The following is a 57,023-nucleotide window of genomic DNA, read 5'->3' as shown; positions in this document are numbered from 1 at the left end:
TTGCTGAAATTCGTGGTGGTGCGCAGTCCCGCGCTGGCCCGGCGCATCCTGGTGACCAATCAGGACGCCTACGCCAAGAGCGCCGAATACGACATGATGGCGGTGACGTTCGGTCAGGGTCTGGTCACCGACCCCGACGATCGCCGCTACCACCGCAATCGCCGCCTGGTGCAGCCGATATTCTCGCGCGCGAACATCGACCGTTTCGCCGTCCCGATCACCGAGGCCGCCGCCGACGCCGCCGAGCGCATCCTGGTGCTCGGCGCCCACGGCCCGGTCGACATCGGCGCGGAGATGAACCGGCTGACCCTCGACATCGTCGCGCGCACCATGTTCGGCACCGACCTGTCGGGGCCGATCTCCCAGATCCGGTTGACGAATCTGCTGAGATTCTTCGGCATCGGCTTCATGACCAACATCAGCCGCCCGTTGCGCGCTGTGTCGACGCTGGTCGTCCGGGTGACCACCCCGCCCGCGCGGCGAGCGGGTTCCCGGATTCCGATTCGCGCGATGCGGTGGGTCACGTGGCTGTCCTCGCCGACGATGATGCTCGAGCTGCGCCGGATCGAGCGCGCCGTGGATGCGGTGATCGACGATCACCGTCAGGGCCGCATCACGCGCACCGACAATCTGCTCGGCCTGCTGACCGCCGCGCGCGATCCCGAGACCGGGCACGCCTACAGCGACACCGAGATCCACGACGAGCTGATGACCTTCATCGGCGCGGGCATGGAGACCTCGGCGACCGCGCTGACCTGGACGTGGACGCTGCTGGCCGCGCATCCGCAGGCGCGTGAGCGCATGCACGAGGAACTGCGCCGGGTGTTGGGCGGGCGCACCCCGACCGCCGACGATGTCGACGAGCTCGAGTGGACGAAGGCGGTGCTGACCGAGTCGATGCGGCTGTATCCGCCGATCATCGGGTTGACCCGGGTGGCGAAGAAACCCGACGTGCTCGGTGGCTACCGGATCGCGGCGGGCACGACGATCGTGATCAGCCTGCACGGAGTGCACCACAATCCGTCGGTGTGGCCCGAGCCGGAGCGCTTCGATCCGCAGCGGCATCTGGATCCGGCGACGGCGGCCGAGCGCAGGCACGGGATGCTGGCGTTCAGCGCGGGCAAACGGATCTGCGTGGCACAGAATTTCGCGATGATGGAGATGACGCTGGCGTTGGCGGTGCTGGCCCAGCGGATGGATCTCGAACCCGCCTACGAGGGCCCGGTGCGGCGTGCGTTGTCGTTCACCGGCGGACCGGACACGGCGGTGCCGATGCGGCCGCGGGCGCGGGACCGATAGGGCATCGACTCACCACGATCACCATCGGCGCGCCGCTTCCGGAGAAGATGGTAGGAAAGGAGCGTGTCCGCAACTGGTCGAGAATCCGATTCGAAGAACTCACGCGCGGTCGCCGAAGTGGTGGACCTGGTCAGCAAGCTGATCAGGTTCGATACATCCAATACCGGCGACCTGGCCACCACCAAGGGGGAGCAGGAGTGTGCCGAGTGGGTGGGTGATCGGCTGCGTGAGGTCGGCTACACCACCGAGTACGTGGAGTCGGGCGCTCCGGGCCGCGGAAATCTCTTCGCCCGTCTGCACGGCGCCGATCCCAGCCGGGGGGCGCTGATGATCCACGGTCATCTGGATGTGGTTCCAGCGCAGGCCTCGGACTGGAGTGTGCATCCGTTCTCCGGCGCGGTACACGACGGATACGTGTGGGGTCGCGGCGCGGTCGACATGAAGGACATGGTCGGCATGATGCTGGCCGTGGCGCGCCAGTTCAAGGCCGAGGGCACGGTCCCGCCGCGTGATCTGGTGTTCGCGTTCCTGGCCGACGAGGAGAACGGCGGCCGGTGGGGCTCGCAGTGGCTGGTCGACAACCGGCCCGATGTGTTCGCCGGGATCACCGAGGCGGTCGGCGAGGTGGGTGGCTTCTCGCTGACGCTGCCGCGCCGCGACGGCACCGACCGCCGGTTCTACCTGGTGGAGACCGCGGAGAAGAGCCTGGGGTGGATGCGTCTTCGCGCCAGGGCGCGCGCCGGACACGGCTCGTTCCTGCACGAGGACAACGCGGTGACGATGCTGGCCCAGGCGGTGGCGCGGCTGGGCACGCACACCTTCCCGCTGGTGCTGTCGGATTCGGTGGCCGAGTTCCTGGCAGCGGTCGCCGAGGAGACCGGGCTGCCGTTCGATCCGCACGGCCCCGATATCGAAGGTCAGCTGGCCAAGCTGGGCACGATCTCACGCATCATCGGCGCGACGCTGCGCGATACCGCCAATCCGACGATGCTGCAGGCCGGATACAAGGCGAACGTGATCCCGCAGACCGCCGAAGCGGTGGTCGACTGCCGGGTGTTGCCGGGGCGGCAGGCCGCCTTCGAGCGCGAGGTCGACGAATTGATCGGCCCGGACGTGGAGCGGGAGTGGATCACCAAGCTCGACTCCTACGAGACGACCTTCGACGGGCATCTGGTGGACGCGATGAACGACGCGATCCTGGCGCACGATCCCGACGGGCGCACGGTGCCCTACATGCTTTCCGGCGGCACGGACGCGAAGGCGTTCGCCCGCTTGGGGATTCGCTGCTTCGGCTTCGCGCCGCTGCGGCTTCCGCCGGAACTGGATTTCAGTGCGCTGTTCCACGGTGTCGACGAGCGGGTTCCGGTGGAATCGCTCGAATTCGGTACCAAGGTGCTGGAACATTTCCTGTTGAACAGTTGATCTGGACGTACGCAATTTCCGCTCAGGAAGGAACCATGGCTCACAACCCTTACGACGCGCTTCCGAAGGTCCCCTCGTTCACGCTGACCTCCGAGGATGTCACCGACGGTCGGCCGCTGGGCAACGATCAGGTCAGTGGCGTGATGGGCGCAGGCGGCAAGGACATCTCCCCGCAGCTGTCCTGGTCGGGGTTCCCGCCGCAGACCAAGAGCTTCGCGGTCACCGTCTACGACCCGGACGCTCCGACGGCGTCGGGTTTCTGGCACTGGGCCGTGGCCGACATCCCGGCCTCGGTGACCTCGCTGGCCTCCGGCGCCGCCGACGGTGGACTGCCCGAGGGCGCGATCACCCTGCGCCATGACGCCGGTGGCGCGGGCTACGTGGGCGCGGCCCCGCCGGCCGGGCACGGCCCGCACCGGTACTTCATCGTGGTGCACGCGGTGGATGTGGATCACCTGGGCATCGACGAGAACACCACTCCGGCGGTACTGGGGTTCAACCTGTTCTCCCACACCCTGGCACGCGCCACCCTGGTGGGCACCTACGAGCAGAAGTAGCGTTCGAACGAGCGAGAAGGCCCAGGGCGTTTCGCGCCCTGGGCCTTCTCATGTGCGGCGTCAGACGTTGACGATGTGCTCGGCCGGGGTCTCGGCGTAGAGCTCTTCGATGGTGGCGGCGTACTTCTCGGCGATCGGCTTGCGCTTGAGCGACATCTTCGGGGTCAGTTCGTCACCGCCGGGCTCCCACACCGAGTCCACGATGGTGAAGCGCTTGATCTGCTCGACGCGGGAGAGCTTGGTGTTGCCCGCCTTGACCGCGGCGTGCACCTCGTCGATGATCTCCCGGCGCGCGGTGAGGGCCGCGAAGTCGGCGTCGGTGGCGCCCAGATCCTTGGCCCGCAGGGCGAGAATGTCGGGGTCGAGGACGACCAGCGCGGTGATGTAGGGCTTGGCCTCACCGATCGCGACGACCTGACCGACCAGCGAGGACACCGCCTTGACGGCATTCTCGATATTGCTGGGGGCGATGTTCTTGCCCGCCTCGTTGATGATCAGTTCCTTCTTGCGGTCGATGATCGTCAGGTAGCCGTCGTCGTCGATGGTGCCGACATCACCGGTGTGCAGCCAGCCCTCGGCGTCGATCGCCTCGGCGGTCTTGTCGGGCATGCCGCGGTAGCCGGGAGTGACGATGGGGCCGCGGATGAGGACCTCGCCGTCGTCGGCCAGCTTGATCTCCACACCGTCGACGACGCGGCCGACGGTGCCGGGCCGCGGCTTGTCCAGTTCGGTGAAGGTGCCCACGCCGGTGGTCTCCGACATGCCCCACACCTCGCTGACGGTGAAGCCCAACCCCAGGTAGAACTCCAGGGTCTCGGCGGGGATGGGCGCGGCGCCGGAGGCGGCGACCTTGAGTTCGTCGAAGCCCAGAGCGGCGCGCAGCTTGGACAGCACCAGCTTCTCGGCCAGCTTGTGCTGCAACGACAGCAGCGCGGGGCGGCCCTTGCCCGCGAGGTCGGCGCGGGCGGCGGCGACGCCGGTGTCCACGGCCCACAGGGCGAGCTTCTTCTTGACCGGGCTGGCCTCGGCGGCGAGCTTGGCCTCCACACCGCCCTTGATCTTCTGCCATACGCGCGGCACGCCGAAGAAGGTGGTGGGGCGGGCGTCGGGCAGGGCCGCGGCGATCTCGCGCGGGTCGGGCACGGTGGTGATCTGGATGCCGGTGACCAGGTTGATGGTGTGCCCGGAGATGCGGTCGGCGACGTGCGCGGCGGGCAGGTAGGACACCGCCCGGTCGTCGAGGCCGACCCGCAGCGGGCCGCTGACCAGCGCGGTGATCTGAGCGAGGGCGTTGGCGTGGGTGATCTCCACGCCCTTGGACGGACCGGTGGTGCCGGAGGTGTAGATCAGGGTGGCCAGGTCGGTGTTGGCGACCGCGCGCCAGGCGGCGTCGAAGTCGAAGTCGGCGGCGGGGTTGGCCTCGAGGTCGGCCAGGGTCGACGTGCCTTCGGCCGGTCCGTCGACGACGACGATGTGCTCGAGGTCGACGCCGGTGGCCTTGATGACGTCGAGGAAGGCCTGCTCGGTGACGACGACCTTGTTGCCGGCGTTGCCGAACTGGTGGGTGATCTGCTCGGGGGAACTGGTGTTGTACACCGAGAACGGGGTGGCGCCGACGTGCAGCGCGGCGGTGTCGACGAGGTTGAACTCGGGACGGTTGGTGAGCATGATGCCGACGGTGTCGCCGTGCTTCAGACCGAGCCCGGCCAGGCCGGCGGCCAGGGCCCGCACCCGTTCACCGTATTCGCGCCAGGTGATCTCGGTGGTGCCGCCGACCGTGCGCAGCGCGACCTGATCGGGTCGCAGCGTGAGAGTCTCCTGGAAAGCCTCGGGAACGGTGTAGACCGTCTTGCCCGTCTCATGCGCGAAACCGATTGCTGAAGTGCTCATATTTCCCTGTTCCCGATGTCGTTCGTGAACGCGACTCGACCTGCTTCGAACCCTTCCCGGGGCCGCCCGGACCTCGGCAAGGACCCGAAATGATGATTCGATCGCCACCGCACTATCTCACACAGCGGATGTGTTCGAGTGGCGTAGCTCACTCATCGTAGCCATACGTCCACCATTGTGGAGTCCGTTACGTCCGGAATCCGGCGATGCGGTCGATGCGCTCGACCACCGGCATGGCGTCGGGGATGTCGCCGAAGGATTGCGCGGCGGCCATCGCCGCGCTCGCCCATGAGAAATCTTCGGGGGCCGCGACCCAATCGTGACCCGCCAGACGATAGGCCAACGCCGCGGTGAACGCGGCGGCCGCGCCGGGAGAATCCTGCACGCGCACCGCCAGGGCGGGGGCGATGTCGAGGCGAACGCGCGCCGAACGCACCTGACAGTGGAAGTGCTCGATGACGCAGACGCAGCCGACCCCGAGCGCACGCAGCCGGGCGATCACCTGAGCATCGAAGACGCCGGGGTCGTCGTAACCTTCGCCGGTGAAGTCGACGCCGGGCGACAGCAGCCGCGCCAGTTCGCACCTGCTGCCGATGAGATAGTCGATGCGGTCGAAGAATTCGTAGTAGTACTGCGGCGCCGGGACCGGCGGCGCGGCGTGCACGAACAGCCGCGGACGCGGTGCGGCGCGTACGGTGCGCAGGACGTGTTCGAGCACCGAGGTGGGGTGTTCGAGGGTGAGGAAGACCGCGTCACTGACGGTGAGCGCATCCATCACCTCGGCGGTGGAGAGGTCTTCGACGGTCAACCGCACACTGTCGGCGTCGTGTTCGATGGTGGCGAACGAGCCGGTGGCGGTGACGATCACGGCGCCGACGGGTGTGGGTTCACCGGGGACGGTCTCGAGGTGGCGGGCACCGACGCGGTGACGGCGCAGATAGCCGACGATGCGGCGGCCCGCCGGATCGTCGCCGACGCCGGCGATCAATTCGGTGTGGAAGCCGAGCCGGGCGGCGGCGACGGCGCGGTTGAGCCCTTTGCCGCCGATCCTCTCGGTGAAACTGCCTCGGGCGGGCGCGTTTTCGCCGGGCAGGTGATCGGTGCGGTAGATGTGGTCGATGACCGCGTCGCCGACGACGGTGACCGTTCCGCGCGAGGGCGGCACGGCTGCGACGCCGGTGCGGGCATCGCTGTCCGGATCGTCGGATCCGGTTGCCCGATCCGGGCTTCGGCCGTAGCCAGGATCGGAATCCAGCAGGGCCGCCAGGTCGGTGAAGGCGCGGTGTTCGGGGCTGGTGCGCAGATAGCGGGCGGTGAGTTCGGGGGGATCGGGTGTGGCGCCGACGATCTCGTGCAGTCGGGTCCAGTGTTCGGCGAGGTAGGCGCGGCGTTCGCCGAGGTCGGCGGCGTAGAGGCGGTCGAGGTCGATCTCGCCGCGCGCCCGGTCGCGCCACCAGCCGAGGGCCAGCGCGGCGTCGACGATGAATCGTCTACTGGGATCGAGCCTTTCGGCGTATTCCCGCACCACGGGCGAGACCACGAGGCGTAGATCGACGACGCCGTCGCGGTGGGCCCGGCGCCGGATGACCGGCAGATCGAGCAGGGGGGAGATGTCGATCTCGGTGGTGCGCAAGCGATCCGCGCTCAGCCCGGAGCGTTTGCAGAGTCTGGTGAGGATGTTCCGGACGGCGACGGTCCCCGGTTGCTGCGCCGTCATCGACGATCGCCCCTCCACTGATGCCCGCGTAAAGCCCTGCGGCGTTCAACCACTGTTGTTACGGTGAATTCTGCCAGTGTCACGGCAAATGCCACGTCTGAATCGGCAACTGCCGAAAATGTTATGGCGGGGACCGGTGCGACCGGTCACACTGGGAACCAGGTGACGCATCGCCCCCCAGGGGAGGCAGCCCATGAACAGCTTGTTCGCGCATATCCCGGCCACGCGCATCCGGATCGACAGAACGTCGATGACCAGCGAGGTGAGCCCGGAACGGGCGGCGCGCGAATCACGAGCGGGGCCACGCTGCTGGCGATTGAGCTGGCTGCCGGATCGGTGGCTCTCGCGCAGCCAGGCGTTGGCGGGTATGGAACTGGATGTGCTGGTCAGTGAGCCGGACCTGGTCGACGATCGGATCGTGTTCGCGATGATGGAAACGCGCGCGGATCTGCTCGGCATCACCATTCAGGACGCGCTGATACGGATCTGGGAGCGGATCGTGCAGCGCCACCACGAGCGAAACGGTCCTCCGGGCCCCGATGTGCGGGAATGGCTGGAGTTGCCGCCGGATTTCGACACCGGCAGCAACCGGCGGGTGTTCCCCGAGCACGCATGATCCCGCGCCGGTGAGTCCGGCCCGGTGGATCGACCTTTCAAGGCGCAGCATCCCCGCGAATGCTGCGCCTTCGTCGTCGGAAGGACCGGACTCCTTCGTCGTCGGAAGGACCGGACTCCTTCGTCGGCGGCGTAGGCCGGACTCCTTCGTCGTCAGCGAAGATCGGACTCCTTCGTCGTCAGCGGGAGTCGGACTCCTTGCGCCCGAGCGCGGCGCGATCACCCGCGCCGACGGCTTCGGCGATCGAGGTGTATCCGTCGCGGCGCAGCCGCTCGGCGATGCCGCGATGGATGCGGCGGGTCCAGAACGGGCCGCCGTAGATGAATCCGGTGTAGCCCTGCAGCAGGCTCGCGCCGGCGAGGATCCGTTCGTAGGCCTGGTCGGGGGTTTCGATGCCGCCGACGGAGATGAGTGCGAGCCGGTCGCCGACGCGGCGGTGCAGGCGGCGCAGCACTTCCAGGGAGCGGTCGGCGACGGGCGCGCCGGAGAGTCCACCGACGCCGATCTCGGCCACGGTGGCGGCGTCGGTGCGCAGACCGGCGCGGCCGATGGTGGTGTTGGTGGCCACGATGCCGGCCAGCCCGAGCTCGAGGGCGAGGTCGGCGACGGCGTCGATGTCCTCGTCGGACAGGTCGGGGGCGATCTTGACCAGCACCGGCACCGGGCGTCCGCTCTCGGCGACGGTGTCGAGCACGGTGCGCAGCAGCGGGCGCAGCGATTCGACCGCCTGCAGGTCGCGCAGGCCGGGGGTGTTGGGGGAGCTGACATTGACGACCACGAAGTCGGCCAGCGGGCCGAGCAGGGCGGCGCTGGTGGCGTAGTCGGCGGGCGCCTCGGCGGCGGGGGTGACTTTCGTCTTGCCGATATTGGCCCCGAGGGGGACGGTGGCGGTGCGGGCGCGCAACTGGCCGGCGGCCGCGGCGGCGCCGTGGTTGTTGAAGCCCATCCGGTTGATCAGCGCGCGGTCGGCGGGCAGCCGGAACAGGCGCGGAGCGGGGTTGCCGGGCTGGGGCTGGGCGGTGACCGTGCCGATCTCGGCGAATCCCCAGCCGAAGGGGCCCCACACGTCGACGCCTTCGGCGTTCTTGTCGAATCCGGCGGCCAGACCCAGCGGCGCCCGGAACCGGACGCCGAAGACGGTGTTGTGCAGGATCTCGTCGTCGACGACGGCGATCCGGCTGATCAGGACCCGCAGCGGCGCGAACCGGGCGGCCAGGCGCATCGCCGCGAACGCGAGGTGGTGGGCGCGTTCGGGCGGCAGCAGGAACATCAGTCGTAGGAGCAGCGCATACATCCGGCCCATCACATCCCCGGTTCGGGCGTGGGTAGTAGCGCGCTCTTACGACGGCGCAGCAGCACTTTGCGGCTGCCGTCGGTGTAGGCGCGCACCCGCGACAGCTCCCAGCCGCCGAATTCGGCTTGGATGGCCAGGCGCATCGAGGCGGTCACCCGGGTGACCTCCCGGGGCAGCCGCAGCGGCACGTATTCGTAATCGTCGCCTTCGCCGCCGGTCTCCCAACCGGCGGGGAACGCGCGGGAACTACTGGACGCCATCACTGCCCTTCCTTCAGCTCGTCCGCCGGGATCCGCTGCAGGCCGTCGCCGGCGGCGGAGCCGACGAACAGGTCACCGGTACGTTCGTCGACGGTGACGGAGTCGGGCTGGCGCACCGTCGGATGACGCCCGACCTCCTGCCCGATCCCCGTCGACAGATCGAATCCGACGACCTCGTTGCTCTGCGTGCACGTCACCCACACCGTCTCCGACCGGCGATCGTAGGCGAGCGCGTAAGGCGATGATCTTACCGGGAATCGCTGGCGCAGGACGAGCGGTCCGGTGCTGTAGACCAACAGCTCGGATCCGGCGGTGTCGGCGACGAGGACCCGGCCGAAATGGTCGGCGATCATGTTCACCGCGCCGTCCCCGGCCCGCAGCGACAGCCCGAGACGGTCCTGACCAGGGGTGATCTCGGTCAGCGAGGTCTGGCGACGGTCGAGGACGGCCAGGCGGTCGCCCGCGCGCACGACGACGTCGGCGGTGACCAGTCCGGACACGGTGGTCTGCACCTGTCCGTCGGCGGTGACGGTGCGCACCCGGCCCTCGGCGTCGCCGACGACCAGGCCGCCGTCGACGGCCGGCGCCGCTGTACGCAGGTCCCCGGCCAGCGCGATCTCGGTGACGGCGCCGGTGGCGGCGTCCACCCGCAGCACCCGGTCGCGGGCGGGGACCAGGATTTCGCCGTCGACGCCCTGGGACAGCGCGGCGCCGGGCGCGGGCAGGGTCACGGTGCGAACCACCCGGGCGTCGGCGGGGTCGACGATCAGCAGGGCGGTGCCGGGGTCGGTGTCGAGTCCGGCGAGCAGGCCGGTGCCCGATTCGGCGAGCAGGACATCGATGGGACCGGGCAGGGCGAAACGTTCACCGGCGGGGGTGACGGTGGTCGCCGGGGCGGGGGCCGCGGTGGCCGGTTCCCTGGTCGGGACCTGCGTGCCGGGATCGTCGGAACCGCAGCCGGTGAGTACCAGCAGCGAGGCCACCACCACCAGGATCGGGGAAACCGGACCGCCTGGGCGCATCCACCGAACTCCTTCACCACCGGAAAAAACGACACTCCATCTGACCACGCCGCCCCGACACACCGGCCGACCGGGGTCCGGCGGGTCGCGGTGTCGGTGACCAGCGTTACGGTGAACACCCCAGCGTCCGACCCAGGGAGATCCGTGTGACCGCCGAGCAACGATCGGGGTTCGCCGTCGACGATGTGACTCTCGGCCGGTTCGCGCACGGCTTCGGTACCGCCGAGGACGGCAGGCCGTTCGCTTTCCGCACCGTGCGCGCCGTGCTGAGCCTCGAGATCTATCGCGCCGACCTCGACGCGGGCGCCGTTCCCGGACCCGAGGACATCGTCGCGGTCGCGCAGGCCCGGGTGACCGATGTCGACCTCGACGACGAACGCAGCGTGGTCGCGCTGGTCCGTGATCTGATCCCGGCGGCCGAGGCGGTGCAGCACGACCCGACCCCGCGCGGGGTGACGGTGCGGGCACTGCTGGGGCGGCTGGGATCTGTCCTAGATGGTAAGTAGGTAGTGATGCACACCACTCGTTCGTTGCGGACCCGCCCGATCACGGCCGGCCGGCTCTTTCTCGGCACTGCCGCGCTGGCCCTCGTCCTGGGCACGGTGACAGCCTGCGGCTCGGACACCGCCGACGACGCCGCCGTCGACGCGGCCCGTTCCAAAGCGGTGGCCGCGTTGTCGTCCTCGTCGGCGGCGACGTCCAGTTCGATCGCCGCGCGCCCGATCCCGACCGCCGCCGAACTCGACGCCCAGATCAAGCGGGCGCTGGATCCCTCGCTGCCCGACAGCGAACGCACCGCCCTCATCGAGGACGGTGACGCCTTCCGCGACGCCATCCCCGACATGTACAAGGCGTTGCAGGACAATCCGCGCGCGGTCTACGGAGTCACCGACCCGGTGTTCGACAACCGCGACGGCACTCTGACCGCGACGATGCGACTGGACAAGGACGGCACCGGCGCCGCGGTGCGCACCACGATCGTGCATTTCGTGTACCTCGACGACCGCTGGAAGATCTCCCGCGACGATCTGTGCGGCATCCTGCGTTCGGCCGACTACCGCACCCCGGCCTGCGGATAGCGCCCCGATCCAGCCATGCTGCACTCCGGTTCCCTGCGGTGGGGACGGTTCGTCCACCGCCATCGTTTCCTCGTGCTCGCCGTCGTCGCGTTCGCTGTCCTGTTGTCCGGCTGGTACGGCCGTGACCTGGGCGACCGGTTCACCCAGGAGGGCTGGTTCGACGAGTCCAGCGAGTCGGTGGCCGCGGCGAAGCTGGCCGATTCCACCTTCGGCCGTGACACCGACTCCGATCTGATCCTGCTGTTCACCGCCCCCACCGGCGCCACCGTCGACGATCCGCCGGTGCGTGCGGCGGTCACCGGATATCTGTCGGCGCTGTTGCGCGACTACGACGAGCAGATCCTCAAGATCGACAGCTATTGGGACAGCCCGTTCGCCGGGCAGGCCACCGACGCTTCCCGCACCCACGCCTTCGCCAGCGTCGGCCTGCGTGGCGACGGCGGCACCGAGACCGTCGAGAACTATCTCGAGATCAAACCGGCCCTGGACGCGGGTACCGACGGCAGCGGTCCCGGCGGGACGACAGTGCAGCTGGCCGGGCTGCAACCGATCGTCGAGGGCATCAATATCGGCATGCAGAACGACATCAGGCGCGCGGAGCTGATCGCCCTGCCGTTGGTGGCGATCCTGCTGTATTTCGTGTTCGGCGGCGTGGTGGGCGCGCTGCTGCCGGTGCTGATCGGCGGCATGACGGTGCTGGGCACCCAGGGCATCCTGCGGGGCCTGACCGACCACATCGACGTCAACGTCTTCGCCAGCGCCGTGATGACGCTGGTCAGTCTCGGTCTGGCCATCGACTACGGGTTGTTCACGGTGACCCGGTTCCGGGAGGAGCTGGCGGCCGGGCGCAGCGTGGAAGAGGCCACCGCCCGCACGGTCGCCACGGCCGGGCGCACGGTGTTGTTCTCGGCGGCGATCATCGCGGTCAGTCTGGCGGCGCTGTTCATCTTCCCCAACGGCGTACTGCGTTCGGTGCCCTACGGCGGCATCAGTTCGGTGCTGCTGGCGGCGGTGCTGTCGGTGACGGCCTTGCCCGCGGCGTTGGCGATCGCGGGACACAACATCGATTTCCTGGGCTGGAAGCGGTTCTCCCGCACCAAGACCGAAGCCGAGATCGATGCCGGATTCTTCTCGAAGCTGGCGCAGTTCTCGATGCGGCGGCCGTGGACGGTGTCGCTGTCGATCGTGTTCGTGCTGCTGGCGCTGGCGGTGCCGTTGCGTCACATCGAATTCGGCGGGATCAGCGAACGCTATCTGGCCTCGGACAATCCGGCGCGGGTGGCGCAGGAGGATTTCGACGAGCTGTTCCCCAGTTTCCGCACCGAACCGCTGAAACTGGTGGTGGTGGGCGCGGATTCGGCCCAGCTCGGCGACATCCGTCATGCCGCCAACCAGATTCCCGGCTTGACCGGGCGTTTCGAACCGGCAGCGCCGACCACCGCGGGCATCAACGTTCTCGACGCAGGTCTGCTGGACAAACGCGACGCCGACGCGGTCATGTCGGCGTTGCGGGCGATCCCGGAACCGGAGGGGGTGCAGATCATGGTGGCCGGGGTCCCCGCGCTGGAACGCGACAGCATCAACGGCCTGCTCAACGGGTTGCCGCTGCTGTTGCTGATCCTGGTGTGCGCGGCGCTGGCGATCATGTACGCGGCGTTCCGGTCGGTGGTGCTGGCGGTCAAGGCGGTGGTGATGAGCGCGTTGAGCCTGCTCACCACGCTGGGCATCCTCACCTGGGTGTTCGTGCAGGGGCACGGGGCGGGAGTCTTCGATTTCACGCCCGGGCCGTTGATGTTCGCCGTGCTGGCGTTGATCGTGGCGGTGATCTTCGGGTTGTCCACCGACTACGAGGTGTTCCTGCTCTCGCGGGTCAGCGAGGCCCGCGCGAACGGTGCCGAACCACAGGAGGCGATCCGCTACGGCATCGCCCACACCGGCAGTGTGATCACCTCGGCGGCGGCGATCCTCATCGTGGTGACCGGCGCGTTCGGATTCTCGGATCTGGTGTTGATGAAATACATCGCCTACGGCATGATCGCGGCCCTGCTCATCGATGCCACCGTCATCCGCCTGATGTTGACCCCCGCGGTGCTCAAACTGATCTGGAGATGAGCGACCTGATCTGGAGATGAGCGTCGCGGCCGTCCCGACGCGCTGTGCATGATCACAGCACCGTGCGGCTACCTGCGTGTAAAGGATTTCCCGCCAATACTTCTGGCGGAATATCCTGCCAAACTCGCAGTCATGAGCGACTACATCGCATGGCTGCGCGGATACGTCGGCCACGCACCGATCCAACTGCACTACGCCGCCGCGGCCGTCATCGACAACGGCCGAGTGCTGCTGCGGCGACGCGCCGATGACCGACGATGGGGTTTACCGTGCGGCACGGTCGAATTGGGTGAGACGGTGCGTGACGCGGCGGTGCGTCAGGTGGCCGAGCAGACCGGTCTCGAGGTGAAGGTGAGCGCGCTGCACGGCGTGTACAGCGGGTACCGGCACGAGTTCGCCAACGGCGATGTGGCGCAGACGATCACGACGGTGCTGCGCTGCGGCATCGTCGGCACGCGGGCCCAGCCGCCCGCGACGCGGGTGTCGGATCTGCGGTTCTGCGCTCTGGACGAGGACCTGCCGGGGCCGCTGGTGGACGACCTGCACGCCGATGTGCTGGCCGACCTGCGCGCGGGCCGGGTCAACGTGCTGCGCTGACCGCCACAGACCGGTCGGCCTCGCTGTCGCGCCGACCCCGCCGCACGGGTGGGATGCGCGCCGTGGACGGGCGGTCCGTGTCAGCCGCGGGCGGGCAGGACGAGCTGGGCGCCGGTGACCGGGTGGTCGAAGACGTCGACGGGGTGCTGGTAGACGCGGCTGAGCAGTTCACCGGTGAGCACCTGTCGCGGTGGGCCGTCGGCGGCGATGCGCCCGCCTTCCAACACTGCCACCCGGTCGGCGTAGGCGGCGGCGATGCCGAGGTCGTGCAGGACGACCACGACCGCCGCCCCCGCGGCGGCCCGGCCGGCGGCGAGTTCGAGAACTTCTTCCTGGTGGCCGAGGTCCAGGGCGGCGGTGGGTTCGTCGAGCAACAGAGTGGAAGTGTCCTGGGCCAGGATGCGGGCCAGGGCGACGCGGGCACGTTCACCACCGGAGAGGGTGGGGAAGGAGCGTTCGGCCAGGTGTGTGACATCGGCGGCGGCGAGGGCTTCGGCGACGATCCGATCGTCGTCCAGCTCGCGGGGAGTGCGGGCCCAAGGGGCGCGGCCCATGGCGACGACTTCGCGGGCGGTGAACGGGAAGCCGACGGTGTGACTCTGCGGCAGGACCGCGCGGCGGCGGGCCATGTCCAGGGCCGACCAGTGCGTGAGCTGGTGGCCGTCGAGTTCGACGTGGCCTTCGCTCGGCGTGAGTTCGCCGGCGAGGGCGGCCAGGAGGGTGGATTTGCCCGCGCCGTTGGGGCCGACGAGGGCGACGATCTCACCGGCGGCGACCTGGAAGTCCACGCCGTCCAGCACGCGGCGGGCGGGTCCGGCGCCGCCGCGTCGCGACACGGTCAGGCCGATCGCGCGCACCGTGACCCGCCCTGGTTCGGGAGCGGCGGGCAGGTCGTGGCTGCGGGTGAGCGCGGTCAGGCGATGACGCAGGGACAGGGTTTCGGTGGTGGTCATCCCCAGCCTCCGGATCGGGCGCGGGTGCGGCGCAGCAGCCAGAAGAAGAACGGTCCGCCGACCAGCGAGGTGAGCATGCCCAGCGGCAGGTCGGCATTGTCGACCAGGGAGCGGGCACCCACGTCGGCGGCGAGCAGCACGACCGCGCCGACGACCGCGCTGAGCGGGATCAGCACCCGGTGTCCCGGGCCGACGACCATACGCACCAGATGCGGCACGATCAGGCCGACGAACATGATGATGCCGGTGAACGCGACACCGGCGGCGGCCAGCACCGCGACGATCACGATGACGGTGCGCCGCAGACTCTCCACGTCGACCCCGAGATGACGGGCCGCGGCGTCACCGAGAGCGAGCAGATCCAGCCTGGACGCGACCGCCACCGCGCCCAGGACCCCGCACGCGGTGAGCGTGGCCACGACGCCGACCGCGTCCCAGGTGGCGCCGTTGAGGCTGCCCAATTGCCAGAACACGATCTGGTCGCGGGCAGCGGGGGAGGCGACGAACAGCAGGAACGCGGTGATCCCGCCGGCGAAAGCGTTGATGGCGATGCCGGTGAGCACCAGGGTCACCACTTCGGTGCGGCCGTTGGCGCGCGCCAGCACATACACCAGCATGGTGGTGATCAGTCCGGCCACGAAAGCGGCCGACGCCACCGACCAGGCGGCGACGAACGCGCCGCCGAACACGATCACCGCGCCCGCGCCGACCGCCGCACCCGAGGACACCCCGATCACACCGGGTTCGGCCAGCGGGTTGGCGAACACGCCCTGCAGCAGCGCGCCCGCGGTGGCCAGTGCCGCGCCGACGAGGACGGCCAGCAGCACCCGCGGGAAACGCACCTCCCACAACGTCACATCACCGGCGGGGTGGGCGGGCATCGGCCCCCAGTCCAGGCCGATCCGATGGAAGATGCTGCCCGCCACTTCGGCGGGACTGGTGGGCACCTGCCCGATCGCCGCCGAGGCCGCCGCCAGCACCACCAACGCCACGACCGCGACAGCGAAGGCGACGAAGGCGCGGGAGCGGGTGTGCGGGCGCGGCGCCGGTGGGGTGGTCAGCTCGGGGCGGGAACCGGCGGTGTCGATCTCACCGGCCTCGCTGCGACCGCTCATGCCTGCGCGCCGTACACCGCGTCGGCGAGAGCTTGCACGACCCGGCCGGTGTTGGGGCCGAAGCTCAGCAGCACCGCGTCGGACATGTCCACGATGCGCCGGTCCGCGCCCGCGGGGGTCTGGGCGATGCCGGGCACCTGCAACAGTCCGTCCACACCGCCCAGAGAGTCCAGGCCGTCGGTCATCACCAGGATCACGTCGGGGGCGGCGCCGATCATGGCCTCACTGGTGATGGCGGTGAACGGTTCGGTGAGCCCGGCCGCGGTGCCCGCGTCCTCCCCGCCGATCGCGGTGATCAGCGAGTCCGCACCCGAACCCGGTCCGGCGAGCATGGTGATGGCACTGCTGCGCAGATACAGGAACGCGATGCGCGGCCGGTCCCGCTGCTCGGGAACCTCGGCGCCCGCGGCGGCGATCTCCTGACGGGTGCGCTCGGTCAGCGCCTGCCCCTGGGCGGGAACCCCGAGGGCGTCGGCGACGGCCTGGATCTGCGGACCCACCTTGTCCATGCCGCGTTCGGGGTCGAAATACACGACGGTGATGCCCACGGAACGCAACTGTTCCCGCACGGCCGGGGAAGCGCTGGTGGTGTCGGTGAGAAACACGGTGGGCCGCAGTGCGAGGACCGCTTCGACATTCAGCGTCCCGCTGCCGCCGGTCACGTTCGGCACGTCCCGCACGGCCGGGAACGACGCCGCGACGCTGCGCCCGACCAACCGGTCACCCAAGCCGAGGGCGTACACGGTCTGGGCCAGGGTGCCGAAGCGGTCGGCGGCGATGATGCGATCGGCGGAGGTGACGGTGACCTCGGCGCCGTCGAAGGAACGGACGGTCACCGGCAGGGCCGGTTGCGGAGCGGGGCCGATCGGGACAGGGTCCGGATCGGCGAGGGTCGCGGTGGTGGGACCGGTCCCACCGGCGGTACCGGAACCGCCGGAGCCACAGCCTGCCACCGCCGCGATCAGGGCGAGCGCCAGCGCCGCCAGCAGCAACCGCACCGAACCGGACCCGACACCGTCGCGCACCTTCATGAAGGCGAGCCTAATATGCGCGCCGCCGCGGGGCCCGCGCGCGGACCTCAGTCGGTGCGCGCGCTCACATCGTCGAGCGCGGCGGCGATGGCGCGCGGCAACTCCAGCGTTTCGGCGGCGAGCACACCGGTGAGCTGACCGATGTCGCGGGCGCCGACGATCATGCTCGACACCCCCGGCCGATCCCTGATCCAGGCCAGCGCCACCGCCAGCGGGGAGGTGCCCAGCCCGTCGGCGGCGGTGACCACGGCGTCGACCACGCGGGTGGCGCGTTCGTCGAGGCGGTGACGGATCTCGGCGGCGGTGGCCTCGTCCGCGCCCCGCGAGTCCGCGGGCACCCCGTCCCGGTACTTGCCGGTGAGGATGCCCCCGGCCAGCGGCGCCGAAGCGATCACCCCGACCCCGTGGTACATCGCGGCGGGCACGAAATCGGTTTCCGCGCCACGCGCGAGCAGCGAGTACGGGGCGTGCGCGGTGATGATCGGCGCGCACGCGGCCAGACTCGCCAGCTGCCACGCCGAGTACCCGCGCACCCCGGCGTAGCGGGTTTTACCCGCCCGGACCGCGTGCTCGAGGGTGTCGGCGATCTCCTCGAGCGGGGTGCGCGCGTCCCAGGCCGAGACATGCCAGAGATCGAGGTGGTCGGTGCCGAGTTCGATCAGGGTGCGATCCAGTTGCCGCAGCAACGCGCGCCGGGAGGTGTCGATCCAGGTGCGCGGCGCGGCGGGCAGATCGGCCTGTGCGGCGGCGGTGACCGGGTGCACACCCGCGCAGCCGCTGAGCACCAGCTCGTCGCGCGAGACCAGATCGCCGAGCAGCGCGGCGAGCATGTGCTGAGCCGCGCCGCCGGTGTAGGCGGGGGAGGTGTCCACCAGCGTGCCCCCCGCCTCCAGGAACGCCGACAGCTGTCCGGCCGCGTCGTCGGTGTCGGTGTGTGAGCCCCACGTGTGCGTGGCCAGGCCTATCCGCGACACCCGCAGTCCACTGCGTCCCACCGTGCGTTGTTCCATCACCTGATCCCCGTCTTCGTCACCCGGCAAGCCTAAGGTGTACCGGGCCCGGTCGAGCTCACCCGCGCCCGAGCGAACATGTACTGTCGCTGCGTGATCGCGCCGGGTTTTCCAGGGCGTCGGTCGCGCCGCGAAACCAATTGCCCAGCGGCGTAACGAGTTTTCGGGCGAGATATATGACGTTGGAGGTTGTGTGGTCGAGTCGATGACCTGGGTTCAAGCGCTGGTACTCGGGCTGGTCCAGGGATTGACCGAATTTCTGCCGATCTCCTCCTCGGCGCACCTGCGCATCGTGTCCTCGGTGTTCTTCGGCGCGGACGCGGGCGCGTCGTTCACCGCGGTCACCCAGCTGGGCACCGAAGCCGCGGTGCTGGTGTACTTCGCCAAGGACATCTGGCGCATCGCGATCACCTGGTGCACCACCGTGTGGGCGAAACTGAGGGTCGCGGTCGGTCCGAAGGTACCCGTGCACGACCAGCCCACCACCCGCCTGCCGGTCATGACCGCCGACAACCAGCACCACTTCGCGCTGGAGGCGCAACGCGAACTCGACTACCGCATCGGCTGGTACGTGATCATCGCGACCATCCCGATCGGCGTGCTCGGGCTGCTGTTCAAGGACGAGATCCGCACCGGCGCGCGCAACCTGTGGCTGGTGTCGTTCATGCTGATCGCGTTCGCGCTGGTGATCGCGGCCGCCGAGTACTACGGCACACAGAAGCGTCCCATGGACAAACTGACCACCCGCGACGGTCTCATCATGGGCTTCGCGCAGTGCCTGGCGCTGATCCCCGGCGTTTCCCGCTCGGGCGCGACGTCCTCGGCCGGTCTGTTCCTCGGCCTCGAGCGGGAGGCCGCGGTGCGGTTCTCGTTCCTGCTGGCCATCCCGGCGGTCACCGCCTCGGGCTTGTTCTCCCTGCCGGATGCCTTCGAACCCGCCGGTGAGGGACTCAACGCCTCGGGCGCGCAACTGCTGGTCGCCACGCTCGTGTCCTTCGTCGTCGGCTACATCTCGGTGGCGTGGCTGCTGAAGTTCGTGGCCAAGCATTCGCTGAACTGGTTCGTCGGCTACCGCATCGTGCTCGGCCTGATCATCATGGGTCTGCTCGCCGGCGGGGTGATCTCGGCGATATGATCTCCCGCCGCGCAACCCCGACCGGCCGCACACGGCCCCGTTAGGCTGATCGCATGACGGTGATCCTGCTGCGCCACGGCGTGTCCACGTCCAACACCGCGCGCACCCTCGCCGGCCGAAGCCAAGGCGTGGACCTCACCGAGTACGGCGACGAACAGGCGCGCTCGCTCGCCGACCGCTTGGCCGGGCTGCCGATCCGCCACATCGTCGCGTCACCGCTGCTGCGCTGCCGCCGCACCGTGGCGCCGCTGGCGGAGAAGCTGTCGCTGGATCCGCGCGAGGACGAACGGATCGTCGAGGTCGACTACGGCGAGTGGACCGGCAAGGTCATCGCCGACCTGGTTCGGGAGCCGTTGTGGAAAGTCGTGCAACGGCACGCCTCGGGCGCCGTGTTCCCCGGCGGCGAGGGGCTGGCGCAGGTGCAGCAGCGCGCGGTGGCCGCGATCCGCGAACACGACCGAGTCTTCGCCGAGCGGCACGGTCACGACGTGCTGTGGGTGGCGTGCACACACGGTGATGTCATCAAGTCGGTGCTGGCCGACGCGCTGGGCATCCACCTGGACGGATTCCAGCGCATCGTGGTCGAGCCTGCCTCGATCAGTGTCATCCGGTACACCCCGCACGCCCCCTACGTGTGGCGGATCAACGACACCGGCACCGACCTGGCCGCGCTGGCCGCGGTGCGGGAACCGGCCCCCGACGCCGGGCGTGAGCAGCCGTCCGGGCCGGTGCCCGGCGGCGAGATCGGCGGCACGGCCGGGGCGGATAATGGGAATGCGCAGCGGTAACGATCACCTGGCGTGGGTAGTCGAGCAGAGACATCGATCTGGAGGAGGTGCAGATGGCACGAGCGATCCATGTATTTCGCACTCCTGATCGGTTCGTCGCCGGGACCGTCGGTGAGCCTGGCGATCGCGCGTTCTACCTCCAAGCCGTCGAACAGCCCAGGGTGGTGAGCGTGCTGCTGGAAAAGCAGCAGGTCAAAGTGCTGGCCGATCGGATGGGTCTGCTGCTGGACGAGGTGGCGCGCCGCTTCGGCGCCGAGGTGCCTCCGCAGGCCGAGGACGTTTCCGACACCGATCCGCTGGTGACCCCGATCGACGCCGAGTTCCGGGTCGGCACGATGGGTTTGGGCTGGGACGCCGACGCGGGCGCGGTGGTCGTGGAATTGCTGGCGATCACCGAGACCGAGGTCGACGAGTCGGTGGTGCTCGACGACACCGAGGAAGGTCCCGACGCGGTGCGGGTGTTCCTGACTCCCGAGCAGGCGAGGGAGTTCGCGTTGCGTTCGGCGAAGGTGATCGCCGCCGGACGCCCGCCGTGCCCGTTGTGCGGGGAGCCGCTCTCGGCGCGCGGGCACATGTGCGTGCGCACCAACGGCTACAAACGCGGTGAGATCTTCGGCGCCGCCGATGCCGAGGACGAGGAGTGAGCGGTGAGCCAGCCCGACCGGTTGCGCACCGGTGAACTGAGCGTCATCGGCCGGGTCACCACTGCCAGCAACGTCACCCTGGTCTGCGAGATCGCCCCACCCGACCTCGGCGAGGAGTCCGCGCCGCTACGCGTGGTGTACAAGCCGGTGCGGGGGGAACGCCCGCTGTGGGATTTCCCCGACGGCACCCTCGCCGGCCGCGAAGTCGCCTCGTATCTGATCTCCGAGGCGATCGGCTGGGGTGTCATCCCCGAAACGATTCTGCGCGAGGGCCCTTACGGCCCGGGCATGGTGCAGCGCTGGGTGGAATCGGCCGACCACCACACCGACGTGCATCCCGGTCACACCCCGCGCCTGGACCTGGTCGACCTGTGCCCACCGGCCGCGGTGCCCGACGGGTTCCGGGAAGTGCTGCGCGCGCTGGACGACACCGGCGAGGAGGTGTCGCTCATCCACGCCGACGACCCGCGCCTGCACCGCGTCGCCGTGCTCGATCTGATCCTCAACAACGCCGACCGCAAGGGCGGGCACGCGCTCGAGGGTGTCGACGGTCAGGTCTACGGCGTCGATCACGGCATCTGCCTGCACCGGGAACACAAGCTGCGCACGGTGCTGTGGGGGTGGGCGGGCGCCCCGATCGACACCGCGCTGGTCGAGGACATCACCGCCTTCGCGCAGGCGCTGTCGGGGCCGCTGGCCGACGCGCTGGCCGAGCACATCACCGACACCGAGATCGACGCGCTGAGCGAACGCACCCGCGAATTGCTCGATGATCCGGTGATGCCGCGCCCGCGCACCGGTCGGCCGATCCCGTGGCCGGCGTTCTGACCCCGCGCTTCGCTACCCGTCGCCGCGGTTCCGCGGCTGTTGGATTCCGCCGGAACGCAACCGTTGACCGTCGCCGACGGTTTGCCGGTCACGGCAGGTAGCGGCCGTCACATTCGCGCGGCCGGGCACCGGCAGTGACGGGGTGTGCGGCGGCACCGCTGCCGCGACATCTACTCTCGACACCATGCAGTCCTGGTCCGACACCGCCCTACCGACCGTTCCCGGAGCAGGGCCGCCGTTGCGTTTGTACGACACCGCCGATCGTCAGGTGCGTCCGCTGGCTCCCGCGGCGACGGCCACCATGTACGTCTGCGGCATCACGCCCTACGACGCCACCCACCTCGGTCACGCCGCCACCTACCTGACCTTCGACCTCGTCAACCGGGTGCTGCGCGACAACGGCCACGACGTGCACTACGTGCAGAACGTCACCGACGTCGACGACCCGCTGTTCGAACGCGCCGAACGCGACGGCGTGGACTGGCGTGATCTGGGCGACCGTGAGATCGAACTGTTCCGCACCGACATGTCCGCGCTGCGGGTGCTGCCGCCGCGGGAGTATGTGGGCGCGATCGAATCCGTCGACGAGGTCGTCGAATTCGTGCAGAAGCTGCTCGCCAACGGCGCCGCCTACACCGTCGAGGATCCCGAGTTCCCCGACATCTACTTCCGCGCCGACGCCACCGAACAGTTCGGCTACGAATCCGGTTACGACCACGACACCATGAGTCGGCTGTTCGCCGAACGCGGCGGCGACCCCGACCGCGCCGGCAAGCACGACCCCTTGGACGCGTTGCTGTGGCGCGCCGCCCGACCGGGCGAACCGTCCTGGCCCGCCCCGTTCGGCCCCGGCCGTCCCGGCTGGCACATCGAGTGTTCGGCGATCGCGATGAACCGGCTCGGCCCGCAGCTCGACATCCAGGGGGGCGGCAGCGATCTGATCTATCCGCATCACGAATACTCCGCCGCGCACGCCGAATCGGTGGTCGCCGGGCGCCGCTTCGCCCGCCACTACGTGCACGCCGGGCTGATCGGCCTGGACGGCGAGAAGATGTCGAAGTCCAAGGGCAATCTGGTGCTGGTCTCCGCACTGCGTGAGGCCGGGGTGGATCCGGCCGCGATCCGGCTGGGCCTGCTGGCCGGGCACTACCGCCAGGACCGCATGTGGACCGACGCGATCCTCGACCAGGCCCTGCTGCGCCTGGCCCGCTGGCGGCACGCCGCCGCCTTGGCCTCCGGACCGTCCGCGGAGAACACGATCGCCCGGTTGCGTCAGCATCTGGCCGACGACCTGGATACGCCCAAAGCGCTCGCCGCGGTCGACAATTGGGTGCACGACGCCACCGAGTACGGCGGCTCGGACACCGCCGCACCGGCCGCGCTCGCCGCGGCGGTCGACGCGCTGCTCGGCGTGGATCTGTGAGCGGCGGTCGATGTCGACCTGGGCACCAGGCTTGCTCGCGAGGGATGCGGCGTGATGTGGTGCTGACGTGTGCAGTATCGATCCCCGTCATCTGATCGGACGCGTCGCCGCGCTCGGCGCCGGGCTGGTGGCCGCGCCACCGCCGTTGGCGGCTGTCGAGGCGGGCTCACCGCGCTGTGTGGCCGCGCGCACCCGGTTCTTCGGCGCCGATGTCGTCGACCAGATCACCGGCGCGGTGCGCACCGATCGGGTGGTGCTGTCGTGGGTGGGGTGCACCACCTACGCGGTCGCGATCGGCGGTGCGGTGCTGCTGCTGGACGCGTGGGTGCCGAGCCTGACCAGTTCCGGTTACGTGCCCGCCACCGTGCAGGACCTGGCCGATCTGCGCCCGGAGGCGATCTTCATCGGCCACGGCCATTTCGACCACGCCGCCGACGCGGGACCGATCGCCGCGGCGACGGGTGCGACGGTCTACGGCACCGCCGAGCACTGCGCGACGGTCCGCGCGCAGGTCCCCGGCGCCTGGTTCCCGACGGTGGGGCTGGGCGATGCCCGCACCCCGATCGGCCGTCGCGAGGACCGCACGGTCGGCCCGGTGCGCCTGACGGCGGTACGGCACCTGCATTCCGCGCGCACCCCCACCGACCCGGCCACCGCCTCACCACGCTTCTTCCCCCGCCCGGAACTGGGCCCGATCCTGCGGCATCCGCCGTCGCTGTCGGATCTGCGCCGCACCGTACCGCGCCTGTTCGACCCCGAGGGCGGGGTGCTGCTCTACCAGTTCCGTGTCCCCGGTTTCGCCCTCACCTGGCACGATTCCTCGGGCCCGCTGTGTGAGGTCGCCCCGCAGGTGCTCGATGTGCTGGCCGATCTGCCGCCCACCGATGTGCACATCGGCGCCGTGCAGGGCTACAACCAGATCAGCAACGGCCTGCGTGACCCCCGCACCTACATCGAGGCCCTGTCACCGACGGTGTTCGTGCCAGGTCACCACGACAACTGGCTCCCCGGCCTGACCGCCTCGGCCGCCACCTACGACCCGCCGCTGACCGCCGAGCTCGACCGCCTCTCTATCCCGTTGCGCCCGCAACTGCGCTCCCTGCACGACCCTCAGGACTATCTCGCCCCGCACCGGCTGACATTCTCGCTGTAGGCGGCAGGTCCGTCGACCCGAACCGCCTGAACCCGGCACATCACGCAGCGGGCCGTTCGGGTAGCGGCCTCGGTGCGGGCTCGCAGGCCGGTGAGCCGGCCGTGCCGCCAGGCGCGCTCGGCCGCGCGGGGAGATTCTCGCTCGCCGACCTCCGCGCGGACCTCGTCGGCTGCCGACGCCGACGGCGGAGTCCGGCGCGATGCTCGCCCCGAGGCCGGGGTCCGTGGCGAGGTCCGAACCGGGGCGGAGGCCGAGGCCGGGGCGGGTGCCGTCGACCGAGCCGACATCGTGGGCGTAGACAGCGCCCGTGGCGGCCGGTGGCGGCGGGCGCTGCCGCGGGCGTTCAGACGGCGGTGAGACGCACGAGCGGGTAGTGGCGGTCGGATTTGCGCTGGTACTTCTCGTAGCGCGGCTGCTCACGCACGACGCGACTCCACGCGTGGTCGCGGTCGGGGCCGTCGAGCCGGTGCGGGCGGACCGGGCGCGGTTCGCAGCCGCTGAATTCGATCGCGGCGTCGTGCGGGTTGGCCATCAGGTTCACATACCAGTCGGGATGCCGGTCGCCGCCGCCGGAGGCGATGATCAGCCAGGAGTTCTCGCCGTCGGCGAACCAGGCCAGCGGGGATTCACGATGGGCGCCGCTGCGGCGGCCGGTGGTGTGCAGGATGAGCACGTCCATGCCCATCATCCGTCCCCCCTTACGCCGGATACGGGTCACCGTGCGGGCGTTGGTCGTTCGCTGGAACCACAGCGACAGCCGTCGCAACGGTCCGGCCGCCCGCTCGTCACCGCTTGTCGTCCGCTGTTCTCCGGCCATGTCCGGCCACCTCCGGTTCGTGTCGTGTGAGTTCGTCCATCGGTCCGGGTCGTCGATCGGTGACCACATACCCGACCTCTCGACGATCACGCTAGAAGCGGCGAGCAGGGGAAGCTTCTCGATTCCTGACCGGTCCATCGCGTGTCGAGGTGCCGCTACAAACGCTGCCGACGGGATACCCGCATCTATCGGGCGCACGATCCGTGGATGCGGGAATATACTGCCGATCATGTCGAATCTGCGGATCAGCGAGGTGGCCGAGCTCGTCGGGGTCAGCGATGACACCGTGCGCCGCTGGATCGACCAGGGCCGTCTGGCGGCGATTCAGCTCGACTCCGGCCGCAAAGGTGTCAGCGGCCGCGATCTGGCCGAGTTCCTGCGCACGCACACCGAGGCTCCGGCGGTGGGCGCGACGGTGGCGGCCTCGGCGCGCAATCGGATGCGCGGGATCGTGACCCGGGTGGTCAAGGACACGGTGATGGCACAGGTGGAGATGCAGGCCGGGCCGTTTCGGCTGGTGTCACTGCTCAGCCGCGAGTCGGTGGACGAACTCGGGCTGGAGGTCGGCAGCGTCGCGGTGGCATCGGTGAAATCCACGCATGTCGTGGTGGAGATTCCCGAAGGGCTGCGAGGGTGAGGAATTCGGGAACGAGGGCTGTGGGGACGAAGACGACGCGCGGCGCGCATCCGGCGATCGCGGCAGTGCTGGCTGGTGCGGTCCTGGTCGGCTGCGGCTCCGAGGGCAGCACCGGATCCGGTGCCGGCTCGACGGTGTCGGGCACGGTGACGGTGTTCGCGGCGGCGTCGCTGACGGAGGTGTTCACCGAGCTGGGGCAGCGGTTCGAAGCCGCCAACCCCGGCGTGGACGTGGTGTTCGGGTTCGCGGGCAGCTCCGCGCTGGCCCAGCAGATCACGCAGGGCGCTCCCGCGGATGTGTTCACCTCGGCGGCCGAGAAGAACATGCAGCAGGTCCGCGACAGCGGGGAGGTCACCGCCGAACCGGTCGCCCTCGTGCGCAACCGTCTCGAAATCGCCGTTCCGCGGGGTAATCCGGGCGGCGTCACCGGTCTGCCCGATTTCGCCGAGCCGGGCAACACGATCGCGTTGTGCGCCGAGCAGGTGCCCTGCGGTGCGGCCGCGGCGACGGTGTTCCGAGCCGCGGGCATCACCCCCTCGCCCGACACCCGCGAGCAGGATGTGAAGGCGGCTCTGACCAAAGTCACCCTCGGTGAGGTCGACGCGGCACTGGTGTATCGCACCGACGTGCTGTCGGCGGGGGAGAAGGTCGAAGGCATCGACTTCCCCGAATCCGCGGCGGCCGTCAACGACTACCCGATCGCCCCGCTGGCCGAGGCGCCGAATCCGGCCACGGCAACGGCATTCGTCGCCTTCGTGACCTCCGAGCAGGCCGAACCGGTCTTCACCGCCGCGGGATTCGACCTCCCATGACCACTGCGGCGCGACGACGGGCGGCGCGCGGGCGGCGCCCGCTGATACTGATGCTGCCCGCGGTGTGCGGACTGGCGTTCCTGCTGATCCCGCTGATCGGGTTGTTCTCGCGCGCCCCGTGGACGACGGTGCCGAGCCGGTTGTTCAGCGCCGACGTCGGCCAGGCGCTGCGGCTTTCGCTGATCTGCGCGAGTACGGCCACGGTGATCTGCCTGGTGCTGGGGATTCCGCTGGCGTGGTTGCTGGCGCGCGCGCAGTTGCCGGGGCGCGGGCTGATCCGCGCCCTGGTCACGGTGCCGCTGGTCTTGCCGCCGGTGGTCGGCGGTGTGGCGCTGCTGCTGGCCTTGGGCAGGCGCGGATTCATCGGCCGCTATCTCGACGAGTGGTTCGGGGTGTCGCTGCCGTTCACCACCGCCGGGGTGATCGTCGCCGAGGCGTTCGTGGCCATGCCGTTCCTGGTGATCTCGGTCGAAGGCGCGCTGCGGGCCGCCGATCCCCGGTTCGAGGAAGCCGCCGCGACGCTGGGGGCCGGCCGTTGGTATGCCTTCCGCCGGGTGACGCTGCCCTCGGTCATGCCGGGGGTGATCGCGGGCGCGGTGTTGTGCTGGGCACGCGCGCTCGGCGAGTTCGGGGCGACCATCACCTTCGCGGGCAATTTCCCGGGCAAGACCACGACCATGCCCTTGGCGGTCTACCTCGCCCTCGAGTCCGATCCCGAGGCCGCGATCGTGTTGAGCCTGGTACTGCTGCTGGTGTCGGTCGCGGTGCTCGTCGCGCTGCGGGAACGCTGGATCCGGGGTGCGGTATGACCTCGAGGCGCGATACCTCGGCCGGGTGCGCACGCGGGGGCGCACGATGACCTTGACCGCACGATTGCAGGTGACCAGGGGCGAATTCGTGCTCGACCTGCCGCTCCGGGTGCACGCCGGTGAGGTGGTGGCCCTGCTCGGACCGAACGGCGCGGGCAAATCCAGCGCGCTGCGGGCGTTGGCCGGGCTGCTCGCGCTCACCGACGGACACATCCGCCTCGACGAGCACACCTGGGACGCGCCGCCGTCGGTGTTCGTGGCGGCCGAGCAGCGCCGGGTGGGCGTCGTCTTCCAGGACTATCTCCTCTTCGGACACCTGTCGGCGCTGGACAATGTCGCGTTCGGGCTGAGAGCGCGCGGCATGCGCCGCGCCCCGGCGCGCGCCCGCGCGCAGGAGTGGCTGACCCGCGTCGGCCTGACCGGGATCGCCGATCGCCGACCGGGCGAGCTCTCGGGCGGTCAGGCGCAACGGGTCGCGCTCGCCCGCGCCCTGGTCACCGATCCGCGGCTGTTGTTGCTAGACGAACCGCTCGCCGCGCTCGATGCCGCGACCCGACTGCAGGTGCGCACCGATCTGGGACGTCATCTGCGCGACTACCCCGGTCACACGGTGCTGGTGACCCACGATCCGCTCGATGCCATGATCCTGGCCGACCGGCTGATCATCGTGGAGAACGGCCGGATCGTGCAGCAGGGCGCTCCGGCCGAGGTCGCCGCCCGCCCCCGGTCGGATTACGTCGCCGACCTGATGGGGCTGAACCTGTATCGCGGTGTCGCCCGGGGCACCGTGGTCGATCTCGACGACGGCGGCCGCCTCATCCTCGCCGAGCCCGCCGACGGCCCGGTGTTCGTCACCTTCGCCCCGCACGCGGTCGGCCTGCATCCGCAACGCCCGACCGGCAGCCCCCGCAACAGCTGGCCGGTGACCGTCACCGGCATCGAGCAGCACGCCCACACCACCCGGGTGCGTCTCGACGGGACGCCCTCGGTCCTGGCCGACATCACCCCGGCCACCGTCGCCGAGTTGCGTCTGCGTCCGGGGCTGGAGATCTGGGCGGCGGTCAAGGCCACCGAAACCCGCTCGTACGCTGCCTGATCCACGGTGGTGCGCGCCGATGCGGCGTCGCCTACATTCGATTGCCATGCAGACCATCGACCTGCCCGCCCCCGACGGTGCGATCGAAGCCGTTCTCGCCCGCCCCGACGGCGAGGGCCCCTGGCCGGGGGTGGTGATCGTCCACGACGCCACCGACTTCGGCGCCGACGTGCGCAAGCACGTCACCATGCTCGCCGAGCACGGCTACCTGGCCATCGCGCCGAACCTGTTCTCGCGCGGGAAGGCGCGCTGCATGCGTTCGGTGATGCGTGCGCTGTGGTTCACCGGCGGGCGCAACGACGCCGAGGCGACCCCGGTGCGCGATATTCTCGCCACCCGCGACCATCTGCTGGCCGACCCGCGGTGCACCGGTCGCACCGCCGTCGTCGGTTTCTGCATGGGCGGCGGATTCGCCCTGCTCACCGCACCACACGGTTTCGATGCCGCGGCCCCCTTCTACCCGGGCCTCTACGGTGACTTCCGTTCCCTGCTCGACGGCGCCTGCCCGATCGTCGCCAGTTACGCGGGACTGGATCCCTCGCTCATCGGCGGCGCGGCCAAGCTGCGGCGCTCCCTGGTCGACCTCGGCGTCCCGCACGACATCAAGACCTACCCGCGCGTCACCCACGGTTTCGCCAACACCTTCGGCGCCGAGCCGCTGCTGCGCGTCACCGGCCTGGGCTACAACGAGGCCGCCACCGCCGACGCGTGGCAGCGCATCTTCGCCTTCTTCGACCAGCACCTCACCGAACAGCCCGCCGGCGATTGATCGGCGCGGGGAGGGGCCGCCGGATTCAGGCTGTCGCGTCGCGGTCGACATCCGAGTAGCCGACACCTCGTCGGAGCCGATCGCGACCGCCGCGGCGCGGCCTGCTGCGTTTCGCCGGGGTAGGTGATCAGCACGATCCGGTCTCCGGTCTCGGCGACCATGTCGCCGGTCTCGGCGAAGTGGGCTGTTCACCGACCCGCGCAGGTGTGCGGCGGGGCTCACGATCGCCTGCGGGTGGACAGATTGCGAGATACCCCCTAGGGTATGCACGGTACCCCCTGGGGTATACCGTGCTGGGCGGACTTACGGACTGCCAGGGGCCGATTCGTCCCCGTGTGAGCACTCGCACTTCGACTGAATATACCCCCATGGGTATATTCAGAACCTGAATCCGAACCCGAAGGAGAATCCCGTGTGCTATCCCGTCACCTGCTCCACCTGCAAGAAGACGACCTGGGGCGGTTGCGGGTCGCACGTCGACAGCGTCATGCGCAACGTGCCCGCGTCCCGTCGCTGCGAGTGCCGCAAGGGCTCGGCGACCGCGACCGGCTCCGGATTCTTCAGCCGCCTCTTCGGCCGCTGATCCACTGACCGATGACCGCCCGCGGGCGGTCCCCATACCGAATTCCCAGGGCGCACTGCGCCCTTCTATATACCCCCACCCGTATCAGGAGGGCTCGTAATGAGCAGCAAGAACGCCGTCGCCGACGATAAGCCGCCAGCGACGACACCGCCGGGAGCTGCCCCGCCGGGAGCTGCCCCGCCGACGACGCAGACCGGCGCGCTGGCTCGCATGGGCGCGATGATGTCCTCGCACGCGAAGTGGGTCTTCGGCGTGTGGCTGATCGCTCTGGTCGCACTAGGGGCCGCGGCGCCGACCGTGTTCAGTTCGCTGGCAGGCGCGGGCTGGCAGGCCAACGGCTCGGAATCGGTGCGCGTCCGCGAGCTGGCCCAGCAGCACTTCGGCGGGAACTCCTCGGCCGCGGTGCAGGTGGTCGTGCACTCCGATGCCGAGCAGGTCTCCGATCCCGCGGTGCAGCAGGTGCTGACCGAGGCCACCGCCATCTTCCGCGGCGACGACCGATTCGGTGAGGTGATCGCTCCCCAGCCCGGGATGTCGATCAGCCCCGACGGTCACACCGGGATCCTGATCGCCGGCGCGAACGCGAGCACCGACGACATGGTCAAGGCCGTCGACGAGCTCAAAGACGAGCTGACAGCGCTGTCGACCGACAGCATCGAGGTCTATCCCACCGGCGCGTCGGCGCTGTGGAGCGACTTCAACAAGGCCAATCACGACGCGATGATCAAAGCGGAGATGATGTCCTGGCCGGTGACGTTGGCGATCATGGTGCTCGCCTTCGGCTCACTGGTCGCCGCGGGCCTGCCGCTGCTGCTGACTCTGGCCGGCCTGGTCGCCTCGGCGGGCGGCTTGGTGCTGCTCAATCAGATCACCCCGATCTCGGTGTGGGCGATGAACTTCGCGATGATGTTCGCCCTCGCGCTCGGCATCGACTACGCCCTGTTCATCGTCGCGCGCTTCCGTGACGCCCTGCGCAAGACCGGCGATCCCCGCGCCGCGGTCGCCGAGACCATGGACACCGCGGGCAAGGCGGTCGTGCTGTCGGGCCTGACGGTGCTGGTGAGCCTGTCCGCCGTGCTTCTCGTTCCCGCTCCCGCGGTGCGCACCATGGCGGTCGGCATCATGCTCGCCGTCGTGTTCGTCCTGGCCGCCACCTTGACCCTGCTTCCGGCGGTGCTGGGCAAGCTCGGATCGAAGGTCAACGCCGGTTCGCTGCCCTACGCCAAGCGGCAGGTGCATCGGTCTCCGCGGTTCGAGGCCTGGGGCAACCTGCTGCACAAGCACCCGTGGCCTTTCGCCATCGGCTCGATGCTGGTGCTGGTCGCGCTGTCGATTCCCGTGCTGGGACTCAAGGTCGCCATGCCCTCGATCCAGGTCGTGCCGACCGACGCCCCCGTTCGCCAGGGCTATGAACTGGTCCAGGCCCAGATGGGGGAGGGCGCGCCGGGCATGCTCCAGATCGTCGCCCCCGCCGCCGAGGCTCAGGCCAGCGCGACGGCCGCGCAGGCGACACCGGGGATCGTCATGGTCACCCCACCGATGCCGGCCATGGATGATTCCGGGTACGTGATGCTGCAGGCGATCCCGGAGGTCGACCCCTCCGACGAGGCCATGGGCGGGATTCTCGACCGGCTGCGCGCGGATCTGCCCTCGGATGCTCTCGTCGGCGGCGCGCCCGCGGAGAATCTGGACCTGCAGCAGGCCCTGAACGATTACCTGCCGGTGATCATCGGCGTCATCCTGGCGCTGGGTTTCGTACTGCTGCTGGTCGCGCTGCAGGCGCCGCTGATCGCGGTGCTGGGCACCGTGGTGAGCTTGCTGTCGACCGCCGCGGCGTTCGGCGTGGCCAAGCTGATCTTCCAGGACGGGCACGGCGCGAGCCTGCTCGGCTTCACCCCGCAGGGCTTCCTGGACGGCTGGGGTCCGGTGTTCTTCTTCGCGATGATCTTCGCCATCGCGATGGACTACACGGTGTTCCTGCTCTCGACGGCCAAGGAGCACTACGATGAATCCGGTGACCCGGATGTGGCACATGTGATGGGGCTCGCGCACTCGGGCCGCGTGATCGCCGCGGCCGCGGCGGTGATGGTGGCGGTGTTCTTCACCTTCGCCCTGGCCGATCCGCTGCCGCCCAAGGAGATGGGCATCATCCTGGGCGTCGCGGTGCTGCTCGACGCGGTGTTCATCCGGCTCATGCTCCTGCCGGTGCTGCTGCGACTGACCGGCCATGCCGCCTGGTGGTCGCCCGCCTGGCTGCGCCGGGCGCTGCCGAGCATCCGCTTCTCCCACGGCTGATGCGACAGGGGGTATGCATGGCGGATCTCACCCCGCCGTGCATACCCCCTGGGGTATAGTGGGGGAAGGTACACCCGAAAGGAAATCGTCATGGTCGGAAACGATGAGAGCATCGCTCTGGTGCTCAACAGACTGCGCCGCGCCCACGGACAGCTCGCCGGGGTGATCTCGATGATCGAGAACGGCCGCGACTGCAAGGACGTGGTCACCCAACTGGCCGCGGTCTCGCGCGCACTGGACAAGGCCGGATTCAAAATCGTAGCCAGCGGCCTGCGCGAATGCCTGACCGGGGAGGTCGAAAACGGCAAGGAACCCCTCAGCGAAGACGAGCTGGAAAAGCTCTTCCTCGCACTCGCCTGACACATCCGCAACACAAGGGAGAATCCCGTGAACAGCCTTCCCCGCCACCACGGCTGGACCGTCGAGCGCGTCGTGCCACTGATGGCAGGAGTGATGGTACTGCTGAGCGTGGCACTGACCGTGGCCTTCACGCCGTGGTGGCTGCTGCTCACCGGGTTCGTGGGCGCCAATCTGGTCTTCTACTCGGCGGCCGGATGGTGCCCCGCGAGCCTGATCATGGAGAAGGTCGGGCTCGAGCGCGTCAGCTGCCGTATCCCGGCAACCCAGGAATGAACACCCCAGAAGGTATCGACCGACCAGACGGAGGCACACCGATGAACCTGGCACTGTCCACCACCCTGCGGACATCGTTCGACGACGCCGTCAGCCGCACCCGCGCGGCACTGCAGGAACAAGGATTCGGCGTCCTCACCGAGATCGACATGCAGGCCACCCTGAAAGCCAAGATCGGCGCCGACATGGAGCGCTATCTCATCCTCGGCGCCTGCAATCCGCCGCTCGCGCACCGCGCCGTGGAGGCCAACCGCCAGATCGGCCTGCTGCTGCCCTGCAACGTGATCGTGCGCGAAGCACCCTCCGGCGACGGCGCCGTCCTGGTGGAGGCGATGAACCCGCAGGTGATGGTGCAGGTCACCGATCAAGCAGAACTCGAGGGCGTCGCCGAGGACGCCGGTCGACGCCTGCAGGCCGCGATCGACGCCCTGGCCGCCGGAAACTGATCCCCGGGCGATTCGCCCCCGCCGAGCACCGATGACCCCGCAGCACCCTCACACCCCAGGAGACACCCATGACGATCCTCGTCGCCGTGGTGCTGGGTGCTGTCATCGGAATCCTGCTCGGCCTGCTCGGCGGCGGCGGATCGATCCTGGCCGTGCCCGCGCTCGTCTACGGCCTCGGCATCCCGCTCGGACAAGCTGTCCCGATGTCGCTGATCGTGGTCGGCATCGCCTCGCTGTTCGGCGCCATCCCGAAAATCCGCACAGGACAGGTCCAGTGGCGCGTCGCGGGCGTGTTCGCCGTCGCCGGACTGCTCGCCGCGTTCGCGGGCAGCGCGGTGAACCGGCTCCTGCCTCCGGCGCTGACCCTCGCGGGCTTCGCCATCGTGATGATCGCGGCCGGAATCCGCATGCTGTCGAAATCCGAATCCGTCGGCACCGCCTGCCGTGTCGAGGGTTCCACCGTCAACTGGCGCCGATGCACCTCCCGCGCCGTTCCCGCCGGCCTCGGCGTCGGATTCCTGACCGGACTCTTCGGCGTCGGCGGCGGGTTCCTCATCATCCCCGCGCTGGTGCTGCTGCTGGGCATCGAGATGTCGGTAGCTGTCGGCACTTCGCTGGTGATCGTCACCGCCAACTCCGGATCCGGGCTGCTGGCCTACCTCGGCAACCTCGACCTGGACTGGGTGCTCGTCGCGGTGTTCACCGCGACCGCCATCGGCGGATCACTCGTCGCGGGCCACTTCGGCAAGAAGGCCGACACCCGCCGACTACAGACGTGGTTCGCCTACCTGATCTTCGCGGTGGCGGCCTTCGTCCTCGTCGAAGTGATCTTCCTGCGCTGACGTCCTCTCGTCACGGCTCTTCCTCTGTCCGCGCCGAACCCGTCGGCAGGTACTCGAACCGCACCGACGAGGCCGCCACATCCAAGGGCCCGGAAGCGGAATCCGACGAGCCGACAACCAGGACAGGAACATCGCAGTGTGCGGTGAGGTATTCGGTGACGCTGCCGAGCATCCGGGTCGACATGCCGCGGCCACGTTTCCCGACCACCACCACATCGGCGCGTTGGTCCTCGGCGAACCAACGCAGGCACTGCCCCGGCGGCCCGGCCAGAATCGCATAGCCGACCGGCGCCTCCTGCACCGCCGCAGCCACCTCGGCCAGCTTCTGCTTCGCTGTGTGCAGCACGGCCGAATCGGGATCGGTCTCATCGTCGTAGGACACCACGGCGACCAGTTCGAGCACGCCCTTGCCGGAGCCGAACAAGCTCAGCGCGGCTTGCAGAGCATGCTGAGCTTGGGCGGAGCCGTCGTATCCGACCATCACACGCAGCTCACCCGCGTCGCTGGTGGCGGCTTCCCATCTGCCGACCGGCTTCGCCTCCACAGAGCGTGGACCGCGTTCGGCTCGCTCGTAGGCGATGGGCACGAACAACGGCCCGAGGATGACCGCGATGAGCGTCCAGCGAACATCGTGTCCCCGCCGGGCCATCCACAGGCCGGTCGCCAGCCCGATCAGCACCCACACGACGACGAAGACTGTCAGAACGGTCCAGTTCACGATCTTCTCCTCGACATGGTCGGCAGAGTGACGTGCCAGGTGGTGGTTTCGGTGCCACTAGGGCATCACCGCTTCTGGTAGACATCCGGGATCCCGTCTCCGTCGGCGTCGATCTGTTCCAGCGCGGCGATCGTGCGGTAGGCGCGGTTACGGACGGTGAGCACCACCGAGGCGAGCAGGGCGCTGAGCAGCGAGCCGCACAGGACGGCGACCTTGACGTGGTCCGCGGCGACGGTGCCGGCGCCGAAGGCGAGATCGCCGATCAGCAGCGACACCGTGAAGCCGATGCCGCCGAGCAGCGAAACACCGAGGACGTCGAGCCAGCTGAGCTCGTCGTCGAGGTGGGCGCGGGTGAACCGGGCCATCAGGTAGCTGACCCCGAAGATGCCGGCGACCTTGCCGAGCACCAACCCGGCGATCACGCCCGCGGAGATCGGGTCGGTGAGGGCGTCGGTCAGCCCGGTGAGCCCGCCGACCGTGACGCCTGCGGCGAAGAACGCGAACACCGGGACCGCGACTCCCGCGGAGATCGGCCGGATCAGGTGTTCGATCTGCTCGGCGACGGCGATCTCCTTCCCACCGACCATCTGCGATACCGGGACCATGAACCCGAGCAGCACACCGGCGATGGTGGCGTGCACCCCTGATTCGTGCACCAGCCACCAGGTGAGGGCCGCCGCGGGCAGCAGCACCGGCAGCAGCAGCCACCACCGCGCGCCCGCGCCACGACGCAGCGCGACACCGAACGCCACCAGCGGAAGCAACGCCGCGCCCAGGTAGAGCAGGTTCACCTCATCGGTGTAGAACACGGCGATCACCGTCACCGCGAGCAGGTCGTCGACCACAGCGAGGGTGAGCAGAAAGGTCCGCAGCGCCGAGGGCAACCGGCTGCCGATCACGGCGAGGATCGCCACCGCGAAGGCGATGTCGGTCGCCGTCGGAATCGCCCACCCGTTCAACGCCTCGGCACCGCCGCGCAGATTGATCGCCACGAAGATCAGCGCCGGGACCACCATGCCACCGAGTGCGGCGGTGATAGGCATCGCCGCGCGACGCAGATCCCGCAGACTGCCTTCGACGAATTCACGTTTGAGCTCGACACCGACGACGAAGAAGAACACCGCGAGCAACCCGTCGGCGGCCCATGTCCCCAGGCTCAGGTCCAGATGCAGCGCCGCCGGACCGACAGTGGTGTCGCGCAATGCCAGGTAGGAATCGGCCCAGGCGGTGTTGGCCCAGATCAACGCGGCCAGGGCGCCGATCAGCAGCAACACACCGCCGACGGTTTCCTTACGCAGGATCTCGGCTACGCGACGAGATTCCTGCCACGAACCGCGAGACAGGAAGGGGGGACCGGAAGACGTACTCGACAACACAAATCCTCGGAGGTCGGCGGGGAGGGGACGAGGTCGCGGTGATCGCAGTAACCCGCCGCGCTTCTCGGCACTGGGCGGGCGATCACCGCTGCGGGGCAACACGCACGGCGTCGCGCCGACTACGGGACGTGATCAACGGGAGCGCGAGACAGGTCCTCCGCCGAAGAATCGGTCCCTACAGAATCGGTGACTGCAGAATCGGTCACTGCGTCGATCGACGATCGCTACCGGCCGGGCAGACGGGGACAGAGCCAAAGAGTGCGGACACAGGGGCCTCCGGTTCGACAACAAGATCACATTTTTGCCGACCAGACTTCCCGGCGCACCTTCTGCGACCCTACCGCACTCGATCTTGCGGCCGTACTCCGACGCTGCCGCCGACATCCACCACGCGCCCGCACGCGCCGACATCGAGACCGCGGTGCTGATCCCGGCGCGCACGCTGTCCGAAGCCGCCAAGACGCTCGGCGACCAGCGACCCGCTTCGTGTCGGCGTGCCGCCTCACCCGATTCGGTCCCACCCGTTCGACAACGGTCTCCGCTCGACCACGGCCATGCACCGGCGGACCCGCCCTCCACGCACCCGGTGGCTAGCCGGTACCTCCGCCCTCGGGCGCCAGGGTGAAATAGTTCTCTTCCTCCTGTACGAAGTGCAGCTTGAGCAGCGCATACAGCCCGTACAGGGCGGCGAGCAAGTCGTCACATTGGTCGGCCCGCAGGCCGCCCGCCTCATCGGCCTGCGCGAGGTGCGCGCGCAGCCGACGGCTGAGCCGATCGATCTCGGCGTGCATGCGGCTCATCGTCGCGGTTGCCTCCCCACCGCCGAGCGGCGCCGCCAGGGCGGGGTACAGCTCACTGTCCTCGGCGCGTTCGTGCGGCAACAGCGTGTCGAACAAGAACGCGTCGGCGCGGCGCAGTGCCGCATGAGCGGCGACGAGGTCACCGGAGCTGAGCAACTGGGCGGCCTCGCGCAGCAGCGACAACTCATCGCGCAGCTCGTCGTGTTCGGCGGAGAACCTGTGCAGCATCGTCTCGGTGTCTTCGGGCAGGTTCAGCTCGCGCGCTCGGTCACCGCGCAGCGCACGCAGGGCGTTGAGAATGACCGCGACATCGATGCCCTCCTGCAGCAGTGCGCCCGCCGCCGGAGGCAGATATCCGAACGCGGCGAACCCCATCGCGATCAGCGACAGCCCCATGCCGACAGTGGCGCTCTGCACGGCGATGCGGCGTGAGCGGCGCGCGATCTCCATCGCGTCGGCGAGCGGGTCGAGCCGGTCGCTGGTGAGCACGATGTCCGCGCTCTCCGAACTCGCCGTCGAACCGCGGGCGCCCATGGCGACACCGACAGTCGCGGCGGCGAGCGCGGGCGCGTCGTTCACACCGTCGCCGACCATCACCGTCACCGCCGACTCCCGCTCGGCGCGCACACCGGCGACCTTGTCGGCCGGGGACTGCTCGGCGTACACCCTGTCCAGACCGAGGACGGAGCCGATCTCCTCGGCAGGCTCGCGCCGGTCACCGGTGAGCATGACCAGCCGGTTCAGTCCCGCCGAGCGCAGCCGCCGCAGGGTGCGGGAGGCGTCGCGCCGCAACGGATCCACGAACAGCAGCGCGCCCGCGAGATCGCCACCCACCGTGATCCACGCGATCACGGCGCCGTCGAGGGCGGCACGATTATGCACCGCCCGAGCCCATCCCGGAGCGTCGGTGGGCAGGGTGAGGGTGCCGACGGTGATCCGGCGGCCGTCGACGGTGGCGGCCACACCGGAACCGGCCTGCTCGTCGACGTCGGTGGGCATCGACAGGGCCAGCCCCCGGATCTTCGCCTCCTGCACGATCGCCTCGGCGAGCACGTGTGGGGAGAGTTGATCCGCGGAAGCGGCCAGCCGCAACACTTCGGCGGCGTCGCCGCCGGGGGCGGTGACGATGTCCGCGCTGGTGGGACGACCGCTGGTGAGCGTGCCGGTCTTGTCCATCACCAGCGTTGTCGCGTGCCCGAGGTTCTCGAGCGCGCCGCCGCTGCGGATCACCACCCCCAGGCGCGAAGCCCGAGACAGTCCCGAGACGATCGCGACGGGCGCCGCGAGCAGCAAGGGGCATGGGGTGGCGACCACGAGTACGGCGACGGCACGGGTGGCCGAGCCGCTCAGCAGCCACGCGAGCCCGGCCATGACCAGCGCCACGGGCAGAAACCAGGCGGCGACCCGGTCGGCGATCCGCACCACCGGGGCGCTCTCGGCAGCGGCCTCGCGGGCCAGGCGCACGATACCGGCGTAGGTACTGTCCTCGGCGGTGGCGCGCGCCTGCATCTCGAACGCTCCGCCGGCGTTGACGACGCCGCTGCGCATCGCCTCCCCGGTCCGGCGCTGCACATGCATCGGCTCGCCGGTGAGCACGGATTCGTCGAGTACCGCCAGTTCGGAGGTGAGCCAGCCGTCGACGGGGACCACCTCGCCCGGCCCGACGGCCAAGGTGTCGCCGGGAGCGACCTCGGCCAGCGGCACCACTTCCAACTCGTCGCCGACTCGGCGGCGGGCTGTGCGCGGAGCGTGCTCGAGCAGGGACCGCAGATCCTTGGTGGCGCGGCGTTCCGCGGCCGCGTCGAGCGCCTGCCCGGAGGCCAACATGACACCGATCAGCGCACCGGCGACATACTCGCCGACCAGCAATGTGCCCACCAGGGAGAGCACCGCGATCAGGTCGACCCCGATCCGGCCGCGGCGCAGCGCGTCGATCACCCACCATACGGCCGGCGCGATGGCGACTACAGTCCCAGCGATCCACCAGGCATCGGCGACGTCACGAGCATCCGCCAGCCACGCGACACCACCGGCTGCCAGGGCGGTCACGCTGGCGATCAGGAAAACCAACTGGCCTCGAGAGCGTATGCGCTCATGCCACGGTGCCTTCGGCGCCGACGGCGCATCGGTCATGGCGCCGCTCCCTCACTTCGTCTCCGGCGAAATCGGACTGCTCTCGTCATTCTCGAGGCTACCGGGATTTCGTGAGGCGGTCGGTTCCGCCGGTCGGACAAGTGGCCTGGTGGATGATCCGCTTCGACGCGCGCACCGTCGGCGGCGCGTTCAGCGCGATGGGCTCGGCCGGCTCCGGTATCTTCGCGACTGCTGTCGCCACGAGCCCGGAAGGAGACAGTATGCGAGGTGAAGCCCGGTTGCGAAGCGCCGCAGAACTTCCTGCCGACTACCGCATCCATCGAACGGTGGATCTCGGCAGGGACAGGAAGTTCTCCTTCGCCGTCCAGGGGATTTTCGCGGTGGTGGCCGGCGTCGCCATCGCGGCGGTGCCGCTGCTCGACCTGCCGCTCACCTCGAGCTGGAGCTCGGTCGTCACCGTCGCGGTGACACTGCTCGCGTGCCTGGTCTATCTGGCCGTGCACGAGGTCACGCACGGGGTCGTCCTGCAACTGCTGACCCGGGTACGCCCCACCTACGCCGTGCGGTTTCCCTTCGTGACCACCGGAAACCACGCCTATCTCACCCGGCGTGACACAGTGCTCGTGGCCTCGGCGCCGAGCATCCTCTGGGGCCTTGCCCTGCTCGCCGCTGTTTTCACCCTCCCCACCGACTATCGGCTCACCGCATACGTTCTGACGGCACTGAACTTCGCCGGGTCGGCTGGGGATTACGTCGAAGTCTTCCTGATCGCCAGGCAACCACCCACCGCGCTGGTTCGAGACGACGGCGACAAGGTGCGCATCTTCGTGCCGCAGAGCTCATGAGGACGGCTGAACTCCTCCGACCCCACGAGCCGGCTCTGCTCAGCTGATCGGCGAGTGGACCTCGTCGGGATTCTTGTCGATGCGCAGTCCCCGCCAGCTCGGGTGCCGCAGCCCCTCGGAGGTGGCTTCCCGGTACTCGATGTCGGCGACCAGTTCAGGACGCACCCAGTGCGCGGAGGACGCGATCGCACGCGGCACGGGCAGGTCGAACGGCGAGTCGGACCGGGCGAGCTCGTCGAGGCGGGCGCGCAGCAGGGTGCGATCGCGCTGTTTCCAGCCGGTGCCGACATTGCCGATGTGCACCAACAGCCCCTCGTCGTCGTAGGCGCCGAGAATCAGCGAACCGAACGACCCGCCCACGGACCCCTGCCCAGGCAACCATCCGGCGATCACCGCTTCGGTCGTCTTGCGCAGCGGCATCTTGATCCAGGCGCGGCTGCGCGCACCGGGCCGATACGGGGAGTCGAGACGCTTGGCGACGATGCCTTCGAGTCCGTGGTCGGCGGCGTCGGCCGCCAGCCGTTCGGGATCGACATCGGTCCACACGGGGGAGAGTTGCAGCGGCGGGTGGGCCAGGTCGAGCCGGTCCAGCAGCGCACGACGTTCGGCGAAGGACAGGCCGACGGTCGGGCTGCCGTCGAGCATGAGCAGGTCGAAGATCATGTACAGGACCGGCACCTCACGGATGAGCTGCGCCGAAGGCGTCCGCACATGCATGCGGCGCTGCAACCGGGAGAACGACGGCGCGCCGTGTTCCCCGCCGGGTGCGACGATCTCCCCGTCGAGCACCGCACGCTCGGCGGCGACCCGCTGTGTCACCGCGTCGGTTATCTCGGGGAAGGAGTCGCTCACCTGCTTGGCGTTGCGGCTGTAGAGCACGCATGCACCGGAGGTGGTGTCGGCGACGGCGCGCATGCCGTCCCATTTCATCTCGAAGGCCCACCCGCTCGGATCGGCGGGAGGGGTCCCTGCGGTGGCCAGCATCGGTGCGGGCGGCGCCATGACACCAGCTTATCGACAGCAAACCTCCGGCAGGGGACGCCTCCGGCCGCCAGGAGACTGGTTATTCGCCCCGCCACCGCGGCGCACGCTTCTCGGCGAACGCGCGCGGCCCTTCGGCGGCGTCTTTGCTCATGAACACCGGCATGGTCTGCTCGAGATTCATCTGCCAGATCGGCGCATCCCAGTCCGACCCGAAATCGGCGGCCTTGTGGATGATCCGCTTGGACGCGCGCACCGCCAGCGGCGCGTTCGCCGCGACGGTTTCGGCCAGCTCTAGCGCCACGGCCAGCACCTCGTCAGCGGGCACCACTCGATTGACCAGCCCCCACTGCAGGGCTGTCGCGGCGTCGATCGGCGTGCCGGTCAAGGCCATCTCGAGGGCGATCTTCTGCGGAATCTGACGCGGCAGCCGCAGCAGACCGCCCGCGGCGGCGACCAGGCCGCGCTTGACCTCGGGCAGACCGAGTGTCGCCTCGGCGCTCATCACCGCCAGGTCGCAGGCGAGCATGATCTCGGTGCCGCCGCCGAGGGCGAATCCGTTGACTGCGGCGATGAGCGGCTTGTCGATGAAATGTTGGACCAGTCCGGCGAATCCGTATTCGGGATGCTCGGGATCACCGATATCGCGCCCCTGCGCCAGCGCCTTGAGGTCGGCGCCCGCGCAGAACGCCCGGCCCGCGCCGGTGATGACGCCGACGCGGAGTTCGGGATCGCCTGCCAGTTCCTCCAGAGCGGCCCCCACCGCCCTCGACAGCGCCGAATCCACGGCGTTCATGGCATCGGGGCGGTTGAGGGTGATGACTGCGACAGCGCCCCGGCGTTGCAGGGTGGCGGCTTCGGACATGTGCGGACCTCCTCGCTGCGACCCGCCACGGTGCGGGCCACTGCTTGTCGAACCTACCGGCGCGAGCGGGTCCGCACCCCTCGTTGCGGACCCGCGCCCCACCCGGTCAGCCCTCGGTGAGAGCGGCGACGGCGCCGGCGAACATGGTGTTCTTGATCGCGCCCATGGTGCCGGAGTCCTTGCCGAGCAACGGCCGGACCATGTCGAGCGCGGCGGCAGTGACCGCGTCCTCGGCGACGGCCGCGTCCACCAGGTCGATCGCGGCCGCGTCCGCGCCACCGAAGCGGCGCCCGGTGGTCATCGACGCGATCTGAGCCTTCGGGGTCAGCTTCGCCTGGATCAGCGCCGCCATACCGGGGGTGAACGGGATGCGGATATCGACCTCGGGGAAACAGAAGAAGCCCCGGTCCGCGCGCATCGACCGATAGTCGTGGGCGATCGCCAGCATGGCGCCGGCCCCGAACGCGTGACCGTTCACCGCGGCCGCGGTCGGCAACGGGAAGGTCAGCACCCGCGCCAGCAGCGCCTGCACCTGCCCGACGTACCACTGCATCCGATCGGCATTGGCGCCCAGCCATTCCAGGTCCAGGCCGTTGGAGTAGAACTTGCCGGTCGCGGTGGTCACCAGCGCGTGCGCCCCCTCGGCGAGCACGGTGTCGAGGTGAGTGTTGACCTCCTCGAGGAAGGCGGGGGAGAAGCGGTTCTCGTCGCCGCCGAGGTCGAGCACGGCGATGGAATCGCGAATATCGAGGGTGGTCACAGGTTTTCCCTTTCCGATGGTGTGATGTCGGCAGATGTGACGGCCGGTGGTGGGATGGACAGGACCGCTCGGACGGCGGCCCGTAACTGTCGGCGCGCCAGCGGGTCGGCCCACCGGTCTCGGCGCAACAGCAGCGCGGTCGGCAGATCGACCAGGCAGGTGGTCAGGACTTCCACCGCGCGGCGATCCCGCCTGCCCCACCGGCGCACCGCCAGGCCGATCAGAAGATCGACCAATTGCCGCTCGGTCGCGGCGATCTGCGCGGCCAGCTCGGCAGGCAGCTCGGCGCCGAGCAGTTCGTCGCGGGACACGGTGAGCACAAGCCGGGCCGAGGCGGGGAAGCGCTCGGCGAACACGCTCGGCGCCTCCGCGGCCGCGACGATGGCCTCCACCGGATCCGAACCGGCAGTGTCGGCGAGTTCACGCTGAAGCTCGAGGAATCGGTGCGCACCCCGCAACCAGGCCCGGCCCAGCAGACCCGCGCGGGAACCGAACGTGTGATAGAGCGCGCCGTTGGACATCCCGGTCGCCGTGGCCACCGCGCGCACCGTCACCGCCGAAGGACCCGAACGCGCGGCGAGCGCTTCGGCGGCATCGAGCACGACATCGGGGTCGTGCACACGGGGGCGGGGCATACGCAGCACAATAACAGAGCGAGCGCTCTGTTATTGCGGGGGCCCGAAATGTGCGGGGTTGCGCACGCGCACTACAGGATTCACGACCGACCCCGGCCCCGATGCGGTAGCCTTCGACCTGCTTCTCCCACACCCCACCCGAACGAACAGAACGGCACCGCATGTCACGAGTGGTCACCAAGGAGCAGTACTTCCACACCGCTCTCGAGGTGCTGGCCGAACTCGGCTTCAAAGGACTCAACATCGGCGTCCTATGCCGCAAACTCGGCGTCACCAGCGGCTCGTTCTACCACCACTTCGGCAGCTGGCAGGGCTTCGTCGACACCCTGCTCGAACACTGGGAGAACCGCCAGATCCTGCTGCTGCGCGGCCGAAACTTCAACCAGGGCAACCCCGACGACGACGTCACCGCCATGGCCGACCTCGCCCTCGGTCTGCACCACGCCGCCGAAGCCGCCATCCGCGCCTGGGCCGCCAACGACGAATCGGTGAACCTCGCCCTCAAGCGCGTCGACGAATCCCGCCGCCGCACCGTCCACAAAGCCGTCCGAAACGTCCTCGGCGACGACGACACCGCCACCGTGGTCACCTCGATGGGCATGGCCATGCTCGTCGGCTACCAGCAGATCGCCGCGGGCGGCGGCGACGGCACCTCGCTCGACGACCTGCTCACCCAGTACAAGCGCCTGATCTACTCCTACACTCGCGACTGACTTCCGCGCCGCCGGCTCGCCCCCCGCGCGGCCACACAGGTGGGGATTTCCCTTCCGGTTCGGCCGCCGAACGGCTCACACCGAGGCCGGATTCCCCGTACTCACCTGCGCGCCCGGCTCCGAGTCCACACCGACCCCGGCGGGGACGACCCGCACCCATGTGTTGTTCACCGCCGAAGCCCCCGAGAACGGGTCGACCAACGTCGGATCGGGCAACAGGTTCGCATTCGCCCCCGGCAGCGACGCCGCCACCGACCAGCCGACACCGGCCTCCTGATGCCCCCACCCGTGCGGCACCGCCACCGCGCCGGCGCGGATCTCGTCGCTGACCTCCAGCGCCACCACGATCGACCCCGTCACCGAGGTCACCTCCACCTGGTCACCAGCGGTCAGGCCGCGCGCCCGGGCATCGTCGGGATGCATCAACGCCGTGCACCGGGCCCGGCCCTTCACCATCGACGGCAGATTGTGCAGCCAGGAATTGTTGCTGCGCAGATGACGCCGACCGATCAACTTCAGATCGAACCCGTCCGGCGCGGCCGTCAACGACCGCCCCGCCGCCGCCTCGGCAACCAGATCCCGAGCCGCGCGCACGAATTCCTCCGGCGCCACATGCACCTTGCGATCCTTCGTCGCGATGATCGACCGCAACCGCGGCCGCAACGGACCGAAATCCACACCACCGGGCGTGCGCCGCAGCTTCGCGACCGTCACGCCCTGACGCCCGCGCCGCAACACCCCGTACGGACCGGTCGCCATCGCCAACCCCGTCAACCGCATCGGCGACGCCACCCCGAACATCGCGTTCATCACCCGGCCGCTGAACCGACGCACCGGCAACGGCAGCACCTCGGTCACCAACCGCGCCAGGATCTGCCAGTCCTCGAGCCCATCGGCCGGCGGCTCGAACACCCGCGCATCGAAGCGCACATTGTTGCGGACACTGAACACCGGGAACAGGATGCTCAGATCCTCACGCTCGAGCTGCGAGACCGGCGGCAGGATGATGTCGGCGTGCCGGGTCGTCTCGGTGATGTACATATCCACGGCCACATAGAAATCCAGCGATTCCAGCGCCGCGGTCAACCGACCGCCCTGCGCCGTGGACAGCACGGGATTACCGGCGTAGGTGACCATCGCCCGGACCCGCTCGGGCCCCTCGGTCAGAATCTCCTCGGCCAGCGCGGCCACCGGCAGCTCACCGCGGAACGACTTGTAGGCGCCCGAGCGATCCGTCCACGCCCCGTACCCGACTCCGAGGAACCGCGCGAAGGCCGGCGCGTCGACGGGGGGAGTGGAGTACATCTGCCCACCCGGCCGATCCAGATTCCCGGTCACGGCGTTGATGGTGTTCACCAGCCAATGCGTCAACGTCCCGGTCACCTGCTGACACACCCCGACTCGGGCGTACAGCACCGCCGAACTCGCCGCGGCGTGCTCGCGCGCCAGCCGACGAATCGTCTCCGCGTCCACGCCCGCGGGCCCGGCCATCGCCTCGGGAGTCACCTCGGCCACCAGGGCACGCAGTTCGTCCCAGCCCGAACACAACTGCCGCACCGCACGCTCGTCGCACAGGTTCTCCGTCACCAGCACATGCAGCATCGCCAGCAGCAGATACAGATCCCCACCCGGGGCGACCGCCACGTGCTCGTCGGCCAGTCGCGCGGTCTCGGTGCGCCGGGGATCGATCACCACCACCGCGCCGCCACGATCGCGCACCGCGCGGATCCGCTGCTTGGCGCCCGGCATCGTGGTCACCGAACCGTTGGACACCGCCGGATTCGCCCCGAGGATCACCAGCCGATCGGTGCGGTCGATATCGGCCACCGGCATGAGCAGATTCGACCCGTACATCTGCCAGGCCGCGAACTCCTGCGGGAACTGATCCATGGAGGAGGCGGTGAAGAAATTGCGCGTGAGCAGGGCGACGCGCAGCAGTACGCCATAGAGCACCGAGGAGCTGTGCGCCGCGGGATTGCCCAGGTACATCGCGATCGCGTGCGACCCGTGTTCTTTGCGCACCGCGCGCAGCCGCTGCCCGATCTCGGCGAACGCCTCGTCCCACCCGATCGGCACGAACTCGTCGCCGACGCGCTTCACCGGGGTGCGCAGCCGGTCGGGATCGTGGTGCAGGCCGGCCATCGCGGTGGCTTTGGGACAGATGTAGCCCTTCGACAACACGTCGTCGGGGTTGCCCTCGATCCGTGTCACCTGGGCGTCCTCGACGGTCACCAGAATGCCGCAATGCGCCTCGCACAGCGTGCACTGCCGAGCGATGGTCTCAGTGCTCATGTTTCCTCGCGCCACCTTCCACGGTCCTCCGCTCAGGCTACCGCCGGACCCCCACCCACACGAGAGACTTTCGACCAATTCGTCTCATTTACTCAGTCGGCTAGCGCTACACCCGCGCATCGCATCGTCGCCCGAACAGCGCGACTCCACCTCAGGTCCGGCAGGCAGCGCCGCCCGCACAATTACCGAGGCGCGCGGGCGAGCTCGGCGGGCCTACCTGAGCGTGACACCGCCGTCGACCGGGATCACCGCACCGGTGATGTACGCGGCGTCGTCGGAGAGCAGGAACGCGACCGTGCCCGCGACCTCCTCGGGCCTGCCGAGCCTGCCCAGCGGGATCGTGGACAGCTCGGCTTCCAGCCTGGCCTCCGGGACCGCCGCGAGCATGTCGGTGTCGGTGTATCCGGGCGCGATGACATTGCTGGTGAAATTCCGTGACCGACCGCCGATTTCCTTCGCCAGCGACCGTGCCATCCCGACCAGCCCGGCCTTCGCGGCCGCGTAATGCACCTGCCCGGCCATGCCGTCGGTACCCGCCGCGCTGGAGATGAAAACCATGCGCCCGTACTTGGCCTTGATCATATTGCGGCTGGCGCGCTGAGCGACCCGCCACGCCCCGGTCAGGTTCGTGTCCACCAGGCGACCGAACTCCGCACTCGTCATCCGCATGATCAGCTTGACCTCGGTGATGCCGGCATTGGCGACCACCGCCTCCACGGGACCGTCCGTTTGCTCGATGTGCGTGAAGGCCCTGTCGACCGAGTCGTCGTCGGTGACGTCCATCTCGACCGGCAAGACCCCCTCGGGCACCCCCTTGCCCCGATGACCGCCCCACACGGTGTGCCCTTCCTCGACCAGCCGCACTGCGATGGCCGCTCCGATTCCGCGATTGGCTCCGGTCACCAAGACACGCATGAAATCCCCTCTCGAACGCGAGCCCCGGATCCGATCCGAGGCCACCGATCACCATATCGACACCACGCAGGTTTGGTGCATGCGCGCCAAAGATGCTGCGCGACAATGCATCATCGAATAGCCGGCGGTCCCCACTTCCCCGCTCTTCAATCGTCACGTGACGATTCAATTCTCGCCCGCGGACGCCGCAGGGGAGGGGCACATGCGCGCTACCATCATGCCGAATCGCTCGATCCACCAGCTCGATCCGAGACCGGAAATTTTACGGCGGGCGAAATATCGTCCATGCGCGCACGATCCCGAGCATCGCCGATCCGTCATCGCGCAACCGGAAGCGGGATTCGACATCGAGCGAGCGCGGGCGGCCACGACCGACGGGGTTCGACGCCCGAGCCGATCGATATGCACAGCGGGCGCGTATGCACGCAACACCGAAGGGAAACAACCCCTCTCGCCAACCCCGTTGCCGCGCCGATAATCTACATTATGTCAACTAACCGGCGGACCGCCCTCCCCGATGGAGGCTTTGCCGCGCGACTCAGAAGCGCGGCGTCCGAACCTCGGAGCTCGGCCGGCGTGAGGTGGGCGGATCCGGGTATTGCCACGGTGACACCAGCGAGCAGCTCGACCGAGGGAGCGCACCTCATGACCGAACAAACCGCAGTCCGATCCCTACCCGACCTGGACCTCGCGTGGTACCTGGGACTCTGGTACGAGATCGGGCGTCTCCCCCTCAGATGGGAAGACGACGACGCCCGCGAGATCACCGCCCAGTACTCGCTCGAGGACGACGGGACGATCCGAGTCGACAATCGCTGCTTCGACGGTGACGGCAAGCCGACCCAGTCGATCGGCAAAGCCACTCCGGTGGAGGGTGAACCGGCGCAGTTGAAGGTGACTTTCCTGCCCGCGGGTCTGCGCTGGATCCCCTTCACCGAGGGCGACTATTGGGTGCTGAAGATCGACGAGTCCTACGACCACGCACTGGTCGGCACCCCGGATCGCAAGAACCTGTGGTTCCTGGCCCGGCGACCGGTCGTCGACGAGGCCACGAAAGCCGAATTCCTCGACGAGGCAAGGTGTCAGGGGTTCGACCTGGCCGACTGGATCACGCCCGCGCAGACGGGGCGGCACGTCACCGACGCGGATCTCACGTAACCGGTGTGCCACTCGCCCGCACGGGCCGGGGCGTCAGCGTTGCTCGGGACGCCCCCACACCGACGGATCCGGCGGGCCCCACTCGATATCGTCCGGCAAGGCCGGGTCCGGCGCGGGACGCCTCGGACCGGGGCCGGGATACCGGTGGGGTGGTATCCACGACTGCTGCACGGGTGGCGCCGCGGGCCGCTGCTCCTCGGCAGCCGGCGGCGCTGTCCACGCATCCTGTCGATTGCTTCTCCCCCGGATCACCAGCGCTGCCAGGACCACCCCGGCGATGACGAGGATCGGAACCGCCAGCACCCCGAACCAGGTCAGGTATCGCACGAGCTGCAGATACTTGTCCGAGCTCGGCGGCGCCTCAGGAGTGGGATTCCCCTGCGCGAGCACATCACCCATGACGCCGTGGACAGCAAGAACGAGAGTACTCACCGGTCCCCTCCCCGAAAAGTGCGGAATTACAAGTGAATACGTCCTTCGATACTGGCACAGCCCTCGACCGGAATCGCCGGAATGACCGAAGAGTGCCGCTCCGACAGGAGGCCTGGTGTCTACGCTCGGATCCATGAGCCCTCGAATGCGAGTCACCCCACCGTTGGCCTGGGCAACTCTTTTCGCCGCGATCGCTCAGGCCCTCGCGCCCGTAGTCGCGGGCCTCAGCGGAGGCGCCTCCCCGGACGAATCCACCACCGACCTGTACATCACTCCGGCCGGATACGCGTTCTCGATCTGGGGTGTCATCTACACCCTGTCGATCGCCACCACCGCTGGCGTGGTCTGGAAACGCGCCACCGGCACAGACCGCCCCGACCACCTGCTCACCGATCTGCTCATCACCTTCCTCGGCGCGTCCGCGTGGATCGCGGGATCGGCGGCCGAGATCCCGTGGATCACCCCGATCATCCTCACGATCATGACCATCGCGCTCCTCGACGCGGTGCGCCTCACCGCGAGCTCGTACGACGAGTCCACGCCCGGATGGCTCACCGGCCTCACCCGGACCATCGTCGGCCTCTATGCGGCGTGGGCGTCGGCGGCGGTGTTCCAGAACTGGGCATCCGACATCGGCGCGAGCTTCGGCGACCCCACCGTCCTGTGGTGGCAGCTGGCGATCCTGATCCTGGGCGCGCTCTTCGGCATCGCCGTCACCGCCCGCTACGGCGGCGCACTCCCCCTCTATCCGATCGGTCTGGTGTGGGCGCTGATCGGCATCCTGGTGACCGGATGGGGTGAGCAGACCGCCGTCGTCGTGGTGTGCGTGATCGCCGTCGCCGGCGTGGCTGTGGCCTGGTGGATCGCTCGTCAGCGAGGTCCGCGGCGGAATCGGGCACTCGGTGATCAGGCACTGTAGCCACCGGAAGCTGGAACGATCGGCGACAGAGCTGTAGGGATCGGAGACGGAGCTGTAGGGATCAAAGGCGGAAAGGAGGAGAAAACACTCCTTCCACTTTCAACTTATATCGCACCCCAGGGCTTGCGGCAAGACCCGGGTGATACCGCAGAATGGTCCGCTCGAGCCATCCACCTGCGGAAACAGAGGTCCCGAATTGCACGTGTCGTCATCGACCGCCAGCGCGTTCGCTCTTGCCGACCACCTCACCCCCAAAGCCGATCCGGCGCTCATCGCCGCCGACGAACAGCACTTCGCCACCATCGCCGCCAGCCTCGAGGAGTCCATCGCCGACCTGACCCGACGACTCGACGCGACCCGCAAGGCGCCGACTCGCATGGGCCAGGAGGCCGTGGAGCGGGATCTGGAGATCCACCGGCTGACCGCGCGGCTGCGCTCGCTGCGCCGCTTCGGTCTGGACCTGTGTCTCGGGCACATGGTGAGCGAGGACCACCCGGAGCCGGTGTACATCGGGCGCCTCGGTCTGCTGGACGGCGCGGGCAACCAGTTGCTCGTCGACTGGCGCTCCCCCGCCGCCGAGCCGTTCTTCGGCGCCACCCACGCCCACCCGATGGGCCTCGCGCGGCGCCGCAGATACCGCTGGTCCGGCGGCAAGATCAGCGACTACTGGGACGAGGTGTTCACCGCGGAGGGTCGGCAGAGCAATGCCGCGCTCGACGACCAGTCCGCCTTCATCGCCGAACTGGGCGGAAATCGGTCACCGAAGATGCGTGACGTGCTCGGCACCCTCCAAGCCGACCAGGACGCCATCATCCGGGCGGGCTCACGCGGCGCTCTGGTCGTCGACGGCGGGCCGGGCACGGGCAAGACCGTCGTCGCGCTGCATCGGGCCGCGTACCTGCTCTATTCCGACCCCGCGCTACGTCACCGCGTGCTGTTCGTCGGCCCGCACGAGCCGTACCTGGCCTATGTCGCCGACGTACTGCCCAGCCTCGGCGAAGAGAGCGTGCAGCTGTGCACCCTGCGTGACCTCGTCGCCGAGGGCGAATCGGCGACAGTGGAGGACGACCCGGAGGTGGCTCGCCTGAAGTCGTCCGCGCGGATGGTCGAGGCGATCGACGCGGCCGTCGCGTTCTACGAGCAGCCGCCCCGCAAGGGCATGGTGGTGGCGACCGACTGGGCCGACATCCCGCTGAGCCCCGACGACTGGGCCGAGGCGTTCGAGGCACCGGAGCCCGGCACTCCCCACAACGAGGCACGTGAGCAGATCTGGGAGCTACTGCTCACGATCCTGATCGACAAGTACGACGGCTCCGCCTCCCCTGCGCAGCTTCGGAAGTCGTTGCGGGAGAACGACGATTTACGCGCCACGCTCGACAATGCCTGGACGATGATCGAGGCGGCCGACCTGGTCGCGGATCTGTGGTCGGTTCCGGCCTATCTGCGTAAATGCGCGCCGTGGCTCGGTCCCGAGGATGTCCGCAGGCTACAGCGTCCGGCGCAGGCACGGTGGACGATGTCGGACCTACCGCTGCTCGACGTGGCGCGGCGGCGGCTCGGTGATCCGAAGGCGTCGCTGCGGGCGCGCCGATACACCGCCGCGGTGGACGCCGAACGAGCGCGCATGTCGAGCGTCATCGATGATCTGATCGCCTCCGACACCTATGCCGACGGCGAGGGGTTGATGACGCAGCTGCGCCAGCGGGATCTGCGCGAGATGCTGGTCGACGACGCGGCCTTGCCCACCGTGGAGCCGGACCAGCTCGCCGGGCCCTTCGCCCACATCATCGTGGACGAGGCCCAGGAGCTGACCGACGCGGAATGGCAGATGCTGGTGCAGCGCTGCCCGTCACGCAGTTTCACCATCGTCGGAGACCGTGCGCAGGCCCGGCACGGGTTCACCGAGTCCTGGCGAGAACGGCTCGAGCGGGTCGGCGTCGATCGTGTCGAGATGGCGTCGCTGAGCATCAACTATCGGACGCCGGAAGAGGTGATGGCCGTGGCCGAGCCGGTGATCCGGGCGGCGCTGCCGGACGCGAATGTGCCGATCTCCATTCGCAGCAGCGGCATCCCGGTCGTTCACGGCCCGGCTTCGGAACTGGACTCGGTGCTCGATGCCTGGCTCGCCGAGAATGTCGACGGGGTCGCCTGTGTCATCGGCGATCCGGCATTCCGGGCGAGGCCGCGCGTGCGGTCGCTGAGTCCGACGCTTGCCAAGGGGCTCGAGTTCGACCTGGTCGTCCTGGTCGATCCGGAGGCGTTCGGCGAGGGCGTGGAAGGCGCGGTCGACCGGTATGTCGCGATGACCCGCGCGACGCGACAGTTGGTTGTCCTCACGACATCCTGAGGCGCTGGCAGAGGGCAGAGGGCAGAGGGCAGAGGGCAGAGGGCAGAGGGACGGAAGTTACCGGATCTCCCCTACGGCCGCCCGCACTGTGGCATGCTCGCTCGCAGTGCGGGCGGTACGCGTTTTCACGGGTCTTCGCAGGTCGATGCCGTGCGGACCGTCCGGCCACCTCTTGTTCACGATCACTTCGACGGATCTGCTGGCCCCGCGAAACTTGAACGTGTAAAGTTTCTGAGCGTGTCCATAGTTCCCGATTTCGAGCGCATGCTGCGCACCGCAGGCCTGCGGGTCACCGCGCAGCGGCTCGCCGTGCTGAGCGTGGTGCACGAGCATCCGCACTCGGAGACGGACTCGATCCTCGGGCGGGTGCGGGAGAGCGTCGGGACGGTGTCCCACCAGGCCGTCTACGACGTTCTGCGCGCACTGACCAGCGCGGGTCTGCTGCGACGCATCCAACCGATGGGCTCGGTCGCCCGGTACGAGACCCGGGTCGGCGACAACCACCACCACCTCGTCTGCCGCGGCTGCGGCGTCATCGTCGACGTCGACTGCGCGGTCGGCGAGGCTCCCTGCCTCGACGCCGCCGACGAACACGGTTTCGTCGTCGACGAGGCAGAGGTCATCTACTGGGGCCACTGCCCCGACTGTTCGAAAGCCCAGCTGTCTGCACCACCGAAGTGAGCAGCCTGCTTACTCCCTCGAAAGGAAACGCCGTGTCTGTGGAAACTCCGCCCATTGGTGAGGCCAATACCGAACCCGCCGAGAGCGGTTGCCCGGTAGCCGGCCGTCTGCGGCACCCGCTGCAGGGTGGCGGCAACCATGAGTGGTGGCCCAACCAGCTCAACCTGAAGGTGCTGGCCAAGAACCCCGTCGAGAGCAACCCGCTCGGCGCGGACTTCGACTACAAGGCCGCTTTCAACGCGTTGGACCTGGCCGCGGTCAAGAGCGACATCGCCGAGATCCTCACCACCTCCCAGGACTGGTGGCCCGCCGATTTCGGCAACTACGGTCCGCTCATGATCCGGATGGCCTGGCACAGCGCCGGCACCTACCGCATCCACGACGGCCGCGGCGGTGCGGGCACCGGCCAGCAGCGCTTCGCTCCTCTCAACAGCTGGCCCGACAACGTCAACCTCGACAAGGCCCGCCGCCTGCTGTGGCCGGTCAAGAAGAAGTACGGCCAGAGCATCTCCTGGGCCGACCTGCTGATCCTGACCGGCAATGTCGCGCTGGAGACCATGGGCTTCAAGACCTTCGGCTTCGCCGGCGGCCGCGAGGACGTCTGGGAGCCGGAAGAGGACGTGTACTGGGGCCCGGAAGCCGAATGGCTCGACGACCAGCGCTACACCGGCGAGCGCGACCTGGAGAACCCGCTCGGCGCGGTCCAGATGGGTTTGATCTACGTCAATCCCGAAGGCCCCAACGGCAATCCGGATCCGATCGCGGCCGCGGTCGACATCAAGGAGACCTTCGGCCGGATGGCCATGGATCACGCCGAGACCGTCGCGCTCATCGCGGGCGGGCACACCTTCGGCAAGACCCACGGCGCCGGTGACGCGGGCCTGGTCGGCCCTGAGCCGGAAGCGGGCGAGCTCGAGCAGATGGGCCTGGGCTGGAAGAGCTCGTTCGGCACCGGCAAGGGCCCGGACACGATCAGCAGCGGCCTGGAAGTCACCTGGACCAGCAAGCCCACCCAGTGGAGCAACGATTTCTTCGAGATCCTGTTCGGCTACGAGTGGGAGCTGACCAAGAGCCCGGCGGGCGCGCACCAGTGGGTCGCCAAGGATGCCGAGCCGATCATCCCGAACGCCTTCGATCCGTCGAAGAAGCAGCTGCCCACCATGCTCACGACCGACCTGTCGCTGCGCTTCGACCCCGAGTTCGAGGTCATCTCGCGCCGTTTCAAGGACAACCCGGACGAGTTCGCCGACGCGTTCGCGCGCGCCTGGTTCAAGCTCACCCACCGTGACATGGGTCCGGTCGCCCGCTACCTCGGCCCCGAGGTCCCGTCCGAGCAGTTGCTGTGGCAGGACCCGGTCCCGGCCGTCGAGCACGAACTGGTCGATGCCGCCGACATCGCCGCGCTCAAGACCCAGATCCTGGGCGTCGGCCTGTCGGTGCAGCAGCTGGTGAAGACCGCGTGGGCTGCGGCCTCGTCGTTCCGCGGCAGCGACAAGCGTGGCGGCGCCAACGGCGGTCGCATCCGCCTGCAGCCGCAGCTGGGCTGGGAGGTCAACGAGCCCGACGAGCTCGCCCGGGTGATCCGTGCCCTGGAAGGCGTACAGGATCAGTTCAATTCGGCCCAGACCGGAGGCAAGAAGGTCTCCTTCGCCGACCTGGTCGTGCTCGGCGGCGTCGCCGCGATCGAACAGGCGGCGAAGAACGCCGGCGTGACGATCGAGGTTCCGTTCACTCCGGGCCGCACCGATGCGACTCAGGAGTGGACCGACAGCGAATCCTTCGCCGCGCTCGAGCCGAAGGCCGACGGTTTCCGCAACTACCTCGGCAAGGCTTCGCGCCTGCCCGCCGAGTACCTGCTGGTCGACAAGGCGAATCTGCTGACCCTGACCGCGCCGGAGATGACGGTGCTCGTCGGCGGCCTGCGAGTGCTCGACGCCAACTACCTGAACTCGCCGCTGGGCGTCTTCACCGACACGCCGGGTTCGCTCACCAACGACTTCTTCGTGAACCTGCTCGATCTGAACACCGAGTGGGCGCCGTCGGGCAACGACGACGGCACCTACGTCGGCAAGGCGGCGGGCAGCGACGAGGTCAAGTGGACCGGCAGCCGCGTCGACCTGCTGTTCGGCTCGAACTCGGTGCTGCGTGCGCTGGCCGAGGTCTACGCGACCGACGACGCGAAGGAGAAGTTCGTTCGCGACTTCGTCTCCGCGTGGGACAAGGTCATGAACCTCGACCGGTTCGACATCGCCTGATCCGTACCGGGCTGATTCTCTTTCTCGGCGATCGGCGCCCCGTGGACCTGCTGGTTCACGGGGCGCCGTGCGTCACCGGCCAGGTGACCGTGGCGACGACGGCGAGATATGATCTTGAAGTGAACTAATCTCGAACTGGTGCTCGGACATTCACATGCGACCAGCGGCGCGTTCGCCTGGTCGGCGGCAGCGGCGACGTTGCCTCTAGCGGTCATGACCTTTCCGGAGATGCTGGACACCGAAACCCGTCTCGGGCCCGTGGACGTACTGCTCGGAGTCTTCCTGACGGCGGGGGCGGCACTGCTGCCCGACGCCGATCACCCGAAAGGCACCATCTCCCGAGTACTCGGGCCGTTGACGCATTACGCGTGCAAGCTCATCTCCATGCTCTCCGGTGGACACCGGCAGGGCACTCACTCGCTGCTCTTCGTGCTCGCGGCCGGAGTGGTCACCTGGGCCGGAATGCTCTACATCGGCCGGTATTTCACCCTCGCCCTGGTCTTCTTTCTGCTCGCACTGGCGGTGAAAGCACTGCACCTGTGCCCACCCGGCGACAGCATCCGCAGCTGGGGCACAGTGGCGGCGCTCGCGGCGGCGGGCACTTTCGCCATGGATCACTGGATCAGCGACAAGCCGACCTGGTTGCCGTTCTGCGTCGCCTTGGGTTCGCTGGCGCACATCCTCGGCGACTGCCTGACCGATCGCGGCTGTCCCCTGCTGTGGCCGATCAAGTGGCGGACGAGCGTGCCGATCATCGAGCGGACCGGAAACAAGGTCGAGACCTGGGTCATCGCACCGCTGTTCGGGCTGGGGACGATGGCCGTGCTCTGGTATGTGTTCAACGCCAATCCGTGATCAGGTCCGCTGCCGCTCGCGTGTCGCGCTCCCCCGACGCCGAGCGGCAGCGGGGGTTCCCCTTGCGGTTCAGCAGGATTCGCCTCCCCGTTACGGCCTCTGTAGCCGTTCACGGAGTCGACTTCCGATCCCCACAGCCCTCGTTGTTTGTGCGGTTTTTATAGGTGATGTTCGGTTCGGTGGGTTGTGAGGCAGTAAGGAGATTGATGGTTTGATGCGCATATGTCCATACTCAAATGTCTTACAAGGATGGAGTCACCGGTTTCGGAGTAATTTTCGCCCTTCCCGCTTTCCCTCGACCGGATCGAGCGGGCTCTCGTTCAGGAATCCCCCCTGACAGTGCAGTGCCGTCGCCATAGCGCCACTCCCCTCCCCTCACCCTGGATGGCACTCTGTACGGCATGACTCTCGATCACGGCGACCCCGGTGACGCCCCCTCGGTCCCCCAGCCGACCGCGCCGGTGGTGAATCCGGCGCGGCCCTCCCCCGCCGAGGAAGCCAGGACCGTTGTCGCGTCGACGAACATGGCGACGCTGGCGAGCCTCTCGCAGGACGGTGCGCCGTGGGCCTCTTTCGTCACCTACGGCGAGCTGGACGGTCAGCCGGTGATGTGCGTGTCGCGGATGGCCGAGCACGGGCGCAATCTGGCCGCCGACGCGCGGGCGAGTCTGTCCGTCGTAGCGCCGGACGTGCCGTCCGATCCGTTGGCGGGCACCCGAGTCACCCTCGCCGGGATCGTGGAGCGCCCGGAAGGCGAGGAGGCCGAGCGGGCACGGGCCGCGCACCTGGCGGGGGTGCCCGCAGCGAAGCACTACATCGACTACAGCGATTTCACGGTGTGGGTGCTGCGCGTGCAGCGGGTCCGCTGGGTCGGCGGTTACGGACGGATGGATTCGGCGAGTGCCGAGCAGTACGCGACCGCCCATCCGGACCGGATCGTGCCGAACGCGGCGCGCGCGGTCGCCCATCTCAACGACGATCATGCCGACGCGCTGGCGGATATGGCGCGTGTGCTGGGCGGCTATCCCGATGCGACGGCGGCGCTGTGTGAGCGAGCGGATCGGTACGGGCTGGATCTGCGGGTGCAGACACCGCGCGGCGTCGCTCGCACGCGGGTGGGCTATGCGGAGCCGATCGAGGAAATCGGTGAATTGCGGGCGGCGACGGTCGAATTGACGCGGCGGGCCCGCTCGACGTAGCCGGTCTTGACGCCCTGCGGAGCGGATGATTGATTGGGCGGCAGGGTGTGGCCGCGATCACGCTGCCGCGCGAGCAGGAAGGCTGATCGGATGCGATTCACCTATGCGGAGACCATGGTCGACCCGTCGTTCTACGTGCCGCTGGCGCAGGCGGCGGAGGCGGCCGGCTACACCTCGATGACGATCGCCGACAGCATCGCCTACCCCCGCGATTCCGATGCCACCTATCCCTACACTCCCGACGGGAGCCGGGAGTTCCTGGAGGACAAGCCCTTTCCCGAAGCATTCGTGCTCTCGGCGGCCATCGCGGCGGCGACCACGAACCTGCGACTGACACCGTTCGTGGTGAAGCTGCCGATTCGTCCGCCGGTGCTGGTGGCCAAACAGGCGGCCTCGGTGGCGGTGCTGAGCGGGAACCGGCTCGGGCTCGGTGTGGGGATCAGTCCGTGGCCGGACGATTTCGAGATCATGGACGTGCCGTTCGAGAAGCGGGGCGCGC

Annotated in this window: 55 protein-coding genes and 1 pseudogene (2 of these 56 running past the window's edge); 35 read left to right on the top strand and 21 right to left on the bottom strand. The window is 69.0% G+C overall.

The window, feature by feature from the left end:
• From NS3_RS09280 to NS3_RS09270, 3 genes are all read left to right on the top strand, one after another.
• On the top strand, window positions 1-1,299 hold the 3' portion of the coding sequence (locus NS3_RS09280; protein WP_067856750.1) for a cytochrome P450. 225 nt of this gene lie to the left of the window's left edge; 1,299 of the gene's 1,524 nt are visible here — the last part of the coding sequence; the start codon falls outside the window, past its left edge; the stop codon is at window positions 1,297-1,299.
• A gap of 63 nt (window positions 1,300-1,362) precedes the next feature.
• Window positions 1,363-2,721 carry a M20/M25/M40 family metallo-hydrolase gene (locus NS3_RS09275; RefSeq protein ID WP_084495212.1) on the top strand — a complete coding sequence of 453 codons (1,359 nt, stop codon included), beginning with the start codon at window positions 1,363-1,365 and terminating at the stop codon, window positions 2,719-2,721.
• Window positions 2,722-2,756: 35 nt separating this feature from the next.
• On the top strand, window positions 2,757-3,278 hold the full coding sequence (locus NS3_RS09270) for a YbhB/YbcL family Raf kinase inhibitor-like protein (RefSeq protein WP_067856747.1): 522 nt from the start codon (window positions 2,757-2,759) through the stop codon (window positions 3,276-3,278).
• A 60-nt stretch (window positions 3,279-3,338) separates the two neighbouring features.
• Here NS3_RS09270 and NS3_RS09265 read toward each other — a convergent pair whose 3' ends face one another.
• Both NS3_RS09265 and NS3_RS09260 read right to left on the bottom strand, forming a co-directional pair.
• Window positions 3,339-5,168: an AMP-dependent synthetase/ligase gene (locus NS3_RS09265; protein ID WP_067856744.1), complete on the bottom strand. Its 1,830-nt coding sequence runs from the start codon at window positions 5,166-5,168 to the stop codon at window positions 3,339-3,341.
• Between the two features lie 187 nt (window positions 5,169-5,355).
• Window positions 5,356-6,885, bottom strand: a complete 1,530-nt coding sequence (locus NS3_RS09260) for a carbohydrate kinase family protein (protein WP_067856741.1) — start codon at window positions 6,883-6,885, stop codon at window positions 5,356-5,358.
• A gap of 193 nt (window positions 6,886-7,078) precedes the next feature.
• Between NS3_RS09260 and NS3_RS09255 the strand changes: the two genes are divergently transcribed.
• Window positions 7,079-7,501 (top strand): hypothetical protein, encoded by a 423-nt coding sequence (locus NS3_RS09255; protein ID WP_067856738.1) that lies wholly within the window; start codon window positions 7,079-7,081, stop codon window positions 7,499-7,501.
• Window positions 7,502-7,679: 178 nt separating this feature from the next.
• Here NS3_RS09255 and NS3_RS09250 read toward each other — a convergent pair whose 3' ends face one another.
• From NS3_RS09250 to NS3_RS09240, 3 genes are read right to left on the bottom strand one after another with little or no spacing between them, the layout of a single operon-like run.
• On the bottom strand, window positions 7,680-8,795 hold the full coding sequence (locus NS3_RS09250) for a quinone-dependent dihydroorotate dehydrogenase (protein ID WP_067856930.1): 1,116 nt from the start codon (window positions 8,793-8,795) through the stop codon (window positions 7,680-7,682).
• 8 nt (window positions 8,796-8,803) lie between these two features.
• The gene (locus NS3_RS09245) at window positions 8,804-9,055 is read right to left on the bottom strand and encodes a DUF5703 family protein (protein ID WP_067856735.1); all 252 of its coding nucleotides are present in this window, start codon (window positions 9,053-9,055) and stop codon (window positions 8,804-8,806) included.
• On the bottom strand, window positions 9,055-10,077 hold the full coding sequence (locus tag NS3_RS09240; protein WP_067856732.1) for an NHL repeat-containing protein: 1,023 nt from the start codon (window positions 10,075-10,077) through the stop codon (window positions 9,055-9,057). The genes NS3_RS09245 and NS3_RS09240 overlap by 1 nt, the downstream gene beginning before the upstream one ends.
• Before the next feature lie 146 nt (window positions 10,078-10,223).
• On the opposite strand from NS3_RS09240, the gene NS3_RS09235 reads away from it, so the two are divergent.
• The 4 genes from NS3_RS09235 (at window position 10,224) to NS3_RS09220 (ending at window position 13,865) form a co-directional block, all read left to right on the top strand.
• Window positions 10,224-10,583, top strand: coding sequence for a hypothetical protein (locus tag NS3_RS09235; RefSeq protein WP_067856730.1), 360 nt, complete (start codon window positions 10,224-10,226; stop codon window positions 10,581-10,583).
• A 6-nt stretch (window positions 10,584-10,589) separates the two neighbouring features.
• Complete coding sequence (locus NS3_RS09230; RefSeq protein ID WP_067856727.1) at window positions 10,590-11,156, top strand: WKL family lipoprotein; 567 nt, start codon at window positions 10,590-10,592, stop codon at window positions 11,154-11,156.
• 15 nt (window positions 11,157-11,171) lie between these two features.
• Window positions 11,172-13,268 carry an MMPL family transporter gene (locus NS3_RS09225; RefSeq protein WP_067856724.1) on the top strand — a complete coding sequence of 699 codons (2,097 nt, stop codon included), beginning with the start codon at window positions 11,172-11,174 and terminating at the stop codon, window positions 13,266-13,268.
• Between the two features lie 132 nt (window positions 13,269-13,400).
• Window positions 13,401-13,865, top strand: coding sequence for an NUDIX domain-containing protein (locus NS3_RS09220; RefSeq protein WP_067856721.1), 465 nt, complete (start codon window positions 13,401-13,403; stop codon window positions 13,863-13,865).
• Window positions 13,866-13,945: 80 nt separating this feature from the next.
• Here NS3_RS09220 and NS3_RS09215 read toward each other — a convergent pair whose 3' ends face one another.
• The 4 genes from NS3_RS09215 to NS3_RS09200 are packed head-to-tail and all read right to left on the bottom strand — an operon-like array spanning window position 13,946 to window position 17,974.
• Window positions 13,946-14,818, bottom strand: coding sequence for a heme ABC transporter ATP-binding protein (locus NS3_RS09215; protein ID WP_067856718.1), 873 nt, complete (start codon window positions 14,816-14,818; stop codon window positions 13,946-13,948).
• Window positions 14,815-15,933 carry a FecCD family ABC transporter permease gene (locus tag NS3_RS09210; protein ID WP_084495208.1) on the bottom strand — a complete coding sequence of 373 codons (1,119 nt, stop codon included), beginning with the start codon at window positions 15,931-15,933 and terminating at the stop codon, window positions 14,815-14,817. Before NS3_RS09210 ends, NS3_RS09215 begins: the two co-directional genes overlap by 4 nt.
• Window positions 15,930-16,964, bottom strand: coding sequence for a heme/hemin ABC transporter substrate-binding protein (locus tag NS3_RS09205; RefSeq protein ID WP_067856715.1), 1,035 nt, complete (start codon window positions 16,962-16,964; stop codon window positions 15,930-15,932). Before NS3_RS09205 ends, NS3_RS09210 begins: the two co-directional genes overlap by 4 nt.
• 47 nt (window positions 16,965-17,011) lie before the next feature.
• Complete coding sequence (locus NS3_RS09200; RefSeq protein WP_067856925.1) at window positions 17,012-17,974, bottom strand: aldo/keto reductase; 963 nt, start codon at window positions 17,972-17,974, stop codon at window positions 17,012-17,014.
• 205 nt (window positions 17,975-18,179) lie between these two features.
• Here NS3_RS09200 and NS3_RS09195 point away from each other — a divergent pair, with 205 nt between their 5' ends.
• The 6 genes from NS3_RS09195 to NS3_RS09170 all read left to right on the top strand — a co-directional run bounded on the left by NS3_RS09195 (window position 18,180) and on the right by NS3_RS09170 (window position 23,945).
• The gene (locus tag NS3_RS09195) at window positions 18,180-19,109 is read left to right on the top strand and encodes an undecaprenyl-diphosphate phosphatase (RefSeq protein WP_067856923.1); all 930 of its coding nucleotides are present in this window, start codon (window positions 18,180-18,182) and stop codon (window positions 19,107-19,109) included.
• Window positions 19,110-19,162: 53 nt separating this feature from the next.
• Complete coding sequence (locus NS3_RS09190; RefSeq protein WP_067856712.1) at window positions 19,163-19,897, top strand: histidine phosphatase family protein; 735 nt, start codon at window positions 19,163-19,165, stop codon at window positions 19,895-19,897.
• Between the two features lie 53 nt (window positions 19,898-19,950).
• A complete protein-coding gene (locus tag NS3_RS09185; protein ID WP_067856709.1) occupies window positions 19,951-20,541 on the top strand; it encodes a DUF3090 domain-containing protein in 591 nt (196 codons plus the stop codon).
• A 3-nt stretch (window positions 20,542-20,544) separates the two neighbouring features.
• Complete coding sequence (locus NS3_RS09180) at window positions 20,545-21,369, top strand: SCO1664 family protein (RefSeq protein WP_067856706.1); 825 nt, start codon at window positions 20,545-20,547, stop codon at window positions 21,367-21,369.
• A 184-nt stretch (window positions 21,370-21,553) separates the two neighbouring features.
• Window positions 21,554-22,792, top strand: coding sequence for a cysteine--1-D-myo-inosityl 2-amino-2-deoxy-alpha-D-glucopyranoside ligase (gene mshC / locus NS3_RS09175; RefSeq protein WP_067856703.1), 1,239 nt, complete (start codon window positions 21,554-21,556; stop codon window positions 22,790-22,792).
• Between the two features lie 67 nt (window positions 22,793-22,859).
• Window positions 22,860-23,945: an MBL fold metallo-hydrolase gene (locus NS3_RS09170; protein ID WP_067856700.1), complete on the top strand. Its 1,086-nt coding sequence runs from the start codon at window positions 22,860-22,862 to the stop codon at window positions 23,943-23,945.
• 343 nt (window positions 23,946-24,288) lie between these two features.
• Here NS3_RS09170 and NS3_RS09165 read toward each other — a convergent pair whose 3' ends face one another.
• A complete protein-coding gene (locus NS3_RS09165; protein WP_067856920.1) occupies window positions 24,289-24,762 on the bottom strand; it encodes a nitroreductase family deazaflavin-dependent oxidoreductase in 474 nt (157 codons plus the stop codon).
• A gap of 229 nt (window positions 24,763-24,991) precedes the next feature.
• Between NS3_RS09165 and NS3_RS09160 the strand changes: the two genes are divergently transcribed.
• From NS3_RS09160 to NS3_RS09140, 5 genes are read left to right on the top strand one after another with little or no spacing between them, the layout of a single operon-like run.
• On the top strand, window positions 24,992-25,399 hold the full coding sequence (locus NS3_RS09160; RefSeq protein ID WP_067856697.1) for a TOBE domain-containing protein: 408 nt from the start codon (window positions 24,992-24,994) through the stop codon (window positions 25,397-25,399).
• A gap of 20 nt (window positions 25,400-25,419) precedes the next feature.
• Window positions 25,420-26,211, top strand: coding sequence for a molybdate ABC transporter substrate-binding protein (gene modA, locus NS3_RS09155; protein ID WP_245649531.1), 792 nt, complete (start codon window positions 25,420-25,422; stop codon window positions 26,209-26,211).
• A complete protein-coding gene (gene modB / locus NS3_RS09150; RefSeq protein ID WP_067856694.1) occupies window positions 26,208-27,020 on the top strand; it encodes a molybdate ABC transporter permease subunit in 813 nt (270 codons plus the stop codon). The genes modA and modB overlap by 4 nt, the downstream gene beginning before the upstream one ends.
• Complete coding sequence (locus tag NS3_RS09145) at window positions 27,010-28,116, top strand: sulfate/molybdate ABC transporter ATP-binding protein (protein ID WP_245649530.1); 1,107 nt, start codon at window positions 27,010-27,012, stop codon at window positions 28,114-28,116. The genes modB and NS3_RS09145 overlap by 11 nt, the downstream gene beginning before the upstream one ends.
• A gap of 46 nt (window positions 28,117-28,162) precedes the next feature.
• The gene (locus NS3_RS09140) at window positions 28,163-28,885 is read left to right on the top strand and encodes a dienelactone hydrolase family protein (protein WP_067856691.1); all 723 of its coding nucleotides are present in this window, start codon (window positions 28,163-28,165) and stop codon (window positions 28,883-28,885) included.
• 37 nt (window positions 28,886-28,922) lie between these two features.
• On the opposite strand, the pseudogene NS3_RS30520 reads toward NS3_RS09140, so the two are convergent.
• Window positions 28,923-29,098 (bottom strand): annotated as a pseudogene (locus NS3_RS30520) (MBL fold metallo-hydrolase); the annotation flags it as partial.
• A 199-nt stretch (window positions 29,099-29,297) separates the two neighbouring features.
• On the opposite strand from NS3_RS30520, the gene NS3_RS29490 reads away from it, so the two are divergent.
• The 6 genes from NS3_RS29490 (at window position 29,298) to NS3_RS09115 (ending at window position 33,684) form a co-directional block, all read left to right on the top strand.
• Complete coding sequence (locus NS3_RS29490; protein ID WP_169811620.1) at window positions 29,298-29,468, top strand: DUF8730 family Cys-rich protein; 171 nt, start codon at window positions 29,298-29,300, stop codon at window positions 29,466-29,468.
• 99 nt (window positions 29,469-29,567) lie between these two features.
• Window positions 29,568-31,763 (top strand): MMPL family transporter, encoded by a 2,196-nt coding sequence (locus NS3_RS09135; RefSeq protein WP_084495206.1) that lies wholly within the window; start codon window positions 29,568-29,570, stop codon window positions 31,761-31,763.
• Window positions 31,764-31,853: 90 nt separating this feature from the next.
• Entirely contained in the window at window positions 31,854-32,123 is a 270-nt protein-coding gene (locus tag NS3_RS09130) for a metal-sensitive transcriptional regulator (protein ID WP_067856685.1), read from the top strand.
• 81 nt (window positions 32,124-32,204) lie between these two features.
• Window positions 32,205-32,396 (top strand): YgaP family membrane protein, encoded by a 192-nt coding sequence (locus NS3_RS09125; RefSeq protein WP_067856911.1) that lies wholly within the window; start codon window positions 32,205-32,207, stop codon window positions 32,394-32,396.
• A gap of 41 nt (window positions 32,397-32,437) precedes the next feature.
• Window positions 32,438-32,842, top strand: a complete 405-nt coding sequence (locus NS3_RS09120; RefSeq protein WP_067856682.1) for a DUF302 domain-containing protein — start codon at window positions 32,438-32,440, stop codon at window positions 32,840-32,842.
• Window positions 32,843-32,910: 68 nt separating this feature from the next.
• Complete coding sequence (locus NS3_RS09115) at window positions 32,911-33,684, top strand: sulfite exporter TauE/SafE family protein (protein WP_067856679.1); 774 nt, start codon at window positions 32,911-32,913, stop codon at window positions 33,682-33,684.
• Between the two features lie 10 nt (window positions 33,685-33,694).
• On the opposite strand, the gene NS3_RS09110 is transcribed toward NS3_RS09115, so the two are convergent.
• From NS3_RS09110 to NS3_RS09100, 3 genes are all read right to left on the bottom strand, one after another.
• A complete protein-coding gene (locus NS3_RS09110) occupies window positions 33,695-34,402 on the bottom strand; it encodes a universal stress protein (RefSeq protein ID WP_084495202.1) in 708 nt (235 codons plus the stop codon).
• 65 nt (window positions 34,403-34,467) lie between these two features.
• Window positions 34,468-35,775, bottom strand: coding sequence for a Na+/H+ antiporter NhaA (gene nhaA, locus NS3_RS09105; protein ID WP_084495200.1), 1,308 nt, complete (start codon window positions 35,773-35,775; stop codon window positions 34,468-34,470).
• A gap of 593 nt (window positions 35,776-36,368) precedes the next feature.
• Window positions 36,369-38,711 carry a heavy metal translocating P-type ATPase gene (locus NS3_RS09100; protein ID WP_067856676.1) on the bottom strand — a complete coding sequence of 781 codons (2,343 nt, stop codon included), beginning with the start codon at window positions 38,709-38,711 and terminating at the stop codon, window positions 36,369-36,371.
• 221 nt (window positions 38,712-38,932) lie between these two features.
• Between NS3_RS09100 and NS3_RS09095 the strand changes: the two genes are divergently transcribed.
• Window positions 38,933-39,517, top strand: a complete 585-nt coding sequence (locus tag NS3_RS09095) for a DUF3267 domain-containing protein (protein WP_067856904.1) — start codon at window positions 38,933-38,935, stop codon at window positions 39,515-39,517.
• Window positions 39,518-39,556: 39 nt separating this feature from the next.
• Here the strand turns inward: NS3_RS09095 and ligD are convergent, their stop codons facing one another.
• The 4 genes from ligD to NS3_RS09075 form a co-directional block, all read right to left on the bottom strand.
• Window positions 39,557-40,519 (bottom strand): non-homologous end-joining DNA ligase, encoded by a 963-nt coding sequence (gene ligD / locus NS3_RS09090; protein ID WP_067856673.1) that lies wholly within the window; start codon window positions 40,517-40,519, stop codon window positions 39,557-39,559.
• A gap of 61 nt (window positions 40,520-40,580) precedes the next feature.
• Complete coding sequence (locus NS3_RS09085; RefSeq protein WP_067856670.1) at window positions 40,581-41,363, bottom strand: crotonase/enoyl-CoA hydratase family protein; 783 nt, start codon at window positions 41,361-41,363, stop codon at window positions 40,581-40,583.
• Between the two features lie 106 nt (window positions 41,364-41,469).
• Complete coding sequence (locus tag NS3_RS09080) at window positions 41,470-42,123, bottom strand: enoyl-CoA hydratase-related protein (RefSeq protein ID WP_067856667.1); 654 nt, start codon at window positions 42,121-42,123, stop codon at window positions 41,470-41,472.
• A complete protein-coding gene (locus tag NS3_RS09075; RefSeq protein WP_067856664.1) occupies window positions 42,120-42,758 on the bottom strand; it encodes a TetR family transcriptional regulator in 639 nt (212 codons plus the stop codon). Before NS3_RS09075 ends, NS3_RS09080 begins: the two co-directional genes overlap by 4 nt.
• 161 nt (window positions 42,759-42,919) lie before the next feature.
• Here NS3_RS09075 and NS3_RS09070 point away from each other — a divergent pair, with 161 nt between their 5' ends.
• Window positions 42,920-43,471, top strand: a complete 552-nt coding sequence (locus NS3_RS09070; RefSeq protein ID WP_067856661.1) for a TetR/AcrR family transcriptional regulator — start codon at window positions 42,920-42,922, stop codon at window positions 43,469-43,471.
• A gap of 75 nt (window positions 43,472-43,546) precedes the next feature.
• On the opposite strand, the gene NS3_RS09065 is transcribed toward NS3_RS09070, so the two are convergent.
• A complete protein-coding gene (locus tag NS3_RS09065) occupies window positions 43,547-45,763 on the bottom strand; it encodes a molybdopterin oxidoreductase family protein (RefSeq protein WP_067856658.1) in 2,217 nt (738 codons plus the stop codon).
• A gap of 213 nt (window positions 45,764-45,976) precedes the next feature.
• A complete protein-coding gene (locus NS3_RS09060; RefSeq protein WP_067856655.1) occupies window positions 45,977-46,678 on the bottom strand; it encodes an SDR family oxidoreductase in 702 nt (233 codons plus the stop codon).
• Window positions 46,679-47,323: 645 nt separating this feature from the next.
• On the opposite strand from NS3_RS09060, the gene NS3_RS09055 reads away from it, so the two are divergent.
• Window positions 47,324-47,836: a lipocalin family protein gene (locus tag NS3_RS09055; RefSeq protein WP_067856652.1), complete on the top strand. Its 513-nt coding sequence runs from the start codon at window positions 47,324-47,326 to the stop codon at window positions 47,834-47,836.
• 33 nt (window positions 47,837-47,869) lie between these two features.
• Here the strand turns inward: NS3_RS09055 and NS3_RS09050 are convergent, their stop codons facing one another.
• Complete coding sequence (locus NS3_RS09050; protein WP_084495198.1) at window positions 47,870-48,268, bottom strand: hypothetical protein; 399 nt, start codon at window positions 48,266-48,268, stop codon at window positions 47,870-47,872.
• Between the two features lie 133 nt (window positions 48,269-48,401).
• On the opposite strand from NS3_RS09050, the gene NS3_RS09045 reads away from it, so the two are divergent.
• From NS3_RS09045 to NS3_RS09015, 7 genes are all read left to right on the top strand, one after another.
• On the top strand, window positions 48,402-49,187 hold the full coding sequence (locus NS3_RS09045) for a TspO-related membrane protein (protein ID WP_067856646.1): 786 nt from the start codon (window positions 48,402-48,404) through the stop codon (window positions 49,185-49,187).
• Window positions 49,188-49,389: 202 nt separating this feature from the next.
• Window positions 49,390-51,534 carry an RNA polymerase recycling motor ATPase HelR gene (helR, locus tag NS3_RS09040; RefSeq protein WP_067856901.1) on the top strand — a complete coding sequence of 715 codons (2,145 nt, stop codon included), beginning with the start codon at window positions 49,390-49,392 and terminating at the stop codon, window positions 51,532-51,534.
• A 237-nt stretch (window positions 51,535-51,771) separates the two neighbouring features.
• Window positions 51,772-52,215 carry a Fur family transcriptional regulator gene (locus NS3_RS09035; RefSeq protein ID WP_281205216.1) on the top strand — a complete coding sequence of 148 codons (444 nt, stop codon included), beginning with the start codon at window positions 51,772-51,774 and terminating at the stop codon, window positions 52,213-52,215.
• Between the two features lie 32 nt (window positions 52,216-52,247).
• Window positions 52,248-54,470: a catalase/peroxidase HPI gene (gene katG, locus NS3_RS09030; protein WP_067856640.1), complete on the top strand. Its 2,223-nt coding sequence runs from the start codon at window positions 52,248-52,250 to the stop codon at window positions 54,468-54,470.
• Between the two features lie 138 nt (window positions 54,471-54,608).
• Window positions 54,609-55,325: a metal-dependent hydrolase gene (locus NS3_RS09025; RefSeq protein ID WP_067856637.1), complete on the top strand. Its 717-nt coding sequence runs from the start codon at window positions 54,609-54,611 to the stop codon at window positions 55,323-55,325.
• Between the two features lie 401 nt (window positions 55,326-55,726).
• A complete protein-coding gene (locus NS3_RS09020; protein ID WP_067856634.1) occupies window positions 55,727-56,524 on the top strand; it encodes a HugZ family pyridoxamine 5'-phosphate oxidase in 798 nt (265 codons plus the stop codon).
• 90 nt (window positions 56,525-56,614) lie between these two features.
• Window positions 56,615-57,023 carry the 5' portion of a TIGR03619 family F420-dependent LLM class oxidoreductase gene (locus tag NS3_RS09015; protein ID WP_067856630.1) on the top strand. 464 nt of this gene lie beyond the right edge of the window, so only the first 409 of its 873 coding nucleotides appear in the window; its start codon is at window positions 56,615-56,617; its stop codon lies beyond the right edge, outside the window.

The organism is Nocardia shimofusensis NBRC 100134, from assembly GCF_001613125.1.
Lineage (GTDB): Bacteria > Actinomycetota > Actinomycetes > Mycobacteriales > Mycobacteriaceae > Nocardia > Nocardia shimofusensis.
Note: the sequence above shows the minus strand (reverse complement) of the source record. Positions and strands in the feature narration are given on the sequence as shown.

Bases quoted from the DNA above. Each gene is read 5' to 3' on its own strand.
- NS3_RS09270 (WP_067856747.1), top strand. From the start codon at position 2,757: ATGGCTCACAACCCTTACGACGCGCTTCCGAAGGTCCCCTCGTTCACG.
- NS3_RS09265 (WP_067856744.1), bottom strand. From the start codon at position 5,168: ATGAGCACTTCAGCAATCGGTTTCGCGCATGAGACGGGCAAGACGGTC.
- NS3_RS09260 (WP_067856741.1), bottom strand. From the start codon at position 6,885: ATGACGGCGCAGCAACCGGGGACCGTCGCCGTCCGGAACATCCTCACC.
- NS3_RS09255 (WP_067856738.1), top strand. From the start codon at position 7,079: ATGAACAGCTTGTTCGCGCATATCCCGGCCACGCGCATCCGGATCGAC.
- NS3_RS09250 (WP_067856930.1), bottom strand. From the start codon at position 8,795: ATGTATGCGCTGCTCCTACGACTGATGTTCCTGCTGCCGCCCGAACGC.
- NS3_RS09245 (WP_067856735.1), bottom strand. From the start codon at position 9,055: ATGGCGTCCAGTAGTTCCCGCGCGTTCCCCGCCGGTTGGGAGACCGGC.
- NS3_RS09240 (WP_067856732.1), bottom strand. From the start codon at position 10,077: ATGCGCCCAGGCGGTCCGGTTTCCCCGATCCTGGTGGTGGTGGCCTCG.
- NS3_RS09230 (WP_067856727.1), top strand. From the start codon at position 10,590: ATGCACACCACTCGTTCGTTGCGGACCCGCCCGATCACGGCCGGCCGG.
- NS3_RS09225 (WP_067856724.1), top strand. From the start codon at position 11,172: ATGCTGCACTCCGGTTCCCTGCGGTGGGGACGGTTCGTCCACCGCCAT.
- NS3_RS09220 (WP_067856721.1), top strand. From the start codon at position 13,401: ATGAGCGACTACATCGCATGGCTGCGCGGATACGTCGGCCACGCACCG.
- NS3_RS09215 (WP_067856718.1), bottom strand. From the start codon at position 14,818: ATGACCACCACCGAAACCCTGTCCCTGCGTCATCGCCTGACCGCGCTC.
- NS3_RS09210 (WP_084495208.1), bottom strand. From the start codon at position 15,933: ATGAGCGGTCGCAGCGAGGCCGGTGAGATCGACACCGCCGGTTCCCGC.
- NS3_RS09205 (WP_067856715.1), bottom strand. From the start codon at position 16,964: ATGAAGGTGCGCGACGGTGTCGGGTCCGGTTCGGTGCGGTTGCTGCTG.
- NS3_RS09200 (WP_067856925.1), bottom strand. From the start codon at position 17,974: ATGGAACAACGCACGGTGGGACGCAGTGGACTGCGGGTGTCGCGGATA.
- NS3_RS09195 (WP_067856923.1), top strand. From the start codon at position 18,180: ATGACCTGGGTTCAAGCGCTGGTACTCGGGCTGGTCCAGGGATTGACC.
- NS3_RS09190 (WP_067856712.1), top strand. From the start codon at position 19,163: ATGACGGTGATCCTGCTGCGCCACGGCGTGTCCACGTCCAACACCGCG.
- NS3_RS09185 (WP_067856709.1), top strand. From the start codon at position 19,951: ATGGCACGAGCGATCCATGTATTTCGCACTCCTGATCGGTTCGTCGCC.
- mshC (WP_067856703.1), top strand. From the start codon at position 21,554: ATGCAGTCCTGGTCCGACACCGCCCTACCGACCGTTCCCGGAGCAGGG.
- NS3_RS09165 (WP_067856920.1), bottom strand. From the start codon at position 24,762: ATGGCCGGAGAACAGCGGACGACAAGCGGTGACGAGCGGGCGGCCGGA.
- NS3_RS09160 (WP_067856697.1), top strand. From the start codon at position 24,992: ATGTCGAATCTGCGGATCAGCGAGGTGGCCGAGCTCGTCGGGGTCAGC.
- modB (WP_067856694.1), top strand. From the start codon at position 26,208: ATGACCACTGCGGCGCGACGACGGGCGGCGCGCGGGCGGCGCCCGCTG.
- NS3_RS09140 (WP_067856691.1), top strand. From the start codon at position 28,163: ATGCAGACCATCGACCTGCCCGCCCCCGACGGTGCGATCGAAGCCGTT.
- NS3_RS09135 (WP_084495206.1), top strand. From the start codon at position 29,568: ATGAGCAGCAAGAACGCCGTCGCCGACGATAAGCCGCCAGCGACGACA.
- NS3_RS09130 (WP_067856685.1), top strand. From the start codon at position 31,854: ATGGTCGGAAACGATGAGAGCATCGCTCTGGTGCTCAACAGACTGCGC.
- NS3_RS09125 (WP_067856911.1), top strand. From the start codon at position 32,205: ATGGCAGGAGTGATGGTACTGCTGAGCGTGGCACTGACCGTGGCCTTC.
- NS3_RS09120 (WP_067856682.1), top strand. From the start codon at position 32,438: ATGAACCTGGCACTGTCCACCACCCTGCGGACATCGTTCGACGACGCC.
- NS3_RS09115 (WP_067856679.1), top strand. From the start codon at position 32,911: ATGACGATCCTCGTCGCCGTGGTGCTGGGTGCTGTCATCGGAATCCTG.
- NS3_RS09100 (WP_067856676.1), bottom strand. From the start codon at position 38,711: ATGACCGATGCGCCGTCGGCGCCGAAGGCACCGTGGCATGAGCGCATA.
- NS3_RS09095 (WP_067856904.1), top strand. From the start codon at position 38,933: ATGCGAGGTGAAGCCCGGTTGCGAAGCGCCGCAGAACTTCCTGCCGAC.
- ligD (WP_067856673.1), bottom strand. From the start codon at position 40,519: ATGGCGCCGCCCGCACCGATGCTGGCCACCGCAGGGACCCCTCCCGCC.
- NS3_RS09085 (WP_067856670.1), bottom strand. From the start codon at position 41,363: ATGTCCGAAGCCGCCACCCTGCAACGCCGGGGCGCTGTCGCAGTCATC.
- NS3_RS09075 (WP_067856664.1), bottom strand. From the start codon at position 42,758: ATGCCCCGCCCCCGTGTGCACGACCCCGATGTCGTGCTCGATGCCGCC.
- NS3_RS09070 (WP_067856661.1), top strand. From the start codon at position 42,920: ATGTCACGAGTGGTCACCAAGGAGCAGTACTTCCACACCGCTCTCGAG.
- NS3_RS09065 (WP_067856658.1), bottom strand. From the start codon at position 45,763: ATGAGCACTGAGACCATCGCTCGGCAGTGCACGCTGTGCGAGGCGCAT.
- NS3_RS09060 (WP_067856655.1), bottom strand. From the start codon at position 46,678: ATGCGTGTCTTGGTGACCGGAGCCAATCGCGGAATCGGAGCGGCCATC.
- NS3_RS09055 (WP_067856652.1), top strand. From the start codon at position 47,324: ATGACCGAACAAACCGCAGTCCGATCCCTACCCGACCTGGACCTCGCG.
- NS3_RS09045 (WP_067856646.1), top strand. From the start codon at position 48,402: ATGAGCCCTCGAATGCGAGTCACCCCACCGTTGGCCTGGGCAACTCTT.
- NS3_RS09020 (WP_067856634.1), top strand. From the start codon at position 55,727: ATGACTCTCGATCACGGCGACCCCGGTGACGCCCCCTCGGTCCCCCAG.